The following is a 44,007-nucleotide window of genomic DNA, read 5'->3' on the forward strand; positions in this document are numbered from 1 at the left end:
GCTGGTTTTCGTCTTGCGTGGCATACATGCTCCTTATCGACATGTTATGCCCTAAACACAAAATTTCTGACAGGTCCCCAGTCAAGACATTGTTGGTCAGCTTGTATTCGCCTCCCTTCCTTTCACGCTAGACGTTCGAGCGGCAAACACAAGCCATGAGGCCCGCTTTGCTTCGAACCGAAAAGTGCAGCACAAGACGCTGCGACCGGCGTAACCCAGCGCCGCCCCCTGGGGACAGCGCCGCGGCGGCAAACTGCATTGCATGAACGCCGGGCCGCGCGGGTGGCATCCGCTCCATCCCTTGCCATCGCCCTGCCCCAGCCGAAACATGGTTCAGGAAAGCACCGCTTGTAAGCCGGAGGTCAAAAAGCCAGGTCTCATACAGAATTAACAATTCGTCATCTTGCCAACGAGACAAGTTGCCTAAGCTGAGGCGAGCCGTCTGCAATTGGAGGAGGTCCTCATGCATTGCAATAACAAGCTTATCCCGTTGCTAGCCGGAACCGCGCTCTGCGCAGCCGTGACGGTCAGCCCCCCCAGCCAGGCGGCCACGCTGGTTTCCGGCCCCAGCCCATTTGCCGGATGCACCGTTGGCGGCGGCACCGGCATAAATTATTTGAATGCAGAGGTCGAACCTTATCTGGCCATCAATCCCGCCAACCCCACCAATTTCATTGGCGTGTGGCAGCAGGACCGCTGGTCGGATGGCGGCGCACGTGGTCTGGTTGCCGGTTCCTCCTTCGATGGCGGCAAGACCTGGACGCAGACGGCCCTGCCGTTCAGTGCCTGCGCCGGCGGGCTCGGTTACGAGCGCGCCTCCGACCCGTGGGTGTCGATCGGGCCCGACGGCACCGCCTATGCGATCTCGATTTCGTTCAACCGCTCCAACAACAGCAACGCGGTCGGCGCCGCGGTCTCGCGCGATGGCGGCAAGAGTTGGCAAAACCTAAGTGTCATCATTGCGGATAACGAACCCTCTTCGCAGTTCTTCAACGACAAGGAATCGGTGACGGCCAATCCGGTCACCCCTGGCGTTGCCTACGCCGTATGGGACCGTCTCGAGCAGCCGAATGCCAATCCGTATGCCAATTTGCACACCGCCGCCTTCCGCGGACCCGCGCTGTTCTCCAAGACTGTCGACGGCGGCCTGACCTGGAGCCCGCCGAAAGTGATCGTGAACACCCCGTCGCGGCAGCAGACCATTGGAAACCAGATCGTGGTCAACTCGCAGACCGGCACGCTCTACAACTTCTTCAACCTCATCAGGCCGCCCTTCAATATCACCGCGTCCAAGCTCGCGTTCGTCATGTCGACCGACGATGGCGCCACCTGGAGCAAGCCTAACGTCATCGCCGACATGCGCACGGTGGGGGTGACGGATCCCAATACCGGCGAAGCAGTGCGCACCGGGGACATCATTCCCGAGCCGGCCATCGACCCGGCAACCGGGCAACTCTACGTGGTGTGGCAGGATTCGCGCTTCAATGGCGGGCTGTACGATGAGATCGCCATGTCGACATCACGCGACGGCGGCCAGACCTGGAGCACTCCGATTCGCGTCAATACGCCTACCGGACGTCCCGCATTCACGCCGTCCGTGCGAGTCAATTCTGCCGGAATCGTTGCTGTTACCTACTACGATTTCCGCAACCTGGCCACCGGCAACACCACCACGCTGCCTACGGACTACTGGCTCACCACCTCGGGCAACGGGGGCGTTTCGTTCGGCGGCGAAGTCCATCTGGCCGGTCCCTTCGATATGAAGACGGCGCCGGCGGCATCGGGCTTCTTTGTCGGCGACTATGAAGGGTTGGCGACAATGGGAAATGCCTTTGTGCCCTTCTTTGTCCAGGCGAACTCAGGCAATACGGCGAATCGCACAGATGTGTTCGTGGTTGCTCCGTAACAGTAACCTGCATCATCGCTCCCTGCCTCTCCTGGCCGACGCCAGGTTAGGAGGAGGCGTGGTTGCAAGGATGGCTAGAAAGCTGGCGCTGTCAACTTGCTGGCAGTGCGCGGAATCTGAGGCAGGCTGGTACCACTGCACAGAAATCAGGGGCGCGAAGTACCGATCCCCATTTCTTCGAAGAGCTCGCGTCCCTTCACGATGCACTGCTGCTTAGCATCTTTAGATTTTTTGTACGCCCTTCTGCCGTCTTATGTCCCGTCAATCCACTGAAAGCTGTGCTTGCGCCTGCTGGCGGCTCCGGTTCACGCCGTTCTCCTGATTGCCATCATCGTATCGACGTCAATGACGCAAAAGTCGCGCTGGACCAATGCGCATACTCCTCACGGATATCGGAGCGATAAGGGCCCGGTGGCGAATCAGAATTCCCCATGTTTGCAAATTGCGTTTCCCCGCTTTAGCAGGGGGAGGCTTCCCACCGCGGAGGGAAGCTGTCAGGCTCGCCGATTGCGGCCCGCGCAATGCGGATTTGCGAACGCCGGAGCCGCCGATTGGGCTTGCGCGCCTTAGCACGGGTGCGGCTGCGCCAGGTTTTCATAGGACAGGATTTTTTTAGGGATGAATCAAGCGATCTTGCAATACCTGACCGAGCGCCACTGCTCCTCGCAATGGCGTGACGTGCTGACGGCGTTGGCCGAGGAACTCTCGGGGGTGATGGACCCGCCCAGCCTGCGCGCCTTCATGTGGCGCGTTGGCGTGCGGTTTGCCCAGCGGTTTGATCCGGGCAACTGCGCCACGCTGGCCGAACTCGAGCGGGCGCTTGCGCAGATCTGGCTGGACGTGGACTGGGGATGGGCCAGCATCGAGGATGCTGGCGGCGCGCTGGTGATCCGCCACTACTGCGCGCCGCTGCAGGCAGCGCTCGGCGAGTCATCCGGCAGCTGGTCGCCGGCATTCCTGGAAGGGGCCTACCAGCACTGGTTTCGCATGCTGGGTTCGTCCGACACCCTGAAGGTCAGCCAAAGTACGCCGATCGATGCTGCCGGGTGCCTGGAATTCCGGTTTGGCCGTTGAGGCGACGCGGGCCCGCCCTGCCGGGCCGGCCTCCCCAGCAACAGCACTCCTCTCCGTGAGTCAGAACCATGAGCCAGTTAGACGACCTGTCCCAGCTGTTCCAGCGCTTTGGCGGCAAGCCGGAAGCCTATAAAGAGATCGTGCGCGAGGACGCCGCGGCGCAAGCGCGCGAGCGTTGGCCGCTGCTGTCGGCGGTGCGGGTGGACGGCGCCGGCCTCGTGCCGCCGGTGCATAGCGCTGGACAGCCTGCGGCGGCACCCGTTGCGCCCGTAGCGTCGCCGGCCATGACGGCCGCGGGAAAGCCGATGGCAAACCCGGTCGAGGCGCCCGCGATGGCGCCGCGCTTTCGCACGCCCGAAGGCATGCCGCCGGCGCCGCAGACGCTGGCCCAGGCTGTCCCGGCGGTGCCGCCCGCTTCAGGTCCCGCATCTGGCCACGCATCCGGTCTCACTCCTGCTGCCGAGCCTGCAGCATCCTCCTGCCCCGCCGCCATCTGGACGCCCACACCCGAGCCCGCCGAGCTGGAGCGGGCAAGCCCGATCCAGCCTGCCCAGCCGGTCGCTGCCGGCACCGAACTGTCGCGCGTATTCGCGCGGCTCGAAGGCCGCCCGCAGCCGGCTCCGGCCAGCGAGCGAGTGCCCGCCCGCCGTTCCTTCCTCGATCGGCTGAATCGCTCGTGAAAATCATTGCAGTCGTCTCGGCCAAGGGCGGTGTGGGCAAGACCACGCTGTCGGCCAACCTCGCCGAAGCCCTGACCAAGGCCGGCGAGCACGTCCTCGCCGTCGACCTTGACCCGCAGAATGCACTGCGCCTGCATTTCGGCATGCCGCCGCACGAGGTGTCGGGCCACGCGCGCGCCACGCTGGCAGGCGAGGCCTGGCAGCAGAGCATGTACCGCGGCCGCTCTCGCGTGGTGCTGATGCCGTTCGGCGCGCTCAACGAAGCGGACCGCTCCGCCTTCGAGGCCCATCTCGTCACCCATCCTGGCTGGCTGCGCACGCAGCTCGGCACGCTGGGCCTGGGGCGCGACGACGTGGTGGTCATCGATACGCCGCCGGGCCCTTCGCCCTACATGCGGCAGGCGCTGTCATGCGCGCAGCTTTGCGTGATGGTTTCGCTGCCGGACGCCGCCTCGTACGCCACCATGCCTCTGATGGAAGACCTGATCCGCACCTATTGCGAAGGCCGTCCCGATTACCTAGGCCACGTGCTGGTCATCAACCAGGTGGACGTGAGCCGCCAGCTTGGCAAGGACGTGGTGCAAGTGCTGCGCGCCCAGCTCGGCGAGCGCGTGCTGGGGGTGATCCACCAGGACCAGGCCGTGGCCGAGGCGCTTGCCTACGACCGCAGCGTGCTCGAGTACAACCCACATAGCCAGGCCACGCACGACCTGCAGCGCTGCGCCGCGTGGCTGCGCCGCGTCATGGCGGCCCATGGAGAAGCCGCGTGAAGCCAGACCAGTCCATGCGCTCCCCCAACGCGTTGTCGGCGGCCTTGCAGCGGTTCGGCAATGGCTTCGTGGAACTGCCGCTGTGGAACCGCAGGCCGGTACGCACCCTGGCGCTGGTGCTGGCGCTGTTCATGTTTGCGCTGGTGGTCACGGTGCCGCTGGAATTCTGGCAGCAAGTCGGCTTTGTCACGGCCTGCATCGTTCTGGCCATGTGGCTTAACCGGGTCAAGGGCCATCTCGCCACCCTGATGATGGTGGTGCTGTCGGTCGCGGTGTCCAGCCGCTATATGTACTGGCGGCTGACGGAGACGATAAGCCTGGGCAATTGGGTCGACGCGGCGTTCGGCATCGGCCTGGTGCTGGCCGAGCTGTATGCCTTCGTGGTCCTCCTGCTCGGCTACTTCCAGACGGCCTGGCCGCTGAAGCGCCGTCCGGTGCCGATGCCCGCGGACAGCGCCACCTGGCCCACCGTCGACATCTTCATCCCCACCTACAACGAGCCGCTGTCGGTGGTGAAGCCCACGGTGTTCGCCGCCATGTCGATGGACTGGCCGCGCGACAAGATCAACGTCTACGTGCTCGACGATGGCCGCCGCGAGGAGTTCCGCGCGTTCTGCGAGAAGGTGGGCGTCACCCACGTGACGCGCAACCACAACCGCCACGCCAAGGCCGGCAATATCAACGAGGCGCTCAAGAACACCCACGGCGAGTACGTGGCGATCTTCGACTGCGACCACATTCCCACGCGCTCTTTCCTGCAGATCTGCATGGGCTGGTTCATCAAGGACCGCAAGCTGGCCATGCTGCAGACACCGCACTATTTCTTCTCGCCCGATCCGTTCGAGAAAAACCTGCGCACTTTCCAGGAGGTGCCCAACGAGGGCGAGCTGTTCTACGGCCTGGTGCAGGACGGCAACGACCTGTGGGACGCCACCTTCTTCTGCGGCTCGTGCGCCATTATCCGCCGCGCGCCGCTGCTCGAAGTGGGCGGCATTGCGGTGGAGACCGTGACCGAGGACGCCCACACCGCGCTCAAGCTGCACCGCAAGGGCTACGGCACGGCCTACCTGGCGATTCCGCAGGCGGCCGGGCTGGCCACCGAAAGCCTGTCCGGCCACGTCGGCCAGCGCATCCGCTGGGCGCGCGGCATGGCGCAGATCTGCCGGGTGGACAACCCTTTGCTAGGCCCGGGCCTGTCGCTGCCGCAGCGGCTGTGCTACCTCAACGCCATGCTGCACTTCTTCTACGGGCTGCCGCGGCTGGTGTTCCTGACCGCGCCGCTGGCCTACCTGCTGTTCGGCGCGCACGTGATCCAGGCCTCGGCGCTGACCATCGCCATCTTCGCGCTGCCGCACATGCTGCACGCGAACATGACCAACTCGCGCATCCAGGGCAAGTTCCGCCATTCCTTCTGGAACGAGGTCTACGAATCGGTGCTGGCGTGGTACATCATGCGCCCGGTGCTGGTGGCCTTCGTCAACCCGGCGGCCGGCAAGTTCAACGTGACGCCCAAGGGCGGCGTGATCGAGGAAGCGTACTTCGACTGGGTCATCTCGCGCCCCTACCTGGTGCTGCTGCTGTTCAACCTGCTGGGCGTAGTGGTGGGCCTGCTGCGGCTGTTCGTGTGGCACCAGGAGGCCACCACGGTGGTGCTCAACCTGGCCTGGACCTTCTACAACCTCATCATCCTGGGCGCGTCCATTGCCGCGGCCAGCGAGACGCGCCAGATCCGCGAGGCGCACCGCGTGGCGATGAAGCTGCCGGCCACGCTGCACTTCGGCGACGGCCGCGCCGTGGTATGCGAAACCATCGACTTTGCCGAAGGCGGCATCGGCATCCGGCTGCCGCATGGCGTCGAGGCCCAGGTGGGCGAGCCAGTGCGGATCTCGCTGTACCTGCAACACGACGAGCACATGTTCCCCGCCAGGGTGGTGTTCCAGGGCGAGTCGCACACCGGGCTGGTGCTGGGGGAGATGAGCTCGCGCGAGGAGATGGCCTTCATCCAGTGCACCTTCGCCCGCGCCGACGCCTGGATCGATTCGTGGGGCCGCAAGCGCCCGGACGCGCCCGGCATGGCGGCCGGCCAGATCCTGCGCATCGGCCTGCTCGGCTTCCATAACGTGATGTTCCACCTGAGCCGCGAGATGCGCCGGCTGCTGCGCCGGCCCGAGCCCGGCGCTTCCGCCAATTGACCAGCCAGAGCCGTTCACGCGCCGCGTCCCGTCCGGCTGCGGCGCACCACATGCAACGGACCACTGGCACAAGAAGAGAATGCGTTTGAACCAGACACCACGCCTACCCGCACTCACCCGCATGGGCACCCTGTTCGCGCTCGCCATGCTGGCGGTGCACCCCGTCGGCGCACAGCGCCCCGCCCAGCCCGATATCTTGCGCGACACGGTTGCCGCGCAGGCTGCCGGTCCCTCGGCCGCACCCGCCGCGCCGCGCAGCGGCAGCCGCACCGTGCAAATCCCGCTCAAGCAGCTCGGCGCCGACGCCCCGTTCCAGTTGCGCGGGGTGGACGCCATCAACGGCGTGCCATTCTCGATCCGGGCCGACGAAGTGGTGACCGCGGCCAGGCTCAAGCTGCGCTATACGTACTCGCCCGCGCTGATCCCGTCGCTCTCGCACATCAACGTCATGGTCAATGGCGAGGTCGCTGCCACCGTGCCGGTGCCCAGGGAAACCGCGGGCACCAGCCTGGAGCGCGACCTCACCATCTCGCCGCGCCTGATCACCGAGTTCAACCGGCTCAACCTGCAGCTGATCGGCCACTACACCACGGAGTGCGAGGACCCCTTCCACTCCAGCCTGTGGGCCACCGTGGGCAACAGCAGCGTGCTGGAGCTGACGCTCGCGCCAGTGGTGCTGGCCAATGAGCTCTCGCTGCTGCCGCTGCCGTTCTTCGACCGCCGCGACGTGGGCCGCCTCAGGCTGCCCTTCGTGTTCGCGGGCCAGCCCTCGGCCGCCACGCTGGAAGCCGCCGGCGCGGTGTCGTCGTGGTTCGGCGCGCTGGCCGGCTATCGCGGGGCGTCGTTTGCCGCCTCCCTCAACCAGGTGCCCGCCAGCGGCAACGCAGTGGTGTTTGTCACCAACGACGAAAAGCCGGCCGACGTGGCGGTGCCGGCCATCAACGGCCCGGCGCTCGCGGTGGTGCCCAATCCCGGCGATGCCAACGCCAAGTTGCTGCTGGTGATGGGCCGCGACAGCGCCGAGCTCAAGACCGCCGCGCGCGCACTTACGCTGGGCGCACGCGCACTCTCCGGCCAGAGCGCCACCATCAGCAAGCTCGACGAGGGCGCGCCGCGCGTGCCCTATGACGCGCCCAACTGGATCCGCAGCGACCGCCCGGTTCGTTTCGGTGAACTCGTCGAGGTGCGCGACCTCAACGTCTCGGGCTACAGCCCCGACCTGGTGCGCGTGAACTTCCGCCTGCCGCCGGACCTATTCGGCTGGCGCAGCAAGGGCATCCCGATCGAACTGAAGTACCGCTACACACCGCGCCCGGCGCTGGACAAGTCCACGCTCAACATCAACGTCAACCAGCAGTTCCTGCGCGCCTACGCCCTGCGCCCGGTCAAGAACCCGGACGGCCGCGCCAGCCAGCTGCTGGCCAAGGTGTTGCCGGACGGCTCGGTGCCGGTGGATGAGCGTATCGAGCTGCCACTGTTCATGCTGCCCGCGCAGTCGCAGCTGCAGTTCCATTTCTACTACGACTATCTCAAGCAAGGCGCCTGCAAGGACGTGCTGATCGACAACGTCAAGGGCGCCATCGATCCCGACTCCACCATCGACGTCTCCGGCCTGCCGCACTTTATCGCGCTGCCGGACCTGGCGGTGTTCGGCAACAGCGGCTTCCCCTTCACGCGCCTGGCCGACCTCGCCGAGACCGCCGTGATCCTTCCGGACAAGCCCGGCGCCGAGGACTACTCCGCCTATCTCACGCTGATGGGCCGCATGGGCGAATCCACCGGCTACCCCGCCACCGGCGTGGCGGTGGCCGGCGCGGCCCAGGTCGGGAAGATGGCCGCGCGCGACCTGCTGGTGATCGGCACCACGCAGAACCAGCCGCTCTTCACCCAGTGGGCCGCGCGCATGCCGGTCTCGCTGGCGGGCAATGAAAAACACTTTGCGCTGACCGACATCGTCTCCACCGTGATGGGCTGGTGGAACGGCGCCGACGGTACGCGCAACCGTCCCGTGGAGACGCGCCTGTCGCTCACCAGCGTCAGCACGGACGCCGTGCTCAGCGGCTTCGAGTCGCCGCTGGCGTCCGGGCGCAGCGTGGTGGCGCTGGCCAGCAATGCGCCCCAGGGCCTGCTGGCGATGACCGAGGTGCTGCTTGATCCCGAGCAGGTGAAGCGCGTGCAGGGCAGCCTGGCGCTGGTGCACGGCAAGGAGGTCGAGAGCCTGGCGGCGCAGCAGAACTACCATGTGGGCAAGCTGCCGCCGTGGACCTATGCGCAGTGGTGGCTGTCGCGGCGGTCGCTGACCATGGTGCCGATGATCGGCGGCGTCGCGCTCCTGCTGGCGGCCTTGCTGTTCGTCTCGTTGCGCGCGCGCGCCAACCGGCGCAAGCGGGGAGAACCCACGTGAACATCAACCAGCCGCGCCGCCGCTGGCTGGCGCGCCTTCCGGGGCTTGGCGCGATTGCCCGGCTCGGGCCGCTCGCAGTGCTGGGAGGCTGGCCGGCGCTGGCGGGCGCCGCGGCGCCCTCCCCCTGCCCCTGGCCGCTGTACCAGCACTTCCTGTCGCGCTTCGTGCAGGCCGACGGCCGCGTGCTGGACCCGTCCACGCGCGAGCAGCACAGCACCTCCGAGGGCCAGTCCTACGGCATGGTGTTCGCGCTGATCGCCAATGACCGCGCCACGTTCGACCGCCTCTGGCAATGGAGCATCGCCAACCTCGGCGCGGGCAGCCTGCAGGACAAGCTGCCGGCCTGGCAGTGGGGCCATCGCACCGACGGTTCGTGGGGCGTGATCGACGCCAACTCCGCCTCGGACGCCGATCTGTGGTTTGCCTTCGCGCTGTTCGAGGCGGCCCGCGTGTGGCGCCAGCCGCGCTATGCCGGGCAGGCGCGCGCACTGCTGAAGCTGGTGGCGCGCGAGGAAGTGGTGTCGCTGCCGGGCTTCGGTGCCATGTTGCTGCCGGGGCCGCAGGGCTTTGCCGAAGGCAAGGAAGACGGCGCGCGCCAGTGGCGCCTCAACGCCAGCTACCTGCCGGTGCCGTTGCTGCGCCGGTTGGCCGACGGCGATCCGTCCGGGCCGTGGGGCACGCTTGCCACGCAGGCCGGGCGCCTGATCGAGGCAGTGGCGAGACAGGGCATCGTGCCCGACTGGTCGGCATACCGCACCGACCAGGGCGGCATGGGTTTCCTTACCGACCCCGTCAACGGCGACGTGAGCAGCTATGACGCGATCCGGGTCTACCTGTGGGCCGGCATGACGCCGCGTGGCGATGCCGCCGGGCGTGTGCTGATGAAGGTGATGGCGCCGCAGGCGCAGCGCATGGTGGGGCGCGCCGCCCCGCCCGAGCGCATGCACGCCGGCAGCGGCGCGCTCGAGGGCGAAGGCCCGGCCGGCTTTTCCGCCGCGCTGGTGCCCTTCCTGCAGGCGGCCGGATCGCCGGCCGCCGCGGCGCAGCGCGCGCGCGCCGAGGCCATGCTCGGCGCGGCAGCCGCGGGCAAGCCCGCCGCCACGTATTACGACACCGTATTGGGACTATTCGGCCTCGGCTTTGCCGAAGGCCGCTACCGGTTCGCCCCTTCGGGGCAACTCGAGCTGGAGTGGGAGAAAGCATGCCGAACCGCAAGCGCCCGGCCATGAACGGACGCGCGACCATTTCCCTGCGGGCGCCACGCGCCAGGCAACTGCGCGCGAAAACGCTCGTGCTGAGCCTGCTGACCGCATTCAGCGCAGCCGCCGCCGCCCAGGAGGACCCGGTCAAACTGCTGGTGGACCAGGGCAAGTACTGGCAGCAACGCGGCCGCAGCGACCGCGCCGCCGAAGCGTGGCAGAAAATCCTGCGCCTCAATCCCAACCAGCCCGAGGCGCTGTACGGAATGGGCGTGGCCGAGGCCGAGTCGGGCCGTGCCGATGCGGCGCGCTCCTACCTCGAGCGGCTCCAGAAAGCCCAGCCCGGCTCGTCTCAGGTGGCGCGTCTGACGCAGCTCATCACCAGCGGCGGCACAGGCCAGCAGCTCGAGCAGGCGCGCCAGCTCGCACGCAGCGGCCAGAGCGAGGAAGCGGTCAAGCGCTACCAGCAGGCCGCCGGCGGCGCCGCGCCGCAGGGCAACCTCGCGCTCGAGTATTACCAGACCCTGGGCGGCACCGCGCAAGGCTGGGAAGAGGCCCGCAAGGGCCTGGAGCAGCTCGCGCGCGCCAATCCGTCCGACCACCGCGCCCAGCTCGCCCTGGCCCAGCACCTGACCTACCGCGAATCCACCCGGCGCGAAGGCATCCGCGGGCTCGAAGCGCTCAGCAAGAGCCCCGACGTGGCGGGTCAGGCGCGCGAGAGCTGGCGCCGCGCGTTGACCTGGTTGGGCGGGCGCCCGGCCGATGCGCCGCTGTACCAGGCGTGGCTGGCCAGCCATCCCGACGATGCCACCATCCGCGCGAAGCTCGACGCGGTCAGGATCCAGCCGCAGCCACAGCAGGAAGGCGCGCGCTTGGCCGGCGCCAGCGTGAGCCCGGTGCGCCAGCTTGTGCAGCAGGGCTTCGACGCCCTCGACGCGGGCAATCTCGAACGCGCCGGCGAGCGCTTCCAGAGCGCCCTGGCGCAACACGCCGACGATGCCGACGCGCTCGGCGGCATGGGCGTGCTGCGGCTCAAGCAGGAGAAGTTCGCCGAGGCGGTGGACTATTTCGAGCAGGCCACCAGGCGCGGCGCGGGCGGCCGCTACCGTGCAGCGCAGAACAGCGCCACCTACTGGTTGCTCTCCGAGCAGGCCAGCGCAGCGCGCAACACCGGCAACCGCGCCGAAGCGCGCCGCCTGCTCGAACGTGCCATCAAGCTGGACGCGCGCGAGCCCTCCGCTCAGGTCGCCCTGGCCGACCTGATGGCCGAGGAAGGCCAGTACGCGCAGGCCGAGGCCGTCTACCGCCGCGTGCTCAAACAGCATCCGGACAATCCCGACGCCACGCGCGGGCTGGTGGGCGTGCTGTCGGCGCAGAACAAGAGCGCAGAAGCGCTGGCCATGGTGCAGAACCTCACGCCGGCCCAGCAGGAGAAGGTCGGCTCGCTCGGCAAGCTGCGCGCCGACGAAGCGCGTGCCCAGGCGCGTGCCGCCCTGAAGCGTGGCGACACCGCCGGCGCGCGCCGCGCGCTCGAAGACGCCATGGCAGCCGATCCCACCAACCCGTGGGTACGCCTGGACGCGGCGCGCGCCTTTGCCTCGGTGGGCCAGAAGGAGCAGGCGCGCGGCATCATGGACGGCCTGCTGCTGTCCAACCCCGACATGCCGGACGCACTCTACGCCAGCGCCCTGCTGTCGGCCGAGACCGGCGACTGGCAAGGCGGGCTCGATGCGCTCGAACGGATCCCGCCGCAGAACCGCACGCGCGACATGGGCACGCTGCAGCGTCGCCTGTGGGTGCACGCCGAGGCCGCGCGCGCCGGCGAGTTGGCCGCGGCCGGCCAGCAGCGCGCCGCGCTGGCCGTGCTGCAGGAGGCCGAGCGCTATGCCCAGCAGGATGCCGACCAGCTTGGCGCGCTGGCACTGGCCTACGCCGATGCCGGCGACGAGGTGCGCGCGCTGTCGCTGATGCGCAGCGTGATGAGCCGCACGCCGCGCGCGGACGTCGGCATGCAGCTGCAGTACGCCGCCATCCTGCTCAAGACCAGGCAGGACGTAGAGCTGGCCGGCGTGCTGCGCCAGCTGGCGGGCGCCAGCATGAGCCAGCCCCAGCGGCGCGACTACGACGATGTGCGCGTGGCCTATATCGTGCGCCAGGCCGATGCGCTGACCGAAGCCGGCGACCTGGTCGCGGCCTACGACACGCTGGCCCCGGCGCTGTCCGAGCGCCCCGGCAACGGCGCCGTGCGCGCGAGCCTGGCGCGCATGTACGCGCAGGCCGGCGAGAACAAGAAGGCGCTCGCGCTGTATGAAAGCGTGCTGGAGAAAGACCCGCGCAACCTGGACCTGATGCTGGCCGCAATCGGTACCGCCGCCGCCGCCAAGGAGTTCAGCTGGGCCGAAGGCACCTTGCAGATGGCGCTGGCGCAGGCGCCTAAGTCGCCCAAAGTGCTGACCGCCGCCGGCCGCCTCTACCGCGCGCAGGGCAAGACGTCGCGCGCGGCCGACTATTTCCGCGCCGCGGTGGCGGCAGAGAGCGCCGCCGGGGCCGCGCCCGGCGCCCGCCCTGACGCCTCTGGCTTCGACCGCGTCCCTGCCAACCCCTTTGTCGGCCTGCCGGGCCAACGCGGCAGTTCGCAACTGCCGCCCCCGGGCTCGCCGGCACCCTACGTGGCCGTGCCGGCGCCGACCGCAGCAGCAGCCCTGCCCCCGCCGGTGATGATGCTTACCAGCGCGCAGGCCTACGGCCAGCCGTATGTCCCCGCGCCCCTCGGCACGGCGCCGGCCGCGGGCGCATTGGCCATCCAGCCGCAGGCCTACTACCCGCAGCCGGCCAGCGCATCGCCGCGCGCGCCGGCCGCCAGCAGCGCCACGCGCGGCAAGACCACGAAGGTCGGCGCGGCTGCGCCTGCCTATCCTGCCGCGCAGGCGCAGCAGCAGGCCGTGCAGTATCCGGCGCCGTTTCCGAATGCGGCGCCGTACCAGGCGCCACCATACCCGGCACCGCAATACCCCGCTGCCCAGACAGTGGCCGCAGCCGACGGCTACGGCGCCACATCCGCCGTGCCGGCCCGCCAGCCGCTCGGCGCCCAGTCGCGCGCGCCGTGGTTGGCCGACACCGATTCGCAGGCCAACCCGACCGGCCCCAGGACAGCCCGGCAGGAGCTGCAGGAAATCGAGTCCCAGCGCACCGCCACGCTCGCGGGTGGCCCCATGCTGCGTGGGCGCAACGGCGATTCCGGCATGAGCCAGCTCACCGAGCTGCAGGTCACGGCGGAGGCCAAGATGGCGGCGGGCAACGGCAAGCTGGTTGCACGCGTGACGCCGGTGGCACTGGATGCCGGTTCGGTCGGCGGCGATTTCAACAGCGCCTCGCGCTTTGGCGGCGGTCCGCTGGCTTATGGCGTGAACGGCGCGGCGGCCAACCTGAACGGCAGCCCGCTGAATTCCACCTCGGCGGGCACGCAGAACGCCTTTGGGGTGGCGCTCGGCGTGGCCTACGAATCCGACCGTTTCAATGCCGACCTGGGCAGCACGCCGCTGGGCTTCCGCTACACCGACGTCAACGCCGGTGTGCGCATGAACCTGCCGCTGACCCAGCGCACCACGCTGTCGCTCGGCGCATCGCGCCGGCCAGTGACGGACAGCCTGCTGTCCTATGCAGGCGTGCGCGACGAGCGCACGGGCCAGCAATGGGGCGGCGTGATGAACAGCAGCGCGCGCGCGGACGTGGGCTGGGACGACGGACTCTTCGGCATCTACGGCTACGGCGGCTATGGCCTGCTGACCGGCCACGACGTCAAGCGCAATACGCGCTGGGAAGGCGGCGGCGGCTTCTACCTGCGCGTGATCGACACCCCAGACCAGCGCCTGATGAGCGGCGTGAACTTTACCTCGATGGGGTATGCGGAGAACCTGCGCTACTTCACCTTCGGCCAGGGCGGGTACTTCAGCCCGCAGACCTACTTCGCGGTGACGGTGCCGCTCTCGCTGTCGGGCCGCACCGGGCGGCTGGCCTACAACGTGCGCGGCGCGCTTGGCGTGCAGGCGTTCAGCGAGGATGACTCCAACTACTTCCCGACCGACGCTGCGGCCCAGTCGGCCGCCAATGCCGCGGTGGCCACAGCCAACGGCAAGGGCCTGACCAACGCGACCAGCGCGGTCTACCCGGGCCAGTCCAAGACCGGTTTGGCCTACAACCTGGTCGGCTCGATCGAATACCAGGCGGCGCAGCAACTCTATGTGGGCGGCCTGGTGGGCATTGACAACGCGCGTGACTATCGCCAATGGTATGCCGGCGTCTACGTGCGTTATGCGCTGCAGCGCCAGACCGGACTGATCGCGTTCCCGCCGGTGCCGCCGCAATCCGCGGTGGGCCCGCTGCCGTTCTGAGCACGGTGCGCGGCCAGCGCGGCATCAATGATCGGAAAGCAGGCGCAGCCGGACGGACGGCTGCGGCGGGTGCTCAGGCCTCGGGATGGCCGCGGTGGGGAGCCATTCGAGTCCGGGGCAATCACCTGGAATCCCCTACTTCGAAGGGATCGACATAGCCGACGAGTCGGTAGAATCAGGTTGCAGCGCACAATAAACGCTTGCGGTTCGAGCGTGGGCCTCTCAAGACAAGGCTTGTGCGCACCCATTCATGAGCGGAGCCTGAAAATGAAATTTCCATCCCTCCTGATACTCGTGCTGGTTGCTGGGGGCGCCCATGCCGGGCAGCGTCTTGGTGTGGCCAGCTACGGCCAGACTGGTGGCACGCAGTACGGCGGTGCCAGCTACGGCTCTGGCGAAATACAAAGTTACTCCCCGGTTGGCGTGAACGCCGATATTGGGAAGCGCTATAGCGGCACAGAAGGCGGCTCCCAGTTTGGAGACACATCGTCTGAAAGAAGCGGAATGACAAATTCCCAGCCGCGTTCACCATCTCTGTACCCGTCCACGGGCAGTTCAACACTCCAGCAGCCAAAGGCTCCGAAATGAAGAGGCCGCCCGGCGACTCCGGCCCCGATCTGCCTTGACCTCCTGCGCTTCATCGCGGCATATGCCGTCGTGCTGTATCAGCTTGCCCCAGCCGCCACCGCAGCAGCCCCCCCCGATTACCTTGAATGCAGTTTCTTTTGGCTGCGCTAAGCTGCGGCAGCTTCTCTCCCCAAAGAGACCATGTGGAACGCAATCAGCGATGTCGGCGATGCCGCATTGACGCTACCAGTCGCCATTTCATGCGCAGTCTGGCTGGGAGTATCAGCTCCCGGCCTGGCCATCCGCTGGATACTGCTTCTGTCGGCCGGCATGGCAGTCACCGGCATCACTAAAGTCCTGTACGCCGGATGCGGGTTCGAGATTTCCTCGATCGGATTTCGCATGATCAGCGGGCATACGACCTTGTCGACTGCGGTCTGGACCGTCGCCATTGCACTCCTTTCCCGGGGCATGGGAGGCAACGCGGGCATCGGCGCCATCGCCGGCTTGCTTGTCGGCCTGCTGACTGCTGTCGCCAGGGTCTTCGATCACGCGCACACGGTTCCCGAAGTCATCGCGGGCTGGCTTTTGGGCGCTGCAATTGGCGCGCTCTTTGTTCGCGCTTTCACGCGCTCTGAATTCAGACCATTTCGACCGGTTGCCGCCGCGGCTGCGCTCATCCTCGTCACCACCGCGGCGTATGGAAACCACGCGCCCTTCCAGACCATGATCGAGGCACATTCACGAGGTCTATGCGCACGTTCATTCTCCGCAGTTTCGGCCGCACGCTAACGTCAAGTGGGGAGGGACTCGAGGTCGGACCCATTCGCTTGCAGTCCCTTACTCAGGGGGGTTCGGCCCAGCTGACGAGTAGGTAGAATCAAGTTGCAGCGCACAATAAACTAGGAATGCGCTTCGCTCAGGGTCAATCTCACCGGTAAGCCGCGATGCTCTATTTGCTAGCGTTCGTCGCCTTCGAGGCGGCATGGTTCGTTCCATTCCGCATCGTGTTCAGGTCTGCGCGATTCAGCGCGCTATATGCCTATCTTTCCTTGATCCCGATTCTTGGGCCGCTGATCTGTATCTGGATACTCGCCGCGCGACCATGGCCGCTCAAGAGCAAGGTTGTGCGCACGTATTCTTGAAAGGGAAAGCCCCCCGAAGGCCTTGGCGAAGGGGAAGCCGCTGGTGCGGAGGACCTGGACTTCAGCGCCAGGAAGAAGGCGCCGGGATAGGCCAGCCCAAATCGCCCCCGCATGCTTTCGAGCCTGCCTTATGCAAAATTCCGACAACTGCTCGATGCGAAATGCCACCGGGCTGGCATCGAACTGCTACGTCGCGCGACGTGGCTGGAGCGTGCATGCTGCCGCATCGGTCGTAACTGCGCGCCGCAGGCAGAAGTTGTTGGCTGAGCCAGCGTAACGACGGATCAGGGTGATGGCAAAGCCGATCATTGATAACGAGTTGTGGAAGCAGCTGATTGAACCACTAAACATTCAGAAGGAACACAGGATATGGACAACCGCGTTACCAAGGCCGTCTTCCCCGTCGCGGGACTGGGCACCCGCTTCCTCCCCGCCACCAAGGCGAGCCCCAAGGAAATGCTGCCTGTCGTCGACAAGCCACTGATCCAGTACGCCGTGGAAGAAGCCATGGCCGCCGGCATTACCGAGATGATCTTTGTCACGGGCCGCTCCAAGCGCGCCATCGAGGACCATTTCGACAAGGCCTACGAACTGGAAGTGGAGCTCGAGGCCAAGAACAAGCAGGCGCTGCTGGACGCGGTCCGTTCTATCAAGCCGGCCAACGTCGAGTGCTTCTATGTGCGCCAGCCCGAAGCACTGGGGCTGGGCCACGCGGTGCTGTGCGCAGCCAAACTTGTCGGCGACGCGCCTTTTGCCATCATGCTGGCCGATGACCTGATCGACGGCAATCCGCCGGTGATGAAGCAGATGGTCGACATCTACAACCACTACAACTGCTCGGTGCTGGGCGTGGAAGAGATCGCGCCGGAGCAGAGCCGCTCCTATGGCGTAGTCGACGGACGCGAATGGGACGAGGGCGTCATCAAGATGTCCGGAATCGTGGAAAAGCCCGCGCCGGAAGATGCTCCCTCCAACCTGGGCGTGGTCGGCCGCTATATCCTGACGCCGCGCATCTTCGACCACCTGCGGCAGCTCAAGCCGGGCGCCGGAGGCGAGTTCCAGCTCACCGACGCCATCCAGTCGCTGCTCGGCCAGGAGCAGGTGCTGGCCTACCGTTACCAAGGCACGCGCTACGACTGCGGCAACAAGCTTGGCTACTTGAAGGCCACTGTCGAGTACGCGCTGAAGCACCCGGAAGTCGGCCCCGACTTCCGCCGCTACCTGGGGCAGGGTGACCATCATCAGGCTGACAGCGTGGTTGCCTGACGAAGCTGCCTGCCATTGAGTTTGGTGAGGGGGGCACCCCCTCACCCCTCTCACCACCGTCCGTGCGGCTCCGCATACGGCGGTTCACAAACAAGACTGCAAGCGTCGCTGTGTATCCAGCGGCGATGCCAGCCCCCTTACAGTCACGATTCGATACAAAGGGCGCGCGGATCCCGGTCTGCTTCTGCAGCGTCTTCGGAAACACGGCGACTCTTTAGGCGGCTGTGCATAGCCTCGCATTGCTTCAACATCGTTGCCCTGTGCGCCTCTGCTGGGCTGGCAATGCCGGCCTCGGTGGCAACGCGCAGATATGCTTGCCGGAAGACTACGGCCACGGTCACGATGAGCGTACCGATGCCCAAGGCTCGAACTGCAAGCCAGGTGTATTGCGACATAGCGAAATTGGCTTGGTGACAAACAGGAATCAACACTACTACTTGGCCACGCTACTCGCGCCTCCCAGCCATCCTATGTCTGTTGAAAGAGAAGGACCCAGTCTGGATCTCGATTTCAGAACCCGGAGAAGCGAATGCCGATCGAGCCGTAGCCGTAGTACCGGTCCAGCTTGCCCGCGGTCGTGGCGTTATAGAGGAACGGGATGGTGCCGACGAAGTTGTACAGCGACGCCTGGCCGCGCAGGAACACCTCCACGTTCTTCACTACCGCATACGATAGCTCCAGCCCCAGCGTATGGTTCGAGCGAATCGGCGAGTAGCCATAGGTTTTCGCGCGGTCATCGACATTGCTACGCAGCAGGTATTGGAACTGGTAGCCCAGCCGCGCGGCGAAGTTCTCGTACTTCCAGCGCCATGAGCCGCCCAGGTTCAGGTAGCCGGCCGTGTAGTTGAAATCGTCGTTGAAATTGATCCCGAACTGGCTGGCGTCGACTGCGAACGAGGCCGACTGGAGGGTGGCATTGCCAGCGCGGCACGGTGCGGCCAGCGCGCCGTTGGCGATATTGTCAGAGCCGATGGCGACGTTGAAATTGCAATTGCCCCGCTGCAGCCCGGCATTGAGGTTCCCGATGGTCACACGGCTGATCCCGAGCCCGACGAAACCCGTGAGCTGGTTGCGCTCGGTCAGATCGCCCGAGAAGATGACGTCGGCCTGGCCCTGGACGTCATTCGCGTTGTTCACCGTCAGGCTGTTGAAGGTCGTGTTGCGAACCGTGACCGGCGTCGAGCGGTTCAGGCTGCCGGAGTGGTCTCCCCATAGCGAGAAGCGCACCATGATGCGATCGCGCGCGCCAGGCTCTGCCAGCGGGTCGTAGTGCATGGCCAACATCCAGCTGTCGATCTGGTTATGGTCTTGTCCGTAATCGATACCGCGGCGCCAGTAGGTGGCCGACCCCGACCAGTACGGCGAGAACTTGTAGCCCAGCATCAGCTTGCCACCGCGATAGTCGCCGGCGTTGTCCGACACGGGGCCCTGCTGCCCGCGCAGGTTGAAGACATCCACGGTGCGATTGACCATGTCGTAGCTGGCCTCCACCCGCACTGAGGTGAACTCGCCCGTGGCGGGCTCGGCCTGCATGAATACATCGTCCGGCGCGGCGCTGGCCGCGCCCGCGCACGACAGGCCCAGCACCAGCGCGCAGGCTTGATCCAGCCGGCGCTTGCGAAACAGCTGCATAGAAAACTCCGAGGCTGCGGGGCAAGCCTCATTCGTGGCGCGTCCCCAGGGACTCGACGCAGACACAAAAAGAACCCGGCCACCCGTGGCATTGCCCTGAGGCATGCGTCCGGATGACCGGGGGCATGGCCTTCCCCATCCTGGCGGAAGGCAGCACTACGCGCCGGTCACGGGTTGAGCGTAACCGTAGTCTTGAGGCCGTCGCCGGTCACCTTGGCCGCGTCAGTCCTCACCGACGCCGTCTTGGCGTTCTCCACGCTGCCGTCCACCAGCGCACCCAGCTTCACGTCCTTGCCGCTAATACCTGTCAGCGCAAACGTCACGGGGAACGTGCTGGGCGACTTCGGCGTGAGGGCGTCAACCTGCGCCTGGCTCAGCGCGCCGGCAGACTTGAGCTTGCCAAGGAACACCGTGAACGGGAGGTTCAGCGAACCGCCGTTGGCGCTGTCGAACAGGTTGTCCGCGACGCCATTGGTCAGGCTTGCGGCAGCCGACACGTTGCCGCTGATCTCGAACGAATAAGTCGTGTTGGCCGGCACCACCACATCCACCAGTTGCGACCCGTTGAACGTCAGCGTCACGTTCTCGATGATGACGTCGACCTGGTTGCCGCCGTAGGTATAGCTCAGGCCAGCGCGCACTTGCGACGGGCCGCCATTAAAGGCATCACCATTCTGCGTCAGCGCGACCTTGATCGAGCTCAGCGTGCCGCCCGTGACCGAGATCGAGTCGGTGATCGGGTAAGCCTGGCCGTTGATCGTCAGGTTGGACAGCAGGACGTAGTTGGTCAGCTTGACTGCGTTCGCCACCTCGTTGATCGCTGTGCTGTTCACCGCGCTGCCCAGGTCCGCGGATGCCTGCTGGATCTCGGTCGTATTGCCGGTCGACACGGCGTCGCCGAGTGCGGCCAGCTTGGTCGCGTTCGACGCATCGGTCAGCGCGGCCGGCGTTATAGCCTTGACCAGCGCCGTGGTCGTCGTGGTCTGTGCGCTCTCGGTCACGACGTTGATCGACCCGCTCGCCTTCAGCTTCGACAACGTTTCGGCCGGGCTGCTGCTCAGCGCGATGTCGTCCAGCGCTGTGCTCACGCTCGACACCTGGCTCGTGATCAGCGGGGCGGTCAGTGCGGCCACGTTGGCTGCCACGGCGGCAATGTTCGACTGCAGGCTCGCGGGCAGGCCGCTCTGGGCGTTCTGCACAGCGCCCGACACCACGCTCGTCACCAGCGCGCTGCTGGCCAGGTCAGCCGTGCCCGACGCGCCGGCCACGGCGGTGGCGACCGCCTTGGCAGCCGCTGCGGCCGCAGCCTCGGCGGTCAGCGTGCCACCCGTGGCCAGGCCCGTCAGCGTCTTGGCGACCTGGTCGACCAGTTGCTGTACCACGACCGCCGCCCTGAGCGTGGCTGCGTCCTGCATCGGGTCCAGCGTGGCCAGGTCCTTGCCTGCCAGGCCGAGCTTCGCCGCCAGTGCAGCTGCCTGAGTCGGGCCGAGTTGCGCAACCAGCGTGGTCAGCGGCGAGATCACCGGTGTCACGCCCTCCTTGTATGTCACCGCCGGTGCCTGCAGCACCCCGGTGAACGGCTGGTTAGTACCGATATCGGTGCCGCCGGTCACCTTAAGCGCGCTCGTGGTGCAACCTGCAGGGAAGGTGAAGTCGCCGGTTGCATTCGTCGTCGTGGTCTTGTTGCTGCAATCGAGGAAGGTGACCGTCGCGCCAGACAGGTAGAAGTCCACCGCCTTGCCGCTCACGGTGACAGAAGGCTGGGACGGCGTCGGCGAATCGTCGCCGCCACCGCAAGCAACAAGCGTTGCCGCGGCGGCAGCCATGATGCCGAGGGTGAAGATGTTCCGGGTTTTGGTTTGCACGCTTCTCTCTCCTGAGATCGATACTTCGGTACGTCGATACATGGTGGGTAATCCTGCGACGGAATACTGCCGCACACAGTCTCCGGCGCCCTACGCTGCCCTGTCGTGCCACGCTTCGGCTCGCAAGCGGTTTTTTGCTGCAGCAGCTTGCAGATCGCGCCAGCACACAGATAAACAAATCCCCTAATCGGTGTCACCCCTACTTGGCGGGGGATAGCCTGTCCTTGCGCGCAGCCTCGTAAGCCGCACTGCAGCATCGCCGACGCACGCCCGCCGTGACTCACTACGTCCTCGCTAACAGGCGTCTGCACCAGAGCAGAGCGCAGGGAAATCGCCCGGTCCCAGCCAGCCGGCAACGTACTGCCCCATCGCGTCAAGCAACACGTCAGACGTCAGTCCCGCTGCGCCGGCCAGTGCCGGGCAGATGATCCACGTGGTGCCGTCGTGCTCGAGCACGCGCAGGGTCTTGGGCAAGTCAGCGGGCTGCAGAATGTGGTCGGCACCGCGCACATTCCCGAGAGCGAACGCCTGCACGAAATCGTCGGCGTGGCGCTCGCCCAGGCATACCACCACCTTTGGCTTCCAGAGCCTGCGGATCCTGTCGATGAAGGCGAAGCGCTGACCTTCGCGGCAAAGCTCAAGGTAACGCTGCCTGGGCACAAGCTCCGGCTGGCCGCGGAATGCCGTCGACCACGGTGTCTGGTTAATCAGCCGCGCTGGCAGCGGAAACAGGCTGAGCTTGAACTCCGCGCCGTGCGGCGCGTACAGATGATGTTCGAAGTAATGCTTCCAGTCCCGCTCGCCCAGGGGCGTGTTGAAGAAATGTGCGCGCGCTGCGGCCATGATCCTGGCAATCTTCTGGTGCGACTGCCAGCGCTCCATGTGGGCGCGGTGCTTGTGGCGGTACGCAGCGTCCCACGCACTGGCTTGCGCGTGCGGAACCAGCGGCGCCACCATCGACTCCGCCCTCGGATGCGGTGAACTGTCACAAAACCATACTGGCGCGTCCGGATTTCCCCCTTCCATCCCTACATACGACGCGAAATATTCTTCGAGCTGTTCACGCGTAAATACTGTATTCGGTTCTGTTTTCATGCCTCTACCGCGTGGGTGAGTAAAGGATGCCAAAAGGCTGAGCCCCCGCTCAGCGATTTGTTGCACCACACAAACTAGGCAGCGGCCGGATTCTGCGCGCGAATCAGCGTGTTTTCTCCCCCCATTCGAGGGATACGTTGTCATCTCGTTTCCCTTCGTAAGCGGGGTAACGTTCAACGCAATATCACGGCAATCACGCGCGCGAGGCCTCAATAAACTCGTAGCAAGTCAATCTACAAGCGTGCCCGCATGTCACACGTACGTCGTGCGTTTGGGTTAAAGTCGCCCTCGTGCGCCAATGTTCTGTTCTGTTCTGTACCGGCCGGTAACCAGTCACCAAGCTTCGCGTCATCGAAAGTGTCAAACGTCCCTGCCTCACCGCGCCACGCTACCCAGCTCACGAGCGCCGAACCCGAACGCTTGCCTCACAGCCACTTCGATGTAGGTGCAAATGGATCGCAAGCCGCCAGGGGTCAGATACTTGCGTGGCGACAACGCGTTGGGCACGTCATGGACCTGGAAGTTACGCGCGACAGCCTCCTTGCGCCCTTCCACGCAGCCATCGACCGCTACCTGATCGCGGACATGTCTTTCACGGACTGCCGCTGTGACGGCGTCAGGCTGCAACGCAGCCTCGCGCGTATCTCGACTGACTCGGCACGGCATCACGCGATACAGGTCTTCGTCGAAGGCAGCGCCGGCGTAGTGGTGGGTGAGCGCCGCAATCCACAGCCGCGCCACGGAGGTATTCTGCTGACGGACCTTGGGCAGCCGATTGAGATGCGGCGCGAGGCAACACGCGCGCTCTCATTCTTCGTCCCGCGCATAACGATGGATGCCATTTTCATGGAAGCCGAGGCCGCGCACGGACGTATCGTGGAGACCGACACACCGCTGAGCCGACTGGCCGTCGCACACGCCGTCGCGCTCAGTCGCGATCTGCCAACCATGACACCCGAGGCCGCCGTGCACGCCATGCACACCGGCGTGGAGCTGCTGGTCGGAGCACTGCGGCGAGGCGTGGGCCTGGACGGCAGCACTCGCACCGCGGTGCGCAGCGCCGTACTGGCACGCGCCCGTCGGCTGATAGACGCCGATCCCGGCCAAGCCGGACTGTCGCCCACCAGGCTGCTGTCAAAGCTGGAAATCTCGCGAGCCACCCTTTACCGCTTGTTCGAACCCGAAGGCGGCGTGCAAGCCTATATCCGCAAGAGCCGGCTGCGGGCTGCCGCGCAGGACCTGGTGCGCTACCCTCACCTGGCTGTCAACGACATCGCCTACGGGCTGGGCTTCAACAGCCCGTCCGACTTTACGCGCGCATTCCGCCGCACCCTCGGCATGTCACCGCGCGACCTGCGGGCCTACGCGACCGACGCCGGCAACCGTGCCTTCTGGCAAGCCGCGATCGCAGTCCAGGGCAAGGATTATCAGCAATGGATGCAGCGTCATGCCGCGTGATGACACCGCAGCCGCAGTGGCCAAACGGTGTCACACCGAGGCTTCGGGCTCTTCCTGTCGGTGCCGATCGGGCTCTTCTGGCCGTATCTGGAAATCGGCGATCGTCAGCCACTGGCTGATGAAGTGCCCCATTGCATTCAACAGGACGTCCGATCCCAGGCCGGCAGCGCCGGCCACCGCCGGGCAGATAACCAGGCGCGTGCCCTGGTCCTGGTAGACGCGCAGTACCCGTGCCTGGTCAGCCGGCTTCAGGACATGCTCGGTGTATGGCTGGCCGCGCATGCCAAACGCGTGCAAGTAGTCATCCTCGTGACGCTCGCCCAGGCAGATCACCACCTTGGGGCGCTGGCGCCGGCGCAATGCCTCGATGAAGCGGAAGCGTCCGCCATCGCGGCACAGTGACAGGTAGTTGACCTTGGGATTGAGTTCGGGCTGCTGACCATGCAGCCGTTTCCAGGGCAGCCCGTTGTCCGCGCGAATCGGCAACGGAAACAGGCTCAGCTTGAATTCCCAGCCGCGCGCACGGTAGAGATACTCGGAAAGATAGCGCTGCCAGCTGCAGTTATCGCGCCGGGCGAATAACACCATTTCCCAGGCCGCCGACATGATGCGCGCGATGCGCTGGTGCGTCTGCCACCTTGCCATATCGTGTGCGTGAGCGACCCGAAAATGCGCGTCCCAGGCGCTCGGCACTCGCTGCGGAGCCAGCGGCGCCGCCAACGGCAAGCCCACCGTGGTAGGTACATGATCGCAAATCCAGACCGCTGCCGCCGGGTTGCCGCCCTCCATCCCCACGAAGGAAGAAAAATAGGCGTCCAGCTCATCGCGGGTAAAAACGTTCCCTTTCATGTCTTGCTGCATCCTGCTGAAGATTGCCGTGACACTGGCTTGAGATCGGCACTACCGCGTTAATCGCAATGCCGACGCAAGACTCTAGCCGTGGCGGCCCCTCGCACTTGACCATGCGTCTCACAACGAAAGAGAGCGACGTAAAGGTGCCACACAAACATCGCCCCACTTTCCCTTCTTACGCAGGGTACCGACGGGTCACGCTGCACCGCACTATTCGCACCAGAAACACGAAGCACACCGGCGCCACCAGCGCGCCGGTAGGAAGAGAGCGTTGCAGTTCCAGGGACGGCACTCAAGGATGCGGCCAGTGGCCGGTCACTAGCTGACCACAGCCACGCCATGGAACCGACTGCCGCAAGGCAGTCCCGCACGACTCTGCTTTGTCTGCGCCAAGAGCATGCACACCAAGATGCATGCCAGCGACGAGCCTGGCCGCCACTGTGCACGGCCTGCAAGTTCGGAGGAGAAAAAAGGGCATGGGCACTCGCTTGAGCGCCCATTACGCGAACGCTTCGGGGGAAGCAAATGGGTGTCTATCGCGATATGTTTGCCAGGCATCACGATCAGCTCGCGCTGATGGTTCGCCTGCTCGACGCCGGCGTCATCTGGCTTGCGGCAATACTGGCCACTGAAGCGCGCTTTGCCAGCGCGCACGCCCCGATCCACCTGTTCGTCCAGTACTTTGGCTGCGCGATCGCCTTCATCGTGTTGCCCGGGTTCGACCTCTACAGCTCATGGCGTGGCCGCAGCCTGTTCTCGCTCGCCACACGCTTGCTATCCGCCTGGAGCCTGGTCTGGCTGATCAGCGTTCTGCTGACCTACCTGCTGCACCAGGCCGACTCCCTCTCCCGCTTGTGGATGGTTTACTGGTACGCCTTCTCGCTGGCCGGCCTGCTGGGCCTGCGCGTGGCCAGCCGCGTCGTGCTCAACCTGTTGCGCGTCACCGGCGCCAACAGCAAGCGCGTGCTTATCGTTGGCTATGGCCGTACCGGACAGGAGATGTACCGCCGCGCGACCGCCAGCCACGCCACCGGATTCAAGATCAGCGGCATCTACGCCCCCGAAGGCGAGCCCACGCCCGAAGGGCGCCGCCGCATCACCGACAGCGCCCAAATCGCCGATTTCGCGCGCGAGCATGAGATCGACGAAATCTGGCTCACCCTGCCGATGAGCGAGTTCCGCCTGATGCAGGAGATCAACTTCTCGCTGCGCAATGACTTCATCGACATCAAGTGGATGCCGAGCGTGCTCGACTTCGACTTGCTCAACCACAACGTCGGCAACTTCCTCGGCATGCCCGCGGTGGAAATGAACAGACCGCCCGCGCTCGGCGTACGGGGCACGATCAAGGCCATCTTCGACCGAGCCTTTGCCGCGCTCGTCCTCATCGCCCTGTCGCCGCTGTTCCTGATTATTGGCCTCCTGATCAAGCGCGACTCCCCGGGCCCCGTCTTCTTCAAGCAGGAGCGCCTCGGCATGGACGGCCGCGTAATCCACGTCTACAAATTCCGCAGCATGAAGGTCCACGCCGAGCATGGCACCGTCACGCAAGCCACCAAAGGCGACAGCCGCATCACGCCGATCGGCGCCTTCCTGCGCCGCACCAGCCTGGACGAACTGCCGCAGTTCATCAATGTGCTTAAGGGCGAAATGAGTGTGGTCGGCCCGCGGCCGCACGCCATGGCGCATAACGATATGTACAAGGAGCAGTTGGACTTCTACATGCTGCGCCACCGCGTTAAGCCCGGGATCACGGGCTGGGCTCAGATCAACGGCTATCGCGGAGAGACCGACACGCTGGACAAGATGGCCAGGCGGGTGGAGCATGACATCTTCTATATCCGGAACTGGTCGTTCTGGATGGATGTGAGGATTATTTTCTGGACGGCGTTCAAGGGATGGACGGGGCGGAATGCGTACTAGCGCTACACCACATACAACACCGCGGGGATTTCCCCGACGTGCTGGCACTGCAGGACTGGGAGTGATTCAACCAAATTCGGCTCCCACATGCGTACGCGCATCCGGCAAACAAGTATGCTGGACTCTCGACAAAAGCTCTCTACGCGGTCACGCCCCGCATTTCAGTTGCGCCCCGACCTTCCTCTAGGGAGTCCAATTGACACCCCAGCCGCAAAAGGCGCTCCCCCGAAGTTGTTCAGAGCATCCTTCTCCTTGGCCTTAAGAGCTTCCCACGTCTGAGCTCAAGCGCCGGCATAGTACCCGCCCAGCGCAAGAGTACCACTAGAAACGCTATGCAGATCTATCACCTGATCAATCACTCAAATATTGAACTTGGTGGTGCACAAAAAATTGTTCACAAATTATTCAAAACCAAGATCGATAGTTCCTGCATTCTAGCTTTCGATAAAATCACGACGGCAATAGAAACGAAGCGCTCGAGTGTATTCCTTTGTATTCTATCTCTCATTAGGTACATATTCTGCCGAGACGATAGAATCTTCGTGGTACATCACCGCGCATTTCTCCCACTGCTCCTGGTACTCCGAGCACCAGCTGTCTTTGTATGTCACAGCATCTTTCCCAACAAGAACTTCATTCTCAAGTTCATGACGGGGTTTCCGTGCATAGCCGTATCGCCCGCAGTCGAAAGATATCTCCTGAGTCACAACAAGAGGCTCGACGTGGAAGTTATTGAGAATGGCTTTGACACTAACGAAGCAGAGACTCGGGAATTGAGCGATGACAACATAGTCCGTATCGGATACGTCGGCCGCCTAGATAGCGTCAAAGGTATTGACCTATTGGTCGACGCCTTCATAAGAATTCAATCGTCATTCCCTACCACGACAATTCAACTTCATATCGTTGGAACTGGCGAACTATCTAATGACCTGATGGATAAATTATCAAATGCGAACCTCTCAGGGTTAGCTTTCTTTTGGGGATATCAAAGCGACCCATTCAGGTTACTCCGAAACATGAGCTTTATTTGCACTCCGTCCAGATTCGAGGGGTTTGGGATGGTATTTTACGAAGCCCTCGCAAGGGACCACATCGTCCTGGCGAGCGACATCTCCGCGTTTCAGGCCAATCCCGACCCACTAGTCTTTCGCTTTAAAGCAGATTCCCTGATCGACCTAACAAACAAGATAGAAAAAATAATCAACGATAAGCTCTATCTTATAAAACCAAATAGAACAATAAAACAAACAACAAAAACGCTTGACGAAATGGCCAGAGAATATTTTCAGAAAATTTCAAATATTTCCAACAAGTTTTAATAAAAGCCAGAAACGCCGATCCCCGCTACTACACTAACGCGAGCTAAATTCAGGATAACTCGAAGATTCCCTATTCCGATATGAAGAAAATGAGCTTCCCGAGTCTACTAGGCGTCAGATTTGACCCCATCAACAAAGAAGACACCATAAACTCAATCCGACAGGCCATAGATACCGGAACAGACATATACCATCGAGGCGATATCAATGTCGGCACCATCGTTATGGCACAAAATGACGCCGCCTTTAGATTGACCATAAACAAGGCAAACCTAATCAACGTTGACGGGATGGGGGCGAAACTCGGGGCAAGGTTCCTCGGGATTTCAACGCCTCCGAGGATAACTGGCGTCGATCTATTCGTTGATTTGTTAGACTTAGCTGAAAGACACGACTACTCCGTATACTTCCTGGGTGCGACAGACGAGGTGCTCTTCTCTATGATGAAGCGCCTCCGAATCTCACATCCAAACTTACGAATTTCCGGCTTCAATAATGGTTACTTCCGGGATAAAGAGGCCGAGATAGTCGAGAAGATAAATCAGGTTTGCCCAACCATGGTTTTTGTCGGTATAAAATCACCCGAAAAAGAGTTCTTCATCGAACAATACAAGGAGAAGCTGTCCTCGAAGTTTATTATGGGGGTCGGCGGTACTTTCGATGTAATATCCGGAAAAGTCAAACGCGCACCACCTTGGATGCAAAACTGCGGACTAGAATGGTTGTATCGAGTTATCCAGGAGCCCCGACGAATGTGGAAACGCTACCTGTTCACTAACTCTCAATTTGCATGGCTACTCTTGATTGAAAAGTTCAAGCAAATTAGCGGTCGGACTTGAGTCCACTTATTCAAGGGAGACCTGCTCGCGGGAACCGTCTCAAAAGTAATCCCTCTTTCATCGAAATAGGGTACGACGCCACTTTCGCAACCGAGAAGCGCATTCTGAAAAGAAGAGGACGCCCATCGGTCCTCCTCTCCTCAGCACATGCTAACATTGGCAGGGAGCGGTCTGTTCCCTAAAGACTCGAACACGGCCTCTGCATTTCCTCGTACCTCAGAGAATCGCCTTTCGTCAGAGTCGCATAATGGCAAGCCGACAATACATCTCCGATCAAAGCCGATCTCCCACCAACTTACCTCGCACGGCCTCTCACCTGGGCATTAAGTTTCGCACGCACAACCAAGTATGGGAACAGATAGTAAATAAACGTAAACACTGGATAAAAAAGACCAGATAAGTATATTGAACAAACAAAGAGCAGATCGAGCTTATGAATTGATCGCCTCGCCTGCCTCAGTATGTCGTAGCCGAAAATTAAAAACGACAACACACCCATCTCAAATAGAAAAACATAAATCTCTGCATTATCCCTTCTAGTGAGAGACTGATCCATAAGGTAATTGCTTTTGCTAAAACCAAATTTATTTGAATAAAAGCCCCAATTGGAAAAACCATTTCCAATTATTTTGGTCAGCAGATCGCTTTCATTCCATCTGGTCAATATCGCAGCTGAGGTATATAGTCGAGCAGTTGCGGATCTGTCTTCGATTCCGCCGTCATCCACTGAAAAGAGCAAATACAAAGCAACAGCAGCGATCACGCATCCCAATGCGAAAAAGGTATTTAGAACCTTACTCCTTTTTGGAATCACCAGCCCCAAAAAAAGCAAACACACAAGAACAAGGATAAGACGATTATTACTTATATAAAGAGTTGCCAACGCAAGCGTCGCCACGACGCTGAATCTTTTATTGAATCTCTCAGTTTCCCTAATATACAGATACAACCAAGAGTACAAGGCAAGGCCAAACCAGTTCGGCTCAAGGAAGAAACCTCTCATTCTGTAACCAAGGTCCCCTTTGCCAGAGTAGTAACTGGCATCGAGGCCTCTGAGTTCCAACTGAAAGCCAAATAGGTTTGCCAGAGCGTACTGAACGAATCCGGTCACTATTAACAAAATTAGCGCGTACTCGGCTGCTGACCGCCAATTTACTTTATCCGAAAGGATATTTGCGATTATATACATCAGCACAAAGAAGGCTATGTATAAATACAATGTGAAAAATACCGAAATATTCATCGCAAATACCACATGTACAGCCGCATAAGTCGCGATCAATAATAGTCCCTTATCGTTCGCAACCGCACCTACTCTTCGCAACGTTGAGCCAGGACGTTGCAAGCCAAGAAAAAAAATAAATGCCAGACTCAATATGATTGAGAAATGAAGATAGTTTTCACCTACTGGAATTTTCAGAAGACTGTCCAAGCACAGCGAGGTGATTACTATATACGCCACTACCCAGGTCTTCACGGTGACCGATTGAGGATCATTATTCATTTCTCTATTCTCTTTCTCGACCTTTCCGCCGCCTTCTTAATCCCAAACTTGATCGAATCGCTAGCCGGCAATTTAGAGCCGGGATTCCGATTCAATTCGCCGGCATCCCGTATGCCCTCATCTTTCCTAGTATGTTGGTGCCACGCTAGACCATCTTCTAAGGCGTCACGACAGCCGGAGTCGCCGCATCGATCAGATCTGCTCGGAAAGCAGAATCGCTAAGTGAGCTAAGTAGGAATTGCTGCGAAGACTGGATAAAACTCCTCAGGCTGCTCTTGTCATACGCGGCCAATACTTCGTCCAAGGAAATTCCCTCCGCGTCCAAACAATATCGCCCCTTCAGTTTCGATCTTCCCAACAGCGAGATAACTCTTGCATTCTTCTCGGCCTCAATATGGGAAACTGTTAAAAATGGCTTACCAAAATTCAAGGAGAATGCTGTCCCATGAAATGAATTAGTACACACAAGCGTCGCATTATAGAGTGTAGACAGCCAGTCGCAGGGCGAAATGACATCGAGAGTATGGTCAGCCGATGGTATTGGCTTAGCTCCGAGATGATAAACCGGCAGACCGGTAAGCTCCTTCAACCGTCTTACGGCGATATCGAATTTCTCTCGCGAAGCATCCTCGCTCACTTCGTACGAAGCTATATAGCGGCCAGTTGGATGATTTCCGTCAGCAAGTAGATCGTCATAGTCTTCGATCAGCAACGTTGGATCCACAACATGCTCGATAAGACTGGTCTTGTTGAAGGTCTTTATATCATCAGCCAGATAGTCCTCTCGAGTTCCGATGCTATGGAAATCTACGATTCTCTTAAGGACTGCATCACCCTGCTTACTGATCCTATGCCCACCAGCACTCGCGGCATATGCTATTTTCCTGCCAGGGCTATCCACGGCGAGGGTAAAGACAGAGTCAACGTTCCCTCCCGTTATTTTGTCGTTCCATATTTGATCACTACCGCACACAAAGGCCCGGGCCTCCGGCAAGATTCTCAGATCATTAACATTCCTTACAATCGAATGCGTGATTTCAAGATATTTTTTTCGAAAATCTCGAAATAATAGTATTCTTTTATATTTCCTAACAGTCTTCGCAAAACCTTTAGCCGGGCGATATATTTGCCAGCTAAAATAGCTTGGACGATAGTCAACAATACTAGTCCGATAACCCGCTTTCGCAATGAATTTCTGCAGCGCATATGCTTGAAGCACAGCACCATAATTCAGCACATTCTGAAATGTCAATGTGTAAATCATTCTATATGCCCCCCGGGTCCGCTCTTACCGTGTGCGCCACGATCTCCAAGATTGTTCTTGAAGCTGATGCCATGAGCTATCATAAGATTGATTAAGTTATTAAGTCGCAGGCATGCCTCTCCATCTTTAGGCTTTCCGGGGCCAATGATAAACTCGTTTTCGATGGTGAACTTTCGAGAAACTAGGTCATTGATCAAGAAGAGATACTTGTAACTATCCTCAACCGCGCAAGAACCATCATGTATCATGATGTTCGCACCTTTTCTCGATGGCCGGTATCGTAACTGCCCCCCTGTTCTCGTCTTGATGTAGTGACCAAGAAGAATATTGAACTCATTATTGTTTGGTCTCTTTCTCCTAATGAACTTCACTACCGGGTTTTTAAGAATCAGCTTAGCGCAAATATATACATAGCAATATATCTTGCTCGACTTAAATATTTCGTGATAAATATCATGTTTAACGGAGATCATGCTACCCAGATTTGGCCATGAGAATTCCTGGTATAGATGCCTCGCAATATGATATTTCTCGATCTTCGCGGAGATTTTAGCTCGATCACCCGCAGTAAGCCTGAATCTGACGTTAACAATGATTTTTTCACTATCTCGAAAAATAGAAGATCGATATGAAAAGTTACAATCATCCTTCGTTGCCGTAAGAACATCGCCATTTTCAGCTATATAGCATACAGATTCAAGGTAGTCAGAAATGCTGTATCCATAGGCGCCGGCGTTCATCCAAACTGCCCCACCGATGCTTCCGGGAATTCCCTCCAGCCCCTCAAACCCAGTGGCACTATTAATTGCGGCAACTCTTACAAATTCACTTAGTTGATAACCACTCCCCACTGTGACAACTTCTCTGGACAGTTCTATGTTGGTGATAAGCTTTGTGGAGATAATTATTGAATAATCTATGTCATCCAGAAGAACGACATTTGACGTCGAGCCGATGACCTTAAAATCCACGCCATTCTTTCTAAGATATCCGCATGCCAAGATCAGCTCCCGCTCAGAACTGGGCAAAATGTAGGTAGATATCTTTCCGCCCGTCTTGAAGTAGGTTTCATGCTTTATCACATGATTTTTCAAATACGGAATTTTGTGCTGGTCTAGGAACTCATCAACTGCACAATTGGGTGCATCCACAACAAGATCGCTAAGCATTCTCGGAGAGAGTCATTTAACGTGATTAGAATTATAGCCTTTTAAACCAATGGATACTCCGTTCCAACTGCCTACGCTGGATTTGTGACAGTCAGCTACGAAGCATCCGGCAACTCGTTAAACACATTAATTTTAATGGATCGCTTGTACATTAGCAGGAGAAATACATAAGATAGAAAAATGGCTACCGCTGCCCCTACTGGCCCGTGCGCTGGCACCAGGATAATATTCAAAATGACATTCGATATCGCAGCCAACAACATATACTTAACCTTCCTTTTCATGTTGCCTCTTGTGGCAAGCACCGCTGCAGAGCTATATGATAGGAAATAGACGGGAATCGCAAGCGATAGAATCCGCATCACCACCGCGGAATCTTTATATGAGCTGCCAAATATCAAAGAAGTGATCTCTTCGGAAAATACTAGGAAGGCAAGCATAAAAGCGATCCCTGACGCCGCCATTACCTTTTCCGACATCACATATACACTCCTTAGCTTACTTCCATCTGAGTATGCCCAACGGTGATATTTCGGAATCAGGTACTTATGAAATACAATCACGGGCAAAAGCATTACCGCGTTCATCAGGTTCTGTGCAGCAGAATAAATTCCGGCTCCCATCCCATCTGTAAGATATCTCACCATGATGATATTTCCTTGGGAGTAGATAAATCCCAGTGCTGCCGCGGCCCCGAATGGATAGAGCTCATACCACAGATCTTTCAACGGTCTCGCTGGCTGAAGATTGACGTGAGGCTTCTGGCCATGCCCAACCAGGGAAATCTCTCCATCGACCATCTTTTGCGCAGATATCCATCCGATAATCAGCACAACTATGCCGACTAGCCCAAACACAATTGCTACACACCGAACATCAGATCCCTTCACAAGAAAAAGAATAATCGCCGAAGCAAGAAATCGGGAAGCTTGGGGAGCCGCCTGCCATGTAGCAAGCTTTGTGTACTTCTCTTCCAGTTGCAGTTTGGCTGCAACTATGTCCACACCAAGCTGGCCTATCGAAAAGAAAGAAAGAATCAGTAATATGTCTCGCTCCATTCCGGCGTGTGGGCCAAATGCAGCCCACGCGATGTACACTATACTAATTAGAAGAGTGCTGATGAGCACCAGTCTAATTGACGATCCTATCCACCTTTGCGCACCCCATCCCTCTCGCCCGTAGGCGGCTAACCAATATTGTGTAATGCCAAAGCCGTAAAATACTGAAGCGAAAGTTGCGACCGAAATCGCGGATGCCAGCGCACCATAGTCTCCAGGCGCGTAGTGCCTAGCGAGAACTATATTAAGTGCAAAGGTACTGCCACTACCCGCGACTGTTCCAATCAGTAGAAAGAATAGTCTTTTCACCGTGCTTTTCATGCGAGCAACCCGCTCACAGGCAATGTACCGGCAATTATCTGCGCGATGTACCTTGAAGACTTCCCATTACCGTACGGATTGTGAGCTTGGCTCATTCTCTTGTAGATAGCTGAATCGTCAAGTAGATACATTACTTCGCGAACGATTGCTTCTTTATGCGTGCCCACCAGTTTAACCGTGCCTGCCGCGACGGCTTCCGGCCGCTCCGTAGTTTCACGCATCACAAGCACGGGCTTACCGAGCGAAGGCGCTTCCTCTTGAATCCCGCCAGAATCGGTTAGCAGGATTGCTGCCCTATCCATCAGATACACAAACGGCAGATAATCCAACGGTGCAATCAGGTGAATGTTTGGGCTAGCACCAAGTATGCGCCTGACAGGTTCTTGCACATTCGGGTTGAGGTGGACGGGGTAGACGATTTCGACGTCGTTACGCTGACTTATCTCATTGAGCGCGGCGCAGATGTTCTCAAATCCAGAGCCAAAATTCTCGCGACGGTGGCCAGTGACCAAAATTAATCGTTTGGCTTTGTTGAGAAAGCTGAAGCGACGATCGAGTTCATTGCCGAGTCCGTCATCGGTACGTACTCGGTTCACTACCTCTAGGAGTGCGTCGATGACGGTATTCCCGGTGACGTGAATTGCTTGCTCAGGGACTCCTTCACTAAGCAAGTTTGCCTTTGCGTTCTCCGTCGGTGCGAAATGGACCGCGGATATGCCCCCCGCAATGCGACGATTCATTTCCTCCGGCCAGGGAGAATAGATATTGCCGGTACGAAGACCAGCTTCGACATGACCGACGGGAATCTTTTCGTAGTAGGCAGCTAGGCTTGTTGCCAGTGTTGTGGTGGTATCGCCATGCACGAGAACCCAGTCGGGTCGCCAAGCCTTGAACACGTCTCGCATACCCAGCAGAACGTTGCTGCTGATATCGGTCAGATCCTGACCCGGCTTCATAAGGTCCAGGTCAAAATCGGGATTGATTGCGAAGAGCTCCAATACTTGATCAAGCATTTCTCTATGTTGAGCGGTAACACACACTTTCGCGTCAACACCTTTGCAGGCCTCCAGCGCCTTTACGACTGGAGACATCTTGATCGCCTCTGGGCGAGTACCAAAAACGGTTAGAACTTTCATTTGAACTGGTCCGCAAACAGTTAGTCAAATATGACCCTGGCCAGATTCTAGAAAGCCTTTGCTCTGGCCTGTATTTTGTGCTTATCGATGGTCTATAGGCGAGAACCTAGTCGTTATGCCTATTATTAGAAGCCAGCCCCCTCTGCGCGTGAGCTCCATTAGCATTTGATAACGACAGAGGTCCTTTACAAAACTGTTATCTGGCCTTCACTGCACGCTAGATGTCTCGCTGTCTACTGCGTAGCCGTAGTGCGCATAGCGATATCGTCCATATTTCGATCCATATCCGTAGCGATACGCATTCGGATCCAGGCCATTGAACACAACGCCGTTCACGTCGGCTTTGGCCTGATGCAGTTGCTTGGTGGATTCGGTCACTTCGCCGATGGTGGTCTTTTCGAAGCGCGTCACCAGGAGCACCGTTGCACAGCTGGCGGCAAGGATCGCGGTATCGGAGACGGCAAGAACGGGCGGCGTATCGATCAGGACAAGGTCGTACTGGTGATCCAACTCATCAAGAAGCTTCATCATGCGGGCGTTGAGCAGCAGCTCAGCCGGGTTCGGAGGCAAGCTTCCGGTACTGAGAAAGTCCAGGTTCTCAATTACTTCGCGATGTACCGCCTCGTCAAAGCCTGCTTTGCCGAGCAGCACGTCCGCCAGCCCCTTGTTTCGGGACTTGCCAAAATACTGGTTTAGGTGGCCCTTGCGCATGTCGGCATCGATCAGCAGCACGCGCTTACCGCCCGAGGCCATCACCGCGGCGAGATTGGCCGAGACAAATGACTTGCCGACGCCCGGCGTGGGACCCGTGAGCAGCGCGCGCTTGTTGTCCGCATCGAGCATGGCAAATTGCAGCGCCGTGCGCAGGCTGCGCAGACTTTCAATCGCTGGCTCATTAGGATTACGTTCTGCGAGCACGAAATTGCCGCACTTGCGCTGGCGGATTTCTTCGGTGAGGAAATTCTGTGCGGTCGATAAAGGCACGGTCGCGTAGACACTCAGACCCGTATGCTGCTCAATGTCCTGCGAATCGGTGATACCACCGAACAGCGCATTGCGCACGAAGGCCACTACGACACCAATCAGCACACCGAGAAAAGCTGCGAGGGCGATGACCAAGCCCTTCTTCGGCTTGATGGGCTCCTCGGGAACCGGGGCATTGTCAAGCAGCCGTACATTGCCGACCTTGCCAGCTTTGACGAGCTTGAGTTGCTGCATATTGTTCAGCAATCCCACGTAGAGGTCGTTGTTGACTTGCACATCGCGCATCAGCCGCAGGGTGTCTTGCTCCACATTGGGGAAAGATTTCATGCGCCCAGCCATAGCGGCGACCTTCGAGGTTAGCGCTGCAATTTGCTGGTCGACGGCTTGCACGCCCGGGTGGGACGCAGCAAAACGTGTCGATAGTTCGGTGCGCTTTTGCTTCAGCTCGAGCAGCCTCGTTTCGGCCATCACGCTTTCCTGCAGGAATGTCTTACCTTCCTCACTCAGGTTGAAGGTATTGCGCTTGTTGCGCATCTCGTTGTACTTCACTTCAGCTCGCTCAAGCTCGCCCTTGAGTTGTGGCAGGAGATCCCCCAGGAAGACGAGCGACTTCTCCGCCTCAGCGGCTTTACGCTTGATGTTCTGCGCAACGTACTCTTCGCCAATCTCATTCAGGATGCTCGCCGTAAGCTTCTGGTCAGTACCATCGAGCGAAGCACCGATGATGCCGCTCTGCTTTCCCCTTTCGGCGATCTGGAGTTGATCCTGGAACTCTTCGACTGTCTGCAGGTGCGAGTTCCGCACCAGGTTGAACGTGATACCCGGTTTTGCCTTCATCTCCGTTACCAGGAGCGTGACGTCGCCCACGGTCTGCTGGGCAGTCAGCGGTTGACCTACACGCCCTTCAAGGGGCGCGTCCAGACTGGAATGCTCCACACGGTAGCGGCCCTCCCCCAGGGCAATCAGCTTGAACTTTTCGCCCTCAACGGATTCCGGGACATCGAACTGCTCGACAATAATCGATTCTCTGGCCCAGGCGAAGCCACCGAAGCCGAATAGTCCTGGCTCCGATAGACCCTTGGCGCGGCTAGCGATCTTGGCGCCAAAAAAAGGAAAATAATTGGGCTTCGCCAAAATATAGAGTCGCAGATTGTCCACCGCCTTACTGACAACCATGCGCGAGCGGAGAATCTCGATCTCAGCCGTGGCTTGAGCCTTGACATCGAACAGACTAGAGACGTCACCCAGCAGGCTGTTGGCGCTGTTCGGATTGTCCTCCACCTGGACCAAGATATTGGCCCGATAGACTGGCGGAGCCAAGAATGCGTAAGCCACCCCAAGCGCCAGCACCACTCCCGCAATGGATGCAATCAGCCAACGACTGGCAAGCAGCACATCTAGGTACCGGACGAGATCAATCTCGTCATCCGGAGGCGCAGCGACAACAACTGGAGGGGGAGTCTGGTTCATCTGCATTACTAAATCAGTTATCGAAGCGCCTGGATGCGCGGCACCCAGGCTTCCACGCCGCGTTGGATCAACTGCAGCACGTTTTCGAAGGCGGGACGTGCTTCGCGATAGGGATCTGGCACATCGAACCTGGCAAGCTCCCCGATGCGGAAGACACGACCGGTGGTGGCCGGGTGCAAGTGCTGGATGTCCTGCCGCTGGTCGTTGTCCATCACGAGAATGAGGTCCGCACGCGTTGTCATGGCTCGGCTCAGTTGCTGGGCCCGATGGCCGGTGATATCCAGGCCAATCTCGTGCATGACTGCGATGGCGTGCACGTCGGCCGGCTTGCCAATGAGCGCACCAAGGCCAGCGGAGATGACGTTGGCATCCGGCAATGCCTGCATAAGAAGCCCCTGCGCCATAGGGCTCCTGCAAATATTGCCGATGCAAACCACCAATACAGTCTTGATCATTTGACCGCGTTCGCCGTGGATGTGAAGAAATTTCCGCTCGGCAGCAGTTGGTTGATCACACGGCTCCAGCGGACCACACCTGCGGCATCCACGTAGACGACGTCCCTCGGCTTCAACTCGAACGACTCGGCCAGGGCAAAAGAGACAGGTGACTTGCCGTCGAGGTGGAACACCTCTGCTTCGCCATCGTTGCTCTTGCGGATAACGTAGAGTTCCTTGGCGTTGGCCGAGAGGGGGTTGACGCCGCCAGCTTCACCAATGGCCTCGCTGAGCGTCAGGCGGCCGTTGCGCGGGAGAACGGCGACAGGACGCACGACTTCGCCGGTCACGAATACCTTGCTGTCCTCGCGTTGTTCCACGCGCACGATGTCGCCGTTGCGCAGCAGGATTTGGGCGGGATCGATGCCTTGCTGCAGGAGCGCAGGCAGGTTGACGACGTAGGTCTTTCCCTCGCGCGAAACGCGGATGCGGCTGTTGTCGCCCGTCAGGACGTTGATACCCCCGGCGCGGTTGAGCGCTTCGACCAAGGTCATAGGTACGTCGTCGACGTTCTGGGGGCCAGGCGTCTTGACTTCGCCGTCCATGTAGACGCGCTTGCTGCGGAAGGCGAGCACGCGTACGGTGACCTGCGGCATGTTGACGACAGGCTTGAGCTGGGTGCTCAACTGCCCGCGGATTTCGTCCGGCGTGCGGCCGAGAACCTTGAGCACACCGGCATATGGAAACTGGATGGTGCCCGCGGGACTTACGACGTAGCCCGGCACGTTGGCCGCGCCGCTGTAGTTCGGGATCTCGTACGCAGTACCAATCGAGTACGTTTGCGTGGGGAACACCAGTTCCGGGTGGTCCCACACAACGATCGAGAGAATGTCGCCCACGCCCACGGTATAGGGCCTCGGGTCTGCGAACAGCTCCTCTACCCCAGCGTTCGCTGGCTGTGTGGAGGCCTTCAGCGTGCGCACCAGCGCCGGCGTGATCCGGGTGATTTTGGGCACCGATTCCGGGTCCTCCGGATCGAGCGGTCGCTGCGGGTCGAAGCGCATCCCTGGTGCGAGTGCACAGGAAGCCAGCAACGGAACGATCCCCAGGTACATTACCGCCCTGCCAAACGTCAGCCTGCTTGAAAGCTTTAGCACGTCTCGATTATTCCCTTGTTACAAGAAGGCCCGCATTGTCCGCCGTCTCCTGAGCGGGCTGTGCTGCGGGGATTCCGCTTGTCCGACATGGCACACGCTGGTGCCTTTCCGCTTGTTTGCGCTGCCTGCGGATTTGAACCTGGCGGTGTTGGCTTCGTGTTGCTCGGCGCGGTGGCGCGCTCTTTTTGCACTGCGTCATTACGCGAATGACCGGCGAAGTGTATGGCTCCAGCGGCTACATCTTCAAGGCACAAATGGCGTTTTTAGCGAGTTATCTATCCCCACGTAAGAGTGGACCCGCAAAAAGGAGGGATGTGCGCGAAGCGATATTGAGCAAGAATGCGTGCCTCGTCGAGCGTGGGAAATTCCGTCATGCCGCTGCGCGTTTCGTCCCGGGCCAGCCAGCTTGCTGCTGTTCTTTCGGCCGTGTTACTGGCCTGGAAGATCGTCTGATCCGGCGCATCTTGCCCACCGGAATTCCGGACGCCTCTATACGCCCTTCTTCCCGCAATTTGCCAAAGCACAAAAAAAGAAGGGTGTAGGCACAGGAAGTCCTACACCCTAACGGGTCAGGCAAGGGGTCAGGCTTGCCGGGGTTGATTATTGATGGGGGTCGGACCGGGTCTTACCCTGCTTTAGTGGGCCCCACGCTTAGGTGGGGAAAGTCATGAATTGGAGCATTGACGGTTGAAGATGGGGGAAGGAGACACTCAGAAACGCGAAAGCGAACTCCGAAAGACTGTCGTCGCAACGTCTCTCGTCAGTGGACTGGAAACGTTTGACTTCACCGTGTTCGGATTCTTCGCGGCGATGATCGGAGACCAATTCTTCCCGGCGGAAGATCCTCTGACTTCGTTGCTGTTGGCAGTGGGCACCTTTGGCGTTGGCTTTCTCATCCGGCCGCTTGGCGCGATGATGATCGGTGCCTACGCCGACCGTGTCGGGCGCCGCGCGGCGATGACGAGAACCATCGGCCTGATGACCGTCGGAACGGCGGCCATCGCCCTCTGCCCGCCGTTTGCAATGATCGGTGCGGCTGCGCCGGTCATCATCATCATCGGTCGGGCGCTGCAAGGTTTTGCCGTCGGCGGCGAAATTGGCGTTGCCTCAACATACGTGATGGAAACCGTACCGGTGTCGAGTCGTGGCCGCGTGGTCAGCTGGCAGTCCGTGAGCCAGGGCGCGGCTGCGTTGCTGGGAGCATCCCTGGGCGCCCTTCTCACGAAGGTGATGTCGCCGGAGGATCTGGCTTCCTGGGGCTGGCGTCTCCCGTTCCTGATCGGACTTCTGATCGCGCCAGTCGGCATCTACGTTCGCCGCCAGCTTCGCGAGGCGCCGGTCGCCGACACAAGGGGCAGAGCTGCCGCCACGCCGCTCGTCGAGCTGTGGCGCGAGCATCGCAGCACCATGCTCCTGGCGATCCTGATCAGGATGGGGTCAACGATCCCGGTCTACGTCATCGTCTACTACATGCCAAGCTACCTGCATCGCGTGATGCACGTACCTGCCAGCACAGGATTTTTGGCAGCAACGTTGTCCGCGCTGCTGCTGACTGTCATCCCGCCGCTGTCCGGCCTGCTCATCGACCGACTGCCCCGCCGCAAGCCGCTGGCCCTCTTCACGGCGGGATGCAAAGTGCTTCTGGTCTTCCCGGTCTTCCTGATGATTGTGCGTGCAGACGGCACGCTGCCAGTCCTGGTTGGCGTCGGGCTGATCAGCGCAATGGTGGCACTTGGCGCTGCCGTTGGCACCCTGCTTGTGCTCGAAGCATTTCCTGCACGGGTTCGCGCCAGCGGCGCCGCGATTTCGCATGCGCTGAACGTCGCGGTGTTTGGCGGGACCGCGCAGTTCATCGTGACGGGAATGATCAAGTTGACCGGCAACCCCATGTCGGCGGCCTGGTATATGGCAGCGACATGCCTGCTGAGTTTCGGTGCGGTCGTGGTGATCAAGGAGCAGCGCCCACAAGCCTGAACCGCCCTCTCGGGCATATCCAGTCAGAATTCCCCAACGCTTCAGGCAGGCCGAGCACTTCTTTACGCTGCACTCGTGCTTCCCATCGCTGGAGGGGTACCGCTGATGCTGCGATGCAGCACAATGCCAAGCGGCACCCCGTTGCCAACTTAAGGGTGTAGGCGCATCCCTGTGGCGCCTACACCCTCTTTCTTTGCCGTCAGACCGCGGCCCAGGCACCACGCATTTCCGGCCCCTGACGGCAAGTCATTGATGTTTGCTGTGATGTCACGGCCTGGCGCCGCAAAAGTCATCGACGCGCAAGAGATTCGAATCCGACAGGACAATCGAACAGTGTGGAATGGGGAGAAATCATAAATTGGCAGACAACACGAAAGCGCGCATGTGGGGAGCCACGCGCGCCGCTTGGCAGCGTCCGGTCAAGCAGCCGAAGAAGTAATCGTCCGGCCGCCGCTTGAGCGGCCGTGGAAACGCCGCCTCGGCGAGGCGGCGTCAGTGAATTGATACCGGCGCCGGGGCAACCGGCGCCTGAAACGGGGGGTTCACCATGTGTGGCATCGTCGGCGCGGTTTCCACGCGCAATATCGTTCCAGTCCTGATCGAAGGGCTGCGCCGCCTGGAGTACCGCGGCTATGACTCGTGCGGCGTCGCCGTCGTGCGCGGCGATACGGTCGAGCGCGCGCGCACGGTGTCGCGCGTGGCGGACCTGGACGCGCAGACACAGGCTTCCGGCCTGTCCGGCTTCACCGGCGTGGCGCATACGCGCTGGGCCACGCATGGCAAGCCCGATACCGTCAACGCCCACCCGCACCTGTCGGGCGAGACCATCGCCCTGGTCCACAACGGCATCATCGAGAACTACGAGCCGTTGCGCGAAGAACTGCGCGCGGTCGGCTACGGCTTTGAATCGCAGACCGATACCGAGGTGGTTGCCCACCTGATCCACCAGGCCTACACCTACCCCAGCAGTGCCACGCGCGGCGACCTGTTCGCCTCGGTGCGCGCGGTGACCAAGCGCCTGCACGGCGCCTACGCCATCGCCGTGTTCGCCAAGGACCAGCCGGGCCGCGTGGTCGGCGCGCGCGCCGGTTCGCCGCTGGTGGTGGCGCTGGGCGAGAACGAGGCCTTCCTGGCCTCCGACGCGCTGGCCGTGGCCGGCACCGCCAACCGCATCATCTACCTGGAAGAGGGCGATGTGGTCGAACTCACGCTTGACGGCGTGACCATCCACGACGTCGACGACCACCCGGTCAAGCGCGAGGCGCGCGTGGTTGAAGCGCACGCCGCCTCGGTGGGGCTGGGCCCGTACCGCCACTTCATGCAGAAGGAGATCTTCGAGCAGCCGCGTGCGCTGGGCGACACGCTCGAAGGCATCGAGGCCATATCGCCGGAACTGTTCGGCAACGGCGCCGCCGAGGTCTTCGCCGGCATCGACAGCGTGCTGATCCTGGCCTGCGGCACCAGCTACTACTCGGGCTGCACCGCCAAGTACTGGCTGGAGAGCATCGCCAGGATCCCGACCAAGGTCGAGGTCGCCAGCGAATACCGCTACCGCGACACCGTGCCCAATCCGCGCGCGCTGGTGGTGGTGATCTCGCAGTCGGGCGAGACCGCCGACACCATGGCGGCGCTGCGCCACGCGCGCGCGCTCGGCCACGTGCACACGCTGGCGGTCTGCAACGTCGCCACCAGCGCGATGGTGCGCGAAACCGAACTGCGCTTTCTGACGCGCGCCGGCACCGAGATCGGCGTGGCCTCGACCAAGGCCTTCACCACGCAGCTGGCCGCGCTCTACATGCTGACGCTGGCGCTGGCCAAGACGCGCGGCCTGCTCACCGAAGACGCCGAGGCCAAGGCCCTGGCCAACCTGCGCCACCTGCCCGCGGCGCTGCACGGCGTGCTGGCGCTGGAGCCGCAGATCATCGCCTGGTCCGAAGACTTCACGCGCCGCGAGAACACGCTGTTCCTGGGCCGCGGCCTGCACTACCCGATCGCGCTGGAAGGTGCGCTCAAGCTCAAGGAAATCTCGTACATCCACGCCGAGGCCTATCCGGCGGGCGAACTGAAGCACGGCCCGCTGGCACTGGTGACCGAAGCGACGCCGGTGGTCACCATCGCGCCCAACGACGCGCTGCTGGAAAAGCTCAAGTCCAACATCCAGGAAGTGCGCGCGCGCGGCGGCCGCCTCTATGTGTTTGCCGACAGCGATACGCAGATCCAGTCGTCGGACGGTATCCAGGTCATTCGCATGCCTGAGCACTATGGCGACCTGTCGCCGATCCTGCATGTGGTGCCACTGCAACTGCTGGCGTACCACACGGCATGTGCGCGTGGCACGGACGTGGACAAGCCGCGTAATCTGGCGAAGTCGGTGACGGTGGAGTAAGAGCGGCGCTGCTGACTTGCTCCTCCAATGCCCTTCGGGGCAGTTTTAGGTGGCGAGACTCGCTCCGAAGGGATTGCCATGGCGATGCGCATGGGCACCGTCCAAGGCGCCAGGCGACTCGATTGCCAATCGACTCGGCCACGCCTGTCAGGACTAACCCGCTCCAAACAGGAAGTCAGCAGCCGGCCAGCGTGCGCTTCGCCAGCCAGGCAGCATGGAGAACAGAAAGGCGGCAGGACAATGTGTCCTGCCGCCGCTCAAGCGCGCGCCTGCCCCCCGGCCCAGACGCGCGCCACCATCCAACGTGCCTACTTGATGCAGGCGAGGTTGACGGCGAGGCCTCCCCAATCGGTGGCCTGGTTGTTGTCGACCTGTACCTGCAGCTTGTCGTTGTGGCTGACGGTACCGGCCGGCACCTCTTCACTGCAGTTCTGCAGGCCGTTGGTGACTTTGCAGCTCAGATCCTTGACGGGCGTGAGGGTCACTGACGCGCCGGACCCCGTCACCTTGTACACCGAGATGTCCAGCGTGCCCTGCACCTTGCCGAGTGTGCTGGCAGTGAGCGTGACC

29 protein-coding genes and 1 pseudogene are annotated in these 44,007 nt (G+C 61.1%); 17 read left to right on the plus strand and 13 right to left on the minus strand.

The genetic code is table 11. The features are described from left to right. Nucleotides 1–463: 463 nt before the first annotated feature. The 11 genes from AC3WL8_RS34815 to galU all read left to right on the plus strand — a co-directional run bounded on the left by AC3WL8_RS34815 (nt 464) and on the right by galU (nt 17,594). Nucleotides 464–1,906: a sialidase family protein gene (locus AC3WL8_RS34815; protein ID WP_492379793.1), complete on the plus strand. Its 1,443-nt coding sequence runs from the start codon at nt 464–466 to the stop codon at nt 1,904–1,906. A 618-nt stretch (nt 1,907–2,524) separates the two neighbouring features. Continuing rightward, entirely contained in the window at nt 2,525–2,980 is a 456-nt protein-coding gene (gene bcsD / locus AC3WL8_RS34820; RefSeq protein WP_013953037.1) for a cellulose biosynthesis protein BcsD, read from the plus strand. A gap of 68 nt (nt 2,981–3,048) precedes the next feature. Further along, a complete protein-coding gene (gene bcsP / locus AC3WL8_RS34825; RefSeq protein ID WP_492379794.1) occupies nt 3,049–3,660 on the plus strand; it encodes a cellulose biosynthesis protein BcsP in 612 nt (203 codons plus the stop codon). Beyond that, entirely contained in the window at nt 3,657–4,430 is a 774-nt protein-coding gene (bcsQ, locus tag AC3WL8_RS34830) for a cellulose biosynthesis protein BcsQ (RefSeq protein WP_492379795.1), read from the plus strand. The genes bcsP and bcsQ overlap by 4 nt, the downstream gene beginning before the upstream one ends. Nucleotides 4,431–4,444: 14 nt before the next feature. Next, complete coding sequence (bcsA, locus tag AC3WL8_RS34835) at nt 4,445–6,622, plus strand: UDP-forming cellulose synthase catalytic subunit (RefSeq protein ID WP_492379815.1); 2,178 nt, start codon at nt 4,445–4,447, stop codon at nt 6,620–6,622. Nucleotides 6,623–6,701: 79 nt separating this feature from the next. Next, complete coding sequence (bcsB, locus tag AC3WL8_RS34840; protein ID WP_492379796.1) at nt 6,702–9,026, plus strand: cellulose biosynthesis cyclic di-GMP-binding regulatory protein BcsB; 2,325 nt, start codon at nt 6,702–6,704, stop codon at nt 9,024–9,026. After that, nucleotides 9,023–10,255, plus strand: a complete 1,233-nt coding sequence (gene bcsZ, locus AC3WL8_RS34845) for a cellulose synthase complex periplasmic endoglucanase BcsZ (protein ID WP_492379797.1) — start codon at nt 9,023–9,025, stop codon at nt 10,253–10,255. The genes bcsB and bcsZ overlap by 4 nt, the downstream gene beginning before the upstream one ends. Further along, the gene (locus AC3WL8_RS34850; protein WP_492379798.1) at nt 10,228–14,616 is read left to right on the plus strand and encodes a cellulose biosynthesis protein BcsC; all 4,389 of its coding nucleotides are present in this window, start codon (nt 10,228–10,230) and stop codon (nt 14,614–14,616) included. Before bcsZ ends, AC3WL8_RS34850 begins: the two co-directional genes overlap by 28 nt. A gap of 267 nt (nt 14,617–14,883) precedes the next feature. After that, the gene (locus tag AC3WL8_RS34855) at nt 14,884–15,204 is read left to right on the plus strand and encodes a hypothetical protein (protein WP_492379799.1); all 321 of its coding nucleotides are present in this window, start codon (nt 14,884–14,886) and stop codon (nt 15,202–15,204) included. Nucleotides 15,205–15,384: 180 nt separating this feature from the next. Further along, nucleotides 15,385–15,975, plus strand: coding sequence for a phosphatase PAP2 family protein (locus AC3WL8_RS34860; RefSeq protein WP_492379800.1), 591 nt, complete (start codon nt 15,385–15,387; stop codon nt 15,973–15,975). Between the two features lie 722 nt (nt 15,976–16,697). Next, complete coding sequence (gene galU, locus AC3WL8_RS34865) at nt 16,698–17,594, plus strand: UTP--glucose-1-phosphate uridylyltransferase GalU (protein WP_492379801.1); 897 nt, start codon at nt 16,698–16,700, stop codon at nt 17,592–17,594. Nucleotides 17,595–18,104: 510 nt separating this feature from the next. On the opposite strand, the gene AC3WL8_RS34870 is transcribed toward galU, so the two are convergent. The 3 genes from AC3WL8_RS34870 to AC3WL8_RS34880 form a co-directional block, all read right to left on the minus strand. Continuing rightward, complete coding sequence (locus AC3WL8_RS34870; RefSeq protein WP_153953992.1) at nt 18,105–19,226, minus strand: hypothetical protein; 1,122 nt, start codon at nt 19,224–19,226, stop codon at nt 18,105–18,107. Nucleotides 19,227–19,393: 167 nt separating this feature from the next. Continuing rightward, a complete protein-coding gene (locus AC3WL8_RS34875) occupies nt 19,394–21,091 on the minus strand; it encodes a hypothetical protein (protein ID WP_492379802.1) in 1,698 nt (565 codons plus the stop codon). Nucleotides 21,092–21,385: 294 nt separating this feature from the next. Next, the gene (locus tag AC3WL8_RS34880) at nt 21,386–22,186 is read right to left on the minus strand and encodes a transcriptional regulator (RefSeq protein ID WP_492379816.1); all 801 of its coding nucleotides are present in this window, start codon (nt 22,184–22,186) and stop codon (nt 21,386–21,388) included. Between the two features lie 510 nt (nt 22,187–22,696). On the opposite strand from AC3WL8_RS34880, the gene AC3WL8_RS34885 reads away from it, so the two are divergent. Further along, entirely contained in the window at nt 22,697–23,644 is a 948-nt protein-coding gene (locus AC3WL8_RS34885; RefSeq protein ID WP_492379803.1) for a helix-turn-helix domain-containing protein, read from the plus strand. Between the two features lie 30 nt (nt 23,645–23,674). Here AC3WL8_RS34885 and AC3WL8_RS34890 read toward each other — a convergent pair whose 3' ends face one another. Continuing rightward, on the minus strand, nt 23,675–24,493 hold the full coding sequence (locus AC3WL8_RS34890) for a transcriptional regulator (RefSeq protein WP_492379804.1): 819 nt from the start codon (nt 24,491–24,493) through the stop codon (nt 23,675–23,677). A 546-nt stretch (nt 24,494–25,039) separates the two neighbouring features. Here AC3WL8_RS34890 and AC3WL8_RS34895 point away from each other — a divergent pair. From AC3WL8_RS34895 to AC3WL8_RS34905, 3 genes are all read left to right on the plus strand, one after another. Beyond that, nucleotides 25,040–26,419, plus strand: a complete 1,380-nt coding sequence (locus AC3WL8_RS34895; RefSeq protein ID WP_492379817.1) for an undecaprenyl-phosphate glucose phosphotransferase — start codon at nt 25,040–25,042, stop codon at nt 26,417–26,419. Nucleotides 26,420–27,066: 647 nt separating this feature from the next. Then, nucleotides 27,067–27,741, plus strand: coding sequence for a glycosyltransferase family 4 protein (locus tag AC3WL8_RS34900; RefSeq protein ID WP_492379818.1), 675 nt, complete (start codon nt 27,067–27,069; stop codon nt 27,739–27,741). Nucleotides 27,742–27,821: 80 nt separating this feature from the next. Then, nucleotides 27,822–28,580, plus strand: a complete 759-nt coding sequence (locus AC3WL8_RS34905) for a WecB/TagA/CpsF family glycosyltransferase (RefSeq protein ID WP_492379805.1) — start codon at nt 27,822–27,824, stop codon at nt 28,578–28,580. 295 nt (nt 28,581–28,875) lie between these two features. On the opposite strand, the gene AC3WL8_RS34910 is transcribed toward AC3WL8_RS34905, so the two are convergent. The 8 genes from AC3WL8_RS34910 to AC3WL8_RS34945 all read right to left on the minus strand — a co-directional run bounded on the left by AC3WL8_RS34910 (nt 28,876) and on the right by AC3WL8_RS34945 (nt 39,077). Beyond that, nucleotides 28,876–30,084, minus strand: a complete 1,209-nt coding sequence (locus AC3WL8_RS34910) for a hypothetical protein (protein WP_492379806.1) — start codon at nt 30,082–30,084, stop codon at nt 28,876–28,878. Between the two features lie 157 nt (nt 30,085–30,241). Next, nucleotides 30,242–31,348, minus strand: coding sequence for a polysaccharide pyruvyl transferase family protein (locus AC3WL8_RS34915; protein ID WP_492379807.1), 1,107 nt, complete (start codon nt 31,346–31,348; stop codon nt 30,242–30,244). Continuing rightward, nucleotides 31,345–32,517 (minus strand): UDP-N-acetylmuramate dehydrogenase, encoded by a 1,173-nt coding sequence (locus AC3WL8_RS34920; protein ID WP_492379808.1) that lies wholly within the window; start codon nt 32,515–32,517, stop codon nt 31,345–31,347. Before AC3WL8_RS34920 ends, AC3WL8_RS34915 begins: the two co-directional genes overlap by 4 nt. A 95-nt stretch (nt 32,518–32,612) precedes the next feature. Then, nucleotides 32,613–33,884 (minus strand): oligosaccharide flippase family protein, encoded by a 1,272-nt coding sequence (locus AC3WL8_RS34925; protein WP_492379809.1) that lies wholly within the window; start codon nt 33,882–33,884, stop codon nt 32,613–32,615. A gap of 8 nt (nt 33,885–33,892) precedes the next feature. Next, a complete protein-coding gene (wecB, locus tag AC3WL8_RS34930) occupies nt 33,893–35,032 on the minus strand; it encodes a non-hydrolyzing UDP-N-acetylglucosamine 2-epimerase (protein ID WP_492379810.1) in 1,140 nt (379 codons plus the stop codon). A gap of 207 nt (nt 35,033–35,239) precedes the next feature. Further along, the gene (locus AC3WL8_RS34935) at nt 35,240–37,492 is read right to left on the minus strand and encodes a polysaccharide biosynthesis tyrosine autokinase (protein ID WP_492379811.1); all 2,253 of its coding nucleotides are present in this window, start codon (nt 37,490–37,492) and stop codon (nt 35,240–35,242) included. Between the two features lie 11 nt (nt 37,493–37,503). Next, nucleotides 37,504–37,941, minus strand: coding sequence for a low molecular weight protein-tyrosine-phosphatase (locus tag AC3WL8_RS34940; RefSeq protein ID WP_492379812.1), 438 nt, complete (start codon nt 37,939–37,941; stop codon nt 37,504–37,506). Continuing rightward, the gene (locus tag AC3WL8_RS34945; protein ID WP_492379813.1) at nt 37,938–39,077 is read right to left on the minus strand and encodes a polysaccharide biosynthesis/export family protein; all 1,140 of its coding nucleotides are present in this window, start codon (nt 39,075–39,077) and stop codon (nt 37,938–37,940) included. Before AC3WL8_RS34945 ends, AC3WL8_RS34940 begins: the two co-directional genes overlap by 4 nt. Before the next feature lie 693 nt (nt 39,078–39,770). Here AC3WL8_RS34945 and AC3WL8_RS34950 point away from each other — a divergent pair. Both AC3WL8_RS34950 and glmS read left to right on the plus strand, forming a co-directional pair. Next, the gene (locus AC3WL8_RS34950; protein ID WP_492379819.1) at nt 39,771–41,051 is read left to right on the plus strand and encodes an MFS transporter; all 1,281 of its coding nucleotides are present in this window, start codon (nt 39,771–39,773) and stop codon (nt 41,049–41,051) included. Between the two features lie 547 nt (nt 41,052–41,598). Then, nucleotides 41,599–43,437, plus strand: a complete 1,839-nt coding sequence (glmS, locus tag AC3WL8_RS34955; RefSeq protein ID WP_492379814.1) for a glutamine--fructose-6-phosphate transaminase (isomerizing) — start codon at nt 41,599–41,601, stop codon at nt 43,435–43,437. A gap of 308 nt (nt 43,438–43,745) precedes the next feature. On the opposite strand, the pseudogene AC3WL8_RS34960 reads toward glmS, so the two are convergent. Next, a pseudogene (locus tag AC3WL8_RS34960) lies at nt 43,746–44,007 on the minus strand (hypothetical protein); the annotation flags it as partial.

This window comes from Cupriavidus sp. FW305-F7 (assembly GCF_058782875.1).

Coding starts and splice junctions, on each gene's coding strand:
- AC3WL8_RS34815 (WP_492379793.1), top strand. CDS start 464: ATGCATTGCAATAACAAGCTTATCCCGTTGCTAGCCGGAACCGCGCTC.
- bcsD (WP_013953037.1), top strand. CDS start 2,525: ATGAATCAAGCGATCTTGCAATACCTGACCGAGCGCCACTGCTCCTCG.
- bcsP (WP_492379794.1), top strand. CDS start 3,049: ATGAGCCAGTTAGACGACCTGTCCCAGCTGTTCCAGCGCTTTGGCGGC.
- bcsA (WP_492379815.1), top strand. CDS start 4,445: ATGCGCTCCCCCAACGCGTTGTCGGCGGCCTTGCAGCGGTTCGGCAAT.
- bcsB (WP_492379796.1), top strand. CDS start 6,702: ATGCGTTTGAACCAGACACCACGCCTACCCGCACTCACCCGCATGGGC.
- AC3WL8_RS34850 (WP_492379798.1), top strand. CDS start 10,228: ATGCCGAACCGCAAGCGCCCGGCCATGAACGGACGCGCGACCATTTCC.
- AC3WL8_RS34855 (WP_492379799.1), top strand. CDS start 14,884: ATGAAATTTCCATCCCTCCTGATACTCGTGCTGGTTGCTGGGGGCGCC.
- AC3WL8_RS34860 (WP_492379800.1), top strand. CDS start 15,385: ATGTGGAACGCAATCAGCGATGTCGGCGATGCCGCATTGACGCTACCA.
- galU (WP_492379801.1), top strand. CDS start 16,698: ATGGACAACCGCGTTACCAAGGCCGTCTTCCCCGTCGCGGGACTGGGC.
- AC3WL8_RS34870 (WP_153953992.1), bottom strand. CDS start 19,226: ATGCAGCTGTTTCGCAAGCGCCGGCTGGATCAAGCCTGCGCGCTGGTG.
- AC3WL8_RS34880 (WP_492379816.1), bottom strand. CDS start 22,186: ATGAAAACAGAACCGAATACAGTATTTACGCGTGAACAGCTCGAAGAA.
- AC3WL8_RS34885 (WP_492379803.1), top strand. CDS start 22,697: ATGGACCTGGAAGTTACGCGCGACAGCCTCCTTGCGCCCTTCCACGCA.
- AC3WL8_RS34890 (WP_492379804.1), bottom strand. CDS start 24,493: ATGAAAGGGAACGTTTTTACCCGCGATGAGCTGGACGCCTATTTTTCT.
- AC3WL8_RS34895 (WP_492379817.1), top strand. CDS start 25,040: ATGTTTGCCAGGCATCACGATCAGCTCGCGCTGATGGTTCGCCTGCTC.
- AC3WL8_RS34900 (WP_492379818.1), top strand. CDS start 27,067: ATGACGGGGTTTCCGTGCATAGCCGTATCGCCCGCAGTCGAAAGATAT.
- AC3WL8_RS34905 (WP_492379805.1), top strand. CDS start 27,822: ATGAAGAAAATGAGCTTCCCGAGTCTACTAGGCGTCAGATTTGACCCC.
- AC3WL8_RS34910 (WP_492379806.1), bottom strand. CDS start 30,084: ATGAATAATGATCCTCAATCGGTCACCGTGAAGACCTGGGTAGTGGCG.
- AC3WL8_RS34915 (WP_492379807.1), bottom strand. CDS start 31,348: ATGATTTACACATTGACATTTCAGAATGTGCTGAATTATGGTGCTGTG.
- AC3WL8_RS34920 (WP_492379808.1), bottom strand. CDS start 32,517: ATGCTTAGCGATCTTGTTGTGGATGCACCCAATTGTGCAGTTGATGAG.
- wecB (WP_492379810.1), bottom strand. CDS start 35,032: ATGAAAGTTCTAACCGTTTTTGGTACTCGCCCAGAGGCGATCAAGATG.
- AC3WL8_RS34935 (WP_492379811.1), bottom strand. CDS start 37,492: ATGCAGATGAACCAGACTCCCCCTCCAGTTGTTGTCGCTGCGCCTCCG.
- AC3WL8_RS34940 (WP_492379812.1), bottom strand. CDS start 37,941: ATGATCAAGACTGTATTGGTGGTTTGCATCGGCAATATTTGCAGGAGC.
- AC3WL8_RS34950 (WP_492379819.1), top strand. CDS start 39,771: ATGGGGGAAGGAGACACTCAGAAACGCGAAAGCGAACTCCGAAAGACT.
- glmS (WP_492379814.1), top strand. CDS start 41,599: ATGTGTGGCATCGTCGGCGCGGTTTCCACGCGCAATATCGTTCCAGTC.